Annotated in this window: 54 protein-coding genes and 1 pseudogene (2 of these 55 running past the window's edge); 28 read left to right on the top strand and 27 right to left on the bottom strand. The window is 67.8% G+C overall.

What is annotated here, in order from left to right; all coding sequences use genetic code 11:
• The 4 genes from pilB to coaE form a co-directional block, all read left to right on the top strand.
• Window positions 1–1,425, top strand: the 3' portion of a protein-coding gene (pilB, locus tag ACFWZ1_RS05395; RefSeq protein WP_439665678.1) for a type IV-A pilus assembly ATPase PilB. 300 nt of this gene lie to the left of the window's left edge; only the last 1,425 of its 1,725 coding nucleotides appear in the window; its start codon lies off the left edge, out of view; the stop codon is at window positions 1,423–1,425.
• 136 nt (window positions 1,426–1,561) lie between these two features.
• The gene (locus ACFWZ1_RS05390; protein ID WP_275045772.1) at window positions 1,562–2,827 is read left to right on the top strand and encodes a type II secretion system F family protein; all 1,266 of its coding nucleotides are present in this window, start codon (window positions 1,562–1,564) and stop codon (window positions 2,825–2,827) included.
• A gap of 133 nt (window positions 2,828–2,960) precedes the next feature.
• Window positions 2,961–3,818, top strand: a complete 858-nt coding sequence (locus ACFWZ1_RS05385) for a prepilin peptidase (protein WP_439665677.1) — start codon at window positions 2,961–2,963, stop codon at window positions 3,816–3,818.
• On the top strand, window positions 3,815–4,456 hold the full coding sequence (coaE, locus tag ACFWZ1_RS05380) for a dephospho-CoA kinase (protein ID WP_439665676.1): 642 nt from the start codon (window positions 3,815–3,817) through the stop codon (window positions 4,454–4,456). Before ACFWZ1_RS05385 ends, coaE begins: the two co-directional genes overlap by 4 nt.
• A gap of 69 nt (window positions 4,457–4,525) precedes the next feature.
• Here the strand turns inward: coaE and ACFWZ1_RS05375 are convergent, their stop codons facing one another.
• The 5 genes from ACFWZ1_RS05375 to ACFWZ1_RS05355 form a co-directional block, all read right to left on the bottom strand.
• On the bottom strand, window positions 4,526–4,927 hold the full coding sequence (locus ACFWZ1_RS05375) for a (deoxy)nucleoside triphosphate pyrophosphohydrolase (RefSeq protein WP_231324320.1): 402 nt from the start codon (window positions 4,925–4,927) through the stop codon (window positions 4,526–4,528).
• Window positions 4,928–4,947: 20 nt separating this feature from the next.
• Complete coding sequence (locus ACFWZ1_RS05370; RefSeq protein ID WP_231324318.1) at window positions 4,948–5,436, bottom strand: dihydrofolate reductase; 489 nt, start codon at window positions 5,434–5,436, stop codon at window positions 4,948–4,950.
• A gap of 284 nt (window positions 5,437–5,720) precedes the next feature.
• A complete protein-coding gene (locus tag ACFWZ1_RS05365) occupies window positions 5,721–6,752 on the bottom strand; it encodes an isoaspartyl peptidase/L-asparaginase family protein (RefSeq protein ID WP_439665675.1) in 1,032 nt (343 codons plus the stop codon).
• Window positions 6,753–6,832: 80 nt separating this feature from the next.
• Entirely contained in the window at window positions 6,833–8,356 is a 1,524-nt protein-coding gene (locus ACFWZ1_RS05360) for a M56 family metallopeptidase (RefSeq protein WP_439665674.1), read from the bottom strand.
• The gene (locus tag ACFWZ1_RS05355; RefSeq protein WP_231324314.1) at window positions 8,346–8,714 is read right to left on the bottom strand and encodes a BlaI/MecI/CopY family transcriptional regulator; all 369 of its coding nucleotides are present in this window, start codon (window positions 8,712–8,714) and stop codon (window positions 8,346–8,348) included. Before ACFWZ1_RS05355 ends, ACFWZ1_RS05360 begins: the two co-directional genes overlap by 11 nt.
• 125 nt (window positions 8,715–8,839) lie before the next feature.
• Here ACFWZ1_RS05355 and ACFWZ1_RS05350 point away from each other — a divergent pair.
• Window positions 8,840–9,691, top strand: a pseudogene (locus tag ACFWZ1_RS05350) (CoA transferase subunit A); the annotation flags it as partial.
• A 93-nt stretch (window positions 9,692–9,784) separates the two neighbouring features.
• Complete coding sequence (locus ACFWZ1_RS05345) at window positions 9,785–10,414, top strand: CoA transferase subunit B (protein WP_231325891.1); 630 nt, start codon at window positions 9,785–9,787, stop codon at window positions 10,412–10,414.
• An 87-nt stretch (window positions 10,415–10,501) separates the two neighbouring features.
• Here the strand turns inward: ACFWZ1_RS05345 and ACFWZ1_RS05340 are convergent, their stop codons facing one another.
• The 3 genes from ACFWZ1_RS05340 to ACFWZ1_RS05330 all read right to left on the bottom strand — a co-directional run bounded on the left by ACFWZ1_RS05340 (window position 10,502) and on the right by ACFWZ1_RS05330 (window position 12,993).
• Window positions 10,502–11,473, bottom strand: coding sequence for a sensor histidine kinase (locus tag ACFWZ1_RS05340; protein ID WP_439665673.1), 972 nt, complete (start codon window positions 11,471–11,473; stop codon window positions 10,502–10,504).
• A 30-nt stretch (window positions 11,474–11,503) separates the two neighbouring features.
• Window positions 11,504–12,229, bottom strand: a complete 726-nt coding sequence (locus tag ACFWZ1_RS05335; RefSeq protein ID WP_209619864.1) for a response regulator transcription factor — start codon at window positions 12,227–12,229, stop codon at window positions 11,504–11,506.
• 131 nt (window positions 12,230–12,360) lie between these two features.
• On the bottom strand, window positions 12,361–12,993 hold the full coding sequence (locus ACFWZ1_RS05330) for an arylesterase (protein WP_439665672.1): 633 nt from the start codon (window positions 12,991–12,993) through the stop codon (window positions 12,361–12,363).
• Here ACFWZ1_RS05330 and ACFWZ1_RS05325 point away from each other — a divergent pair.
• From ACFWZ1_RS05325 to ACFWZ1_RS05305, 5 genes are all read left to right on the top strand, one after another.
• Window positions 12,992–13,687 (top strand): ABC transporter ATP-binding protein, encoded by a 696-nt coding sequence (locus tag ACFWZ1_RS05325; RefSeq protein ID WP_439665671.1) that lies wholly within the window; start codon window positions 12,992–12,994, stop codon window positions 13,685–13,687. The two genes, ACFWZ1_RS05330 and ACFWZ1_RS05325, sit on opposite strands and share 2 nt — an antisense overlap.
• A 76-nt stretch (window positions 13,688–13,763) precedes the next feature.
• Window positions 13,764–16,244, top strand: a complete 2,481-nt coding sequence (locus tag ACFWZ1_RS05320) for an ABC transporter permease (RefSeq protein ID WP_439665670.1) — start codon at window positions 13,764–13,766, stop codon at window positions 16,242–16,244.
• 40 nt (window positions 16,245–16,284) lie between these two features.
• On the top strand, window positions 16,285–16,491 hold the full coding sequence (locus ACFWZ1_RS05315; protein WP_439665669.1) for a hypothetical protein: 207 nt from the start codon (window positions 16,285–16,287) through the stop codon (window positions 16,489–16,491).
• 20 nt (window positions 16,492–16,511) lie between these two features.
• Window positions 16,512–17,132: a glutathione S-transferase family protein gene (locus tag ACFWZ1_RS05310; protein WP_439665668.1), complete on the top strand. Its 621-nt coding sequence runs from the start codon at window positions 16,512–16,514 to the stop codon at window positions 17,130–17,132.
• A 19-nt stretch (window positions 17,133–17,151) separates the two neighbouring features.
• Window positions 17,152–18,270, top strand: a complete 1,119-nt coding sequence (locus tag ACFWZ1_RS05305) for an SLC13 family permease (protein WP_439665667.1) — start codon at window positions 17,152–17,154, stop codon at window positions 18,268–18,270.
• A gap of 97 nt (window positions 18,271–18,367) precedes the next feature.
• On the opposite strand, the gene ACFWZ1_RS05300 is transcribed toward ACFWZ1_RS05305, so the two are convergent.
• Window positions 18,368–19,135 (bottom strand): DUF4097 family beta strand repeat-containing protein, encoded by a 768-nt coding sequence (locus ACFWZ1_RS05300; RefSeq protein WP_439665666.1) that lies wholly within the window; start codon window positions 19,133–19,135, stop codon window positions 18,368–18,370.
• A 117-nt stretch (window positions 19,136–19,252) separates the two neighbouring features.
• On the opposite strand from ACFWZ1_RS05300, the gene ACFWZ1_RS05295 reads away from it, so the two are divergent.
• The gene (locus ACFWZ1_RS05295; protein WP_439665665.1) at window positions 19,253–19,765 is read left to right on the top strand and encodes a hypothetical protein; all 513 of its coding nucleotides are present in this window, start codon (window positions 19,253–19,255) and stop codon (window positions 19,763–19,765) included.
• Window positions 19,766–19,808: 43 nt separating this feature from the next.
• Here ACFWZ1_RS05295 and mazG read toward each other — a convergent pair whose 3' ends face one another.
• From mazG to ACFWZ1_RS05270, 5 genes are read right to left on the bottom strand one after another with little or no spacing between them, the layout of a single operon-like run.
• Complete coding sequence (gene mazG / locus ACFWZ1_RS05290; RefSeq protein ID WP_439665664.1) at window positions 19,809–20,609, bottom strand: nucleoside triphosphate pyrophosphohydrolase; 801 nt, start codon at window positions 20,607–20,609, stop codon at window positions 19,809–19,811.
• Window positions 20,610–20,613: 4 nt separating this feature from the next.
• A complete protein-coding gene (gene cysQ, locus ACFWZ1_RS05285) occupies window positions 20,614–21,438 on the bottom strand; it encodes a 3'(2'),5'-bisphosphate nucleotidase CysQ (RefSeq protein ID WP_439665663.1) in 825 nt (274 codons plus the stop codon).
• Window positions 21,435–21,989: an ADP compounds hydrolase NudE gene (gene nudE, locus ACFWZ1_RS05280; protein WP_439665662.1), complete on the bottom strand. Its 555-nt coding sequence runs from the start codon at window positions 21,987–21,989 to the stop codon at window positions 21,435–21,437. Before nudE ends, cysQ begins: the two co-directional genes overlap by 4 nt.
• 9 nt (window positions 21,990–21,998) lie before the next feature.
• Entirely contained in the window at window positions 21,999–22,784 is a 786-nt protein-coding gene (locus tag ACFWZ1_RS05275) for an inositol monophosphatase family protein (RefSeq protein ID WP_439665661.1), read from the bottom strand.
• The gene (locus ACFWZ1_RS05270) at window positions 22,781–23,563 is read right to left on the bottom strand and encodes a type II secretion system protein N (RefSeq protein WP_439665660.1); all 783 of its coding nucleotides are present in this window, start codon (window positions 23,561–23,563) and stop codon (window positions 22,781–22,783) included. The genes ACFWZ1_RS05275 and ACFWZ1_RS05270 overlap by 4 nt, the downstream gene beginning before the upstream one ends.
• Window positions 23,564–23,612: 49 nt before the next feature.
• On the opposite strand from ACFWZ1_RS05270, the gene ACFWZ1_RS05265 reads away from it, so the two are divergent.
• On the top strand, window positions 23,613–24,992 hold the full coding sequence (locus tag ACFWZ1_RS05265) for an adenosylmethionine--8-amino-7-oxononanoate transaminase (RefSeq protein WP_439665659.1): 1,380 nt from the start codon (window positions 23,613–23,615) through the stop codon (window positions 24,990–24,992).
• Window positions 24,993–25,111: 119 nt separating this feature from the next.
• Window positions 25,112–25,846 (top strand): 16S rRNA (uracil(1498)-N(3))-methyltransferase, encoded by a 735-nt coding sequence (locus ACFWZ1_RS05260; protein ID WP_439665658.1) that lies wholly within the window; start codon window positions 25,112–25,114, stop codon window positions 25,844–25,846.
• 192 nt (window positions 25,847–26,038) lie between these two features.
• Here the strand turns inward: ACFWZ1_RS05260 and ACFWZ1_RS05255 are convergent, their stop codons facing one another.
• From ACFWZ1_RS05255 to pilG, 7 genes are all read right to left on the bottom strand, one after another.
• Window positions 26,039–26,530 (bottom strand): chemotaxis protein CheW, encoded by a 492-nt coding sequence (locus ACFWZ1_RS05255; RefSeq protein WP_231324284.1) that lies wholly within the window; start codon window positions 26,528–26,530, stop codon window positions 26,039–26,041.
• Window positions 26,527–28,335 (bottom strand): chemotaxis protein CheB, encoded by a 1,809-nt coding sequence (locus ACFWZ1_RS05250; RefSeq protein WP_439665657.1) that lies wholly within the window; start codon window positions 28,333–28,335, stop codon window positions 26,527–26,529. The genes ACFWZ1_RS05255 and ACFWZ1_RS05250 overlap by 4 nt, the downstream gene beginning before the upstream one ends.
• Complete coding sequence (locus ACFWZ1_RS05245) at window positions 28,328–34,423, bottom strand: Hpt domain-containing protein (RefSeq protein ID WP_439665656.1); 6,096 nt, start codon at window positions 34,421–34,423, stop codon at window positions 28,328–28,330. The genes ACFWZ1_RS05250 and ACFWZ1_RS05245 overlap by 8 nt, the downstream gene beginning before the upstream one ends.
• Before the next feature lie 77 nt (window positions 34,424–34,500).
• Entirely contained in the window at window positions 34,501–36,531 is a 2,031-nt protein-coding gene (locus tag ACFWZ1_RS05240) for a methyl-accepting chemotaxis protein (protein ID WP_231324278.1), read from the bottom strand.
• Between the two features lie 118 nt (window positions 36,532–36,649).
• Window positions 36,650–37,195: a chemotaxis protein CheW gene (locus tag ACFWZ1_RS05235; protein ID WP_231324276.1), complete on the bottom strand. Its 546-nt coding sequence runs from the start codon at window positions 37,193–37,195 to the stop codon at window positions 36,650–36,652.
• Complete coding sequence (locus tag ACFWZ1_RS05230; RefSeq protein ID WP_091337433.1) at window positions 37,192–37,563, bottom strand: response regulator; 372 nt, start codon at window positions 37,561–37,563, stop codon at window positions 37,192–37,194. Before ACFWZ1_RS05230 ends, ACFWZ1_RS05235 begins: the two co-directional genes overlap by 4 nt.
• Before the next feature lie 36 nt (window positions 37,564–37,599).
• Window positions 37,600–37,956 (bottom strand): twitching motility response regulator PilG, encoded by a 357-nt coding sequence (gene pilG, locus ACFWZ1_RS05225; RefSeq protein ID WP_209620096.1) that lies wholly within the window; start codon window positions 37,954–37,956, stop codon window positions 37,600–37,602.
• Between the two features lie 379 nt (window positions 37,957–38,335).
• Here pilG and gshB point away from each other — a divergent pair, with 379 nt between their 5' ends.
• From gshB to ACFWZ1_RS05190, 7 genes are all read left to right on the top strand, one after another.
• Complete coding sequence (gshB, locus tag ACFWZ1_RS05220) at window positions 38,336–39,298, top strand: glutathione synthase (RefSeq protein WP_439665655.1); 963 nt, start codon at window positions 38,336–38,338, stop codon at window positions 39,296–39,298.
• Window positions 39,295–40,158 carry an energy transducer TonB gene (locus ACFWZ1_RS05215; protein WP_439665654.1) on the top strand — a complete coding sequence of 288 codons (864 nt, stop codon included), beginning with the start codon at window positions 39,295–39,297 and terminating at the stop codon, window positions 40,156–40,158. Before gshB ends, ACFWZ1_RS05215 begins: the two co-directional genes overlap by 4 nt.
• A 93-nt stretch (window positions 40,159–40,251) precedes the next feature.
• Window positions 40,252–40,824 (top strand): YqgE/AlgH family protein, encoded by a 573-nt coding sequence (locus ACFWZ1_RS05210; protein WP_231324253.1) that lies wholly within the window; start codon window positions 40,252–40,254, stop codon window positions 40,822–40,824.
• Between the two features lie 37 nt (window positions 40,825–40,861).
• On the top strand, window positions 40,862–41,293 hold the full coding sequence (gene ruvX, locus ACFWZ1_RS05205) for a Holliday junction resolvase RuvX (protein WP_231324251.1): 432 nt from the start codon (window positions 40,862–40,864) through the stop codon (window positions 41,291–41,293).
• A 54-nt stretch (window positions 41,294–41,347) separates the two neighbouring features.
• Window positions 41,348–42,274: an aspartate carbamoyltransferase catalytic subunit gene (locus ACFWZ1_RS05200; RefSeq protein ID WP_439665653.1), complete on the top strand. Its 927-nt coding sequence runs from the start codon at window positions 41,348–41,350 to the stop codon at window positions 42,272–42,274.
• Window positions 42,275–42,370: 96 nt separating this feature from the next.
• A complete protein-coding gene (locus ACFWZ1_RS05195; RefSeq protein ID WP_439665652.1) occupies window positions 42,371–44,146 on the top strand; it encodes a hypothetical protein in 1,776 nt (591 codons plus the stop codon).
• A 271-nt stretch (window positions 44,147–44,417) separates the two neighbouring features.
• Window positions 44,418–44,801: a BON domain-containing protein gene (locus ACFWZ1_RS05190; protein WP_231324246.1), complete on the top strand. Its 384-nt coding sequence runs from the start codon at window positions 44,418–44,420 to the stop codon at window positions 44,799–44,801.
• 156 nt (window positions 44,802–44,957) lie between these two features.
• Here the strand turns inward: ACFWZ1_RS05190 and ACFWZ1_RS05185 are convergent, their stop codons facing one another.
• Both ACFWZ1_RS05185 and ACFWZ1_RS05180 read right to left on the bottom strand, forming a co-directional pair.
• Window positions 44,958–46,124 carry a PilT/PilU family type 4a pilus ATPase gene (locus tag ACFWZ1_RS05185; RefSeq protein ID WP_439665651.1) on the bottom strand — a complete coding sequence of 389 codons (1,167 nt, stop codon included), beginning with the start codon at window positions 46,122–46,124 and terminating at the stop codon, window positions 44,958–44,960.
• A 60-nt stretch (window positions 46,125–46,184) separates the two neighbouring features.
• Window positions 46,185–47,222, bottom strand: a complete 1,038-nt coding sequence (locus ACFWZ1_RS05180) for a type IV pilus twitching motility protein PilT (protein ID WP_231324242.1) — start codon at window positions 47,220–47,222, stop codon at window positions 46,185–46,187.
• A gap of 362 nt (window positions 47,223–47,584) precedes the next feature.
• Here ACFWZ1_RS05180 and proC point away from each other — a divergent pair, with 362 nt between their 5' ends.
• Both proC and ACFWZ1_RS05170 read left to right on the top strand, forming a co-directional pair.
• Entirely contained in the window at window positions 47,585–48,418 is an 834-nt protein-coding gene (gene proC, locus ACFWZ1_RS05175; RefSeq protein ID WP_231324240.1) for a pyrroline-5-carboxylate reductase, read from the top strand.
• Window positions 48,415–48,990: a YggT family protein gene (locus tag ACFWZ1_RS05170; protein WP_231324239.1), complete on the top strand. Its 576-nt coding sequence runs from the start codon at window positions 48,415–48,417 to the stop codon at window positions 48,988–48,990. Before proC ends, ACFWZ1_RS05170 begins: the two co-directional genes overlap by 4 nt.
• Window positions 48,991–49,055: 65 nt before the next feature.
• Here ACFWZ1_RS05170 and ACFWZ1_RS05165 read toward each other — a convergent pair whose 3' ends face one another.
• From ACFWZ1_RS05165 to pdxH, 3 genes are read right to left on the bottom strand one after another with little or no spacing between them, the layout of a single operon-like run.
• Window positions 49,056–49,856, bottom strand: coding sequence for an ABC transporter substrate-binding protein (locus tag ACFWZ1_RS05165; RefSeq protein ID WP_439665650.1), 801 nt, complete (start codon window positions 49,854–49,856; stop codon window positions 49,056–49,058).
• Entirely contained in the window at window positions 49,856–50,296 is a 441-nt protein-coding gene (locus tag ACFWZ1_RS05160) for a secondary thiamine-phosphate synthase enzyme YjbQ (protein ID WP_231324235.1), read from the bottom strand. The genes ACFWZ1_RS05165 and ACFWZ1_RS05160 overlap by 1 nt, the downstream gene beginning before the upstream one ends.
• Window positions 50,293–50,880 carry a pyridoxamine 5'-phosphate oxidase gene (pdxH, locus tag ACFWZ1_RS05155; RefSeq protein ID WP_439665649.1) on the bottom strand — a complete coding sequence of 196 codons (588 nt, stop codon included), beginning with the start codon at window positions 50,878–50,880 and terminating at the stop codon, window positions 50,293–50,295. Before pdxH ends, ACFWZ1_RS05160 begins: the two co-directional genes overlap by 4 nt.
• Before the next feature lie 39 nt (window positions 50,881–50,919).
• Between pdxH and ACFWZ1_RS05150 the strand changes: the two genes are divergently transcribed.
• Window positions 50,920–51,750, top strand: coding sequence for a kinase (locus ACFWZ1_RS05150; protein WP_439665648.1), 831 nt, complete (start codon window positions 50,920–50,922; stop codon window positions 51,748–51,750).
• Window positions 51,751–51,817: 67 nt separating this feature from the next.
• Here the strand turns inward: ACFWZ1_RS05150 and ACFWZ1_RS05145 are convergent, their stop codons facing one another.
• Window positions 51,818–52,669, bottom strand: coding sequence for an SDR family oxidoreductase (locus ACFWZ1_RS05145; protein WP_439665647.1), 852 nt, complete (start codon window positions 52,667–52,669; stop codon window positions 51,818–51,820).
• Window positions 52,670–52,675: 6 nt separating this feature from the next.
• Here ACFWZ1_RS05145 and ACFWZ1_RS05140 point away from each other — a divergent pair, with 6 nt between their 5' ends.
• From ACFWZ1_RS05140 to hemE, 4 genes are all read left to right on the top strand, one after another.
• Complete coding sequence (locus ACFWZ1_RS05140; protein WP_439665646.1) at window positions 52,676–53,215, top strand: shikimate kinase; 540 nt, start codon at window positions 52,676–52,678, stop codon at window positions 53,213–53,215.
• Window positions 53,212–54,339: a 3-dehydroquinate synthase gene (gene aroB / locus ACFWZ1_RS05135; protein WP_439665645.1), complete on the top strand. Its 1,128-nt coding sequence runs from the start codon at window positions 53,212–53,214 to the stop codon at window positions 54,337–54,339. The genes ACFWZ1_RS05140 and aroB overlap by 4 nt, the downstream gene beginning before the upstream one ends.
• Window positions 54,340–54,488: 149 nt before the next feature.
• Window positions 54,489–54,749 carry a WGR domain-containing protein gene (locus tag ACFWZ1_RS05130; protein WP_439665644.1) on the top strand — a complete coding sequence of 87 codons (261 nt, stop codon included), beginning with the start codon at window positions 54,489–54,491 and terminating at the stop codon, window positions 54,747–54,749.
• Between the two features lies 1 nt (window position 54,750).
• Window positions 54,751–55,277 carry the 5' portion of a uroporphyrinogen decarboxylase gene (gene hemE, locus ACFWZ1_RS05125; protein ID WP_439665643.1) on the top strand. Its footprint extends 544 nt past the window's final position, so 527 of the gene's 1,071 nt are visible here — the first part of the coding sequence; the start codon lies at window positions 54,751–54,753; the stop codon falls past the right edge of the window.

The following is a 55,277-nucleotide window of genomic DNA, read 5'->3' as shown; positions in this document are numbered from 1 at the left end:
TTCAAGCGCGGCAAGCGCCTGTTCGTGGGCATCGCCGATCCGATGCAGTCGCACGCGCTGGACGAGATCAAGTTCCACTCCAATTGCATGGTGGAACCGATCCTGGTCGAGCGCGGCCAGCTCTCCCGCGCCATCGACAACGCCTTGGCGACCGCCAACGCGGCCATGCCCGAGATGGGCAACGACGAGTTCGACGACCTGTCGCTGGAGACCGCCGACGAGGAAGCGACCGACAGCACCGGCATCGATGCCACCGGTGGCGACGACGCGCCGGTGGTCAAGTTCGTCAACAAGATTCTGGTCGATGCGATCCGCCGCGGCGCCTCGGACATCCATTTCGAGCCGTTCGAAACCAACTTCCGCGTGCGCCTGCGCATGGATGGCATGCTGCGCCCGGTGGCCAACCCGCCGATGAAGATGGCCAGCCGCATTTCCTCGCGCCTCAAGGTGATGGCCGGTCTGGACATCGCCGAGCGCCGCGTACCGCAGGACGGCCGCATCAAGCTGAACCTCTCCAAGAGCCGCTCGATGGACTTCCGCGTGAGCACGCTGCCCACGTTGTTCGGCGAGAAGATCGTGCTGCGTATCCTGGACAGCTCCTCGGCCAAGCTGGGCATCGACAAGCTCGGCTACGAGGAAGCCCAGAAAAAACTCTACCTGGACGCCATCCACAAGCCCTACGGCATGGTGTTGGTGACCGGCCCTACCGGTTCGGGCAAGACGGTGTCGCTGTACACCGCGCTCAATATCCTCAACACGCCGGAGCGCAACATCTCCACCGTCGAGGACCCGGTCGAAATCCGCGTCGAGGGCATCAACCAGGTCCAGCAGAACGTCAAGCGCGGCATGACTTTCGCCGCGGCGCTGCGCTCGTTCCTGCGCCAGGATCCGGACGTGATCATGGTCGGCGAAATCCGCGACCTGGAAACCGCCGAGATCGCGATCAAGGCAGCGCAGACCGGCCATATGGTGCTCTCCACTCTGCACACCAACGACGCGCCGCAGACCATCGCGCGCCTGATGAACATGGGCATCCCGCCCTACTCCATCACATCGTCGGTGACGCTGGTGATCGCCCAGCGCCTGGCCCGTCGCCTGCACGATTGCAAGAGGCCGCAAACCCTGCCTCCGCACGTGCTGCTCGCAGCCGGTTTCAGCCAGGAAGACATCGATGCGGGCATCACCCTGTACGAGGCGGTCGGCTGCGATCATTGCAACGAGGGATACAAGGGCCGCGTGGGCATCTACCAGGTGATGCCGATGAGCGAGGACATCCAGAAGATCGTTCTGCAGGGCGGCAATGCGTTGCAGATCGGGGAGGTCGCGCGCAAAAGCGGCATCAACGACCTGCGCGCCTCGGCGCTGCTAAAGGTCAAGGCTGGCGTCACGAGCCTGGCCGAGATCGACCGCGTCACCAAGGATTGAAAAGGGGAGCGGTCGTCCCGCAAGAGCCGAAGTTGCGCGGGGCGCCACGAAATGATCCGCCAGATTTGGCATAAGCTCTACCGACGACCGGCCGCGCGAGCGGCGGTCGCGAATCGAACCACCGGGGGAATCGGGCATGGCTACGGCTAACGCAATTGCCAAGAACGCGAACCTGGGCGCCCAGCGCGCCGAGGTCAGCAGGATGACCATGTACGACTGGGTCGCGCTGGACAAGCGTGGCAAGCGCATGAAGGGCGAGATGCCGGCGAAGAACGCGTCGCTGGTCAAGGCCGAGCTGCGCCGCCAGGGCATGAACCCGCAGACGGTGCGCGAGAAGTCCAAGCCGATGTTCGGATCCACCGGAAGCACGGTGAAGCCGCGCGACGTGGCCATCTTCAGCCGGCAGATCGCCACGATGATGGCCTCGGGCGTGCCCATGGTGCAGTCGTTCGAGATCATCGCCGACGGCCAGAAGAACGTCCGGTTCAAGAACATCATCACGGACGTCAAGCAGGGCATCGAGGGTGGCGCGTCCCTGCACGAAGCGCTGGGCAAGTACCCAGTGCAGTTCGACGAGCTCTACCGCAACCTGGTCCGCGCCGGCGAATCGGCCGGCGTGCTGGACACGGTGCTGGACACCGTGGCCACCTACAAGGAGCGGATGGAAGGCATCAAAGCCAAGATCAAGAAGGCGCTGTTCTACCCTGTGATGGTATTGGCGGTGGCGTTGCTGGTCAGCATGATCATGCTGCTGTTCGTGGTGCCGGTGTTCGCGCAAACCTTCAAGGACGCCGGTGCGGAACTGCCTGCTCCCACGCAGATCGTCATCGGCGCCTCGGAATTCATGAAGGCCTATTGGTGGGTCGTGATCGCTTCGATCGTGGGCGGCGTGGTAGCAATTGTCATGGGCAAGCGGCGCTCGGTTAAGTTTGCCCACTTCCTCGATCGCCTCATGCTCAAGCTCCCAGTGATCGGCAACATCCTGCGCCAATCCGCGATCGCGCGTTTCGCTCGCACGCTGGGCGTTACCTTCCGCGCCGGCGTGCCGCTGGTGGAGGCGCTGGATGCCGTGGCCGGCGCGACCGGCAGTGTGGTGTATTCCGAGGCGGTCCACCGAATGCGCGACGACATCGCGGTCGGCCACCAGCTCCAGCTCTCGATGCGACAGACTGGCCTGTTCCCCAACATGGTGGTGCAGATGACTGCCATCGGCGAGGAATCCGGCGCTCTGGACAACATGTTGTTCAAGGTCGCCGAGTTCTATGAGGAAGAGGTCAACAATGCCGTCGACACTTTGTCGACTCTGCTCGAACCGCTGATTATGGTGATTCTGGGCGTGCTGGTCGGCGGCATGGTGGTGTCGCTGTACCTGCCGATCTTCAAGCTGGCCGGCACCGTTTAAGCAGTTTCCTGTGCGATCGTCCTTGATCGCGGCTGACCGGCGCGCGAGGGGTTTGTAGAACAATTTCGGGCCAACATCGGAAGCGGCCATCCACGGCCGCGCTCTTCAATGGCGGCCGCTCATCGGACTAAGCATGCTCGAACTTCCGCTTTGGCTCTGGCTCGTTTTTGCCGGCGTGCTCGGCCTGCTGGTGGGCAGCTTCCTCAACGTGGTGATCCTGCGCCTGCCCGCGCGGCTGGAAGCCCAGTGGCGACGCGAGGCGCAGGAAGAGCTGGCGCTGGAAGTTGCAGACCAACCGCTGCCGCCGGGTATCGTGCGCGAAGCCTCGCACTGTCCGCACTGCAAGCATCCGTTGTCGGCGGGGGACAACATTCCGCTGTTCGGCTGGTTGCTGCTGCGCGGGCGCTGCCGCTATTGCCGGGAACCGATATCCATCCAGTATCCGCTGGTGGAATGCCTTTCCGGCGTGCTGAGCGTACTGGTGGTGTGGAAGTTCGGGCCCGGCTGGTCGGCGCTGGCGGGGCTGGTGTTCACCTGGATACTGACCGCCGCCGCAGGCATCGACTTCCGCACCCAGCTGCTCCCCGACCAGCTCACCCTCCCGCTGCTGTGGCTCGGCCTGCTGCTGTCGTTGCTGCCGATGTTCGTGCTGCCGGGATCGGCCATCCTTGGCGCGGCACTGGGGTACTTGAGCCTTTGGAGCGTGTACTGGCTGTTCAAGCTGCTTACCGGCAAGGAAGGCATGGGCTACGGCGATTTCAAGCTGCTGGCTGCACTGGGCGCATGGATGGGACCGGGTGCACTGCTGCCGGTAGTGCTGCTCTCGTCGCTGGTTGGCGCGGTGGTGGGCGGCCTGTTAATCGCCCTGCGCAAGCACGGCCGCGAGATGCCGATGCCCTTCGGCCCGTTCATCGCGATGGCCGGCTGGATCTGGTTCGTTGCCGGCGAGCCGCTGCTGCAGGGCTACCTGCATCTGACCGGGTTGCGGTGAACGCGCGCCACGCTTACGTGGTGGGCCTGACCGGCGGCATCGCTGCCGGGAAGACCGCGGTCACCCGGCGCTTCGAGACGCTGGGCGTGCCGGTACACGATGCGGACGTGGCCGCGAGGGTGGTGGTCGAACCCGGCAGCGATGGCCTGACGGCGATCGTCAATGCGTTCGGTCCGGAAGTGCTCGATGCACAGGGACGCCTCGATCGCGGGGCCATGCGCCGTCGCGTGTTCGCCGACGCCACGGCAAGGCAGGCGCTGGAAGCGATCATCCATCCGCGCGTGCGCGAGTGGCTGCACCAGCACGCGCTGACCGAAACCGCGCCCTACTGCCTGCTGGCCATTCCGCTGCTGGCCGAGAACATCGCCCACTACCGCTGGCTCGACCGCATCCTCCTGGTGGACGTACCCGAACAGGTGCAACTCGAACGCCTGATCGCCCGTGATGGCATCGATCGCCCGCTTGCCGAACGGATGCTGGCGCAGCAGGCCAGCCGGGCCGAACGACTGGCGCTGGCGGACGACGTGATCGACAACAGCAGCAGCGAAGCGGCGCTCGATGCCCATGTGCAAGCGCTGCATCGGCGATATCTCGCGCTGGCGGCGCAGGCCGACGCGGCCGCGGCCCGCTCTTCGTAGGAGTCCGCTCGCTTTTAGGCGACGCTTTTCCAGCGCCCGCGCCCAAGAGCATCGGCCATGAATGGGCTCCTACAAGGGTTGCGCGGGCACCTCTGAAAGGGTTTTGAGAATCTCCCTGTCCGCGGGCGCGAGGATCGACAGCGCGATATCCGACGGCAAGCACCATTGCAGCGCCTGTCCTTCCATCGAGCGTGGCGTCCCCTGCCATGCGTCTACCCGCCAGGCGTCCAATAGCAGAGCGCGTTCACCGTAGTTCCAGGACACCTGGATCAACGGCGTGACGCTGTCCGGGTCGACCTCGACGTCCAGTTCCTCGCGCAATTCGCGCACCAGGCCCGCCGCCGGAGATTCACCCGGTTCCAGCTTGCCGCCGGGAAACTCCCACATGCCGGCCAGGTGTTTGCCAGGAGGCCGTTGCGCGAGCAGTACGCAGCCGGCCGGGTCGATCAACACACCCGCCATCACGTGCATGGCATGAGCGGCCAACGGATTCAGGATTCGCGCACGTACTCGACCATGTCGAAGCTGTACTCGTGCTCGTCATCGGCCTTGTGGTGGGTGCGTGCGACTTCGGTCCAGTCGCGCAGGTGGATACCGGGAAAAAAGGTGTCGGCGCCCTCGACGGCCGCGCTGACCCAGGTCAGGTACATGCGTCGCGCATGCGGCAGGGCCGCTGCATAGACCTGGCCACCGCCGATCACCATCAGGCCGGTGCCGCCTGCGCGTGCCTGCGCCTCCTCCAGCGACCGCACGGCGATCTGGCCCGGGAACGGCGCCTCGTGGCGTCGCGAAAGCACCAGATTGTGCCGGTCCGGCAAGGCCCGGCCGATCGCCACTGCAGTGTTGTAGCCCATCAGCACGTACTTGCCGAGCGTCAGCTGCTTGAACCAGCGCAGGTCGTCCGGCAGATGCCAGGGCAGCTGCCCCTTGCGACCGATGGCGAAGTTCTCATCCAGTGCGGCGATCAACGAAATGGACATCGGTGCTCCAAGGGCGTGTGGATGGTACAGCCGGCTCATGCGACCGCTGGGCCGCCTGCCATGCTCGGGTCCATTGTAGCCACTCGAAAGCGACAGGTACCGCCCGAGGCGAGGTAAACCCCCGCCCACTGACCCTCCCTTGAGGGGGAGGACCTCAGGGTGCGGATTTCGGTGGCCTCCCCTCCAAGCGGGGGTCCAGAAGATGGTTCATGGCTCCTCCCCTCCAAACGGGTGGGAACCGGTGTCGGTAGCCAATACGCTGGAGCCCAAACCCGTCGCCAGCCCTACTCGCCGCCCTCCTCCTGCGCCGCACCCGGATCCGGCTCATCGTCGTAGATCGCCACGTGCGGCACGCCATCGGCACCGATCCAGCCGCGATACATGCCGTCGGTATTGAACGGCATGGCGATGTGGCCCTTCGCATCCAGTGCGATGGCGCCGCCGTTGCCACCCATCGCGGGGATCTCCTGGTTGATCACCTCGGCAGCGGCGCGCTCCAGCGGCACGTGCATCAGCGATACGCGCATGCAGATCGCGTGCGCCGCCACGGTGCGGAGATAGAACTCGCCCCAGCCCGTGCCGGAGACCGCGCAATCTGCGTTGGCATAGGTGCCCGCGCCGATGATCGGCGAATCGCCGACCCTGCCCCAGCGCTTGTCGGTCATGCCACCGGTAGAGGTGCCAGCCGCCAGATGGCCCTGTGCATCCAGCGCCACGGCGCCGACGGTGCCGAAATGTTTGGCCGTCTCCACGTCCGAATGCGGCCTGCCTTCGCGATCTTCCTTCAGCGCCCTCTGCAACTGCTGCCAGCGTTGCTCGGTACGAAAATACGACGGATCGACCAGCGTAACCCCCACTTCCCGCGCAAACGCCTCGGCACCATCGCCGACCAGCATCACGTGCTGCGATTTTTCCAGTACTGCGCGCGCCAGCAAGATCGGGTTCTTCACCCGGTGCACGCCGGCGATCGATCCGGCGCGCAGGGTGTCACCATCCATGATCGCCGCGTCCAGCTCGTTGCGACCGTCGTGGGTGAACACCGAGCCTTTGCCGGCGTTGAAATTGGGGTCGTCCTCCAGCACGGTCAACGCCGCGGTGACGCCATCGAGCGCCGGCTTGCCCGCCTTGAGCTGCGCGTAGCCGCTCTGGAGCGCGCGGGCGAGCGCCGCCCGGACTTCCTTTTCCTTTGCCGGGTTCATGTCGCGCCGGATGACCCCCGACCCGCCGTGGACGATCAGGACGGGCGTGGTGGCGGCATGGCTCATGGCGGCGATCCCCAGGGCGGTCAGGGCGGCGAACATGCGCAGCGGCTTCACTTGGATGTCTCCCGGTGACGATCCCGGAGTATATCCAGCCGCGTCGGCATCCCAGCAGGCGCGGCCGTAACGCGACTTTCCTACGACTTCGATTCGAAACGTACGCGCCGGCCATCGAACACCACTCGCAGGCCATCCTGGTCGGCTACCAGCTGCATGGCCGACATCGCCGGCACCTGCTGGAAATCGAGCGTCACCCGACGTTGGTCGATCGCCTCCGGATTGACCAGCACGAAGCCCGCGGTCGTGGCGATCCAACCGGCCACCTGGCGCGCGGCGGCGCCTCGGCCCTTCATGGTGACCGGCGCTTCCATGCCTTTCGCGGCGGCCGGACAGCCCGGCTGCGGCGTGATCTCCACGGCGTACTGCTCGGACCCGCCAGGGATCTTGCCCGACGCGTGCAGCGGCTGCCTGAGCGTCCCCGCTAGATGGTTCCGGGCAGGCTCGGCGTCCGCCTTCTCGCGCACCGCCAGGTCGATGCTCACACGCTTGTCCGACAGCGGACGGGTGATGGCATCGAGTGCGATGCCGTGGGTCTCCAGCCGCGCGGTCTGGCCCGGCGGCATGCACAAGGCGACGTTGATCCGTTCGGCATGGCTCGCCTTGGCATCGACACGGCCCAGTGCGAGCTGGATGTCCAGCTGGTATTGGCGATCGCCGGATACCGCGCGAGGGGTCGTGCCAGCGGCTGGCGTACTGGCCGCGTAGACCACGCCGGTGAGGGCGGCCGACAGCGCGAGGCTGGCAAACACGCCAAGGTGTCGACGAAAGGGACCGGGCGAGGGCGACTTCAGCATGGCGATGCGCTCCGTGAGTGGGTGGCGGGACGACCAACTGCATCCCACCGGCAGCACCTGCAGCGCGGCGGGGGTTTTCAACATGGCCCGGGCATAGCTGCGACGGCAGCCGCATAGCTTGCGCAACACGGCGGCATCGCAGGCCAGTTCCTGATCGTGGCGCAGCGCGGGCAGCGCCCACCATGCGAGCGGGTGGAACCAGAACAGCGAAGCGAGCACCTGCGCCAACAGACTCCACCACCCGTCCCTGCGGCGCGCATGCGTGGCTTCGTGCGCGAGGATCAAGGCCTGCTCGTCATCCGCGTAGCGAACCGCGAAATCGGCCGGCACCACGATCCGCGGACGCCACGCACCCACCAGCGCAGGACCCGTTTCCACGTCCGTCGCACGCAGCACCGGCCATCGAAGCGACGCATCCGGGAGCGCCACCGCACCCCGCAACCGCGCGCGATAGCGCGACTGCGCGGCGCCCGCGCGGACCAGGCTGGCCGCAACGCCCAGGAGCCAGGCCCATCCCAGCGCCCCGCACCAGTCGAAGCCGCCGCCTTGCACGCGTGGCAAGGCGTCGCTGGCCGAGATCACCACCCACGCCGCTCCGGACAGCACGCCGGGACCCGCCGCAGCGGGATGCGGGAGTTGACTGGCCAGCATCGCCAGTGGCGGCAAGCCCCAAAGCAGGAAGGCGTTCTCGGCGCCGAACAGCCGGCGGCATGGCCGCCGAAGCAGGGCCACGCTAGCGAGCGCCCCGGTGCAGGCCAGCACCAGCAGGCCAACCGGCCCCAGCCAATCCGCAGGCTCAGTGCTCATCGTCGAGTTCCTTCAACAGGCGGCGCAGCTCGGCGATGTCCTTCTTGGACAGCTTGCGCTGCTCGGAGAAATGTGCGACCAGCGGCGCGACGCGGCCACCGAACAGGCGATCGAGCAGGCCCTTGCTCTCCTGCGAGACGTATTTCTCACGGCTGAGCAGCGGCGTGTAGAGGTAGCGACGGCCGTCGCGTTCGGCCTTGACCGCCTTTTTCTTCAACAAACGGTTGAGCAGGGATTTGACCGTGCCCTCCTGCCAGCCCTGGCGGGGACCCACTTCGGCCAGGATATCTTCGGCACTGCGTGGCGACTGGCGCCAGAGCACTTCCATAACGACGGCTTCGGCTTCGCTGATGGCCACGGGGTATCCATTTACGTGTGTAAACGATTCTATGTTTACGCTTGTGAACGGCGACGTCAAGGGGCGCAGTCACGACGGGACGTCGCCGGCTTCCCGGGCGGGGGGAGCTGTCGCACGCGCGACGGATGGCGCTCGCACACAAGGTGCGCTCCCACGGGAATCGTGGGACGCTGGCACCGGGCGGCTGCACGAGATTTCACTGGCCGCTTTGCAAGTGCGGGTGTCGCGTACAGTTGCTCGCCGGTGGGCCATGCCGAGGGGCTTACGACCTTGGTACGACGCGGCGCACCCGCGTTCCATCGTATCCTTGGCAGCTGATTCTCCATCCGGAAGGCACTGCTATGGACAAGGTGTATGCAAGCGCGAAAGCGGCTCTCGACGGCCTGCTGTTCGACGACATGACGATCGCCGCCGGCGGTTTCGGCCTGTGCGGCATCCCCGAGAACCTGATCGGCGCATTGCTGGACGCCGGCACCAAGGGGCTGACCATCGTCGGCAACAACGCCGGCGTGGACGATTTCGGCATGGGCCCGCTGCTCAAGACCCACCAGGTCAAGCGCGTGTACGCCTCCTACGTGGGCGAGAACAAGGAGTTCGAGCGCCAGGTGCTCTCTGGCGAGCTGGAACTTCACCTCACGCCGCAGGGCACGCTGGCCGAGAAGCTGCGCGCCGGCGGCGCCGGCATCCCGGGCTTCTACACGCGCACCGCGTTCGGCACCAAGCTGGCCGAGGGCAAGGAAACCAAGGTCTTCGACGGCAAGGAATACGTGCTCGAAGAAGCGATCCACGCCGACGTTTCCATCGTGAAGGCGTGGAAGGGCGACCGCCTTGGCAACCTGGTGTTCCGCGAGACGGCGCGCAACTTCAACCCGATGATCGCCACCTGCGGCAAGACGTGCGTGGCCGAGGTCGAACACCTGGTCGAGGTCGGCGAGCTCGACCCGAACAACGTCCACGTGCCCGGCATCTACGTCGACCGCATCGTACAGGGCGCGAAGTACGAGAAGCGCATCGAGTTCCGCACCGTCGCCGGCGCCAATACCGGCAAGGAAAACCCGACCCGCTCGGCGATGGCCCAGCGCGCGGCGAAGGAACTGCGCGACGGCTTCTACGTGAACCTGGGCATCGGCATTCCGACGCTGGTGGCCAATTACATCCCCGAAGGCATGGACGTGATCCTGCAATCGGAGAACGGCCTGCTCGGCATCGGTCCCTTCCCGGCGGAGGACCAGATCGATCCGGACCTCATCAACGCCGGCAAGCAGACCATCACTACCCTGCCCGGCTCGGCCTTTTTCTCCAGTGCCGATTCGTTCGCGATGATTCGCGGCGGCCATATCGACCTGTCGATCCTGGGCGGTCTGGAGGTTTCGGCCACCGGCGACCTGGCCAACTGGATGGTGCCGGGCAAGATGGTCAAGGGTCCGGGCGGCGCCATGGACCTGGTCAGCGGCGTCAAGCGCGTGGTCGTGCTGATGGAGCACACCGCGAAAGACGGTTCGCCCAAGATCAAGCCCCAGTGCGACCTGCCGTTGACCGGCAAGGAAGTGGTGGACTTGATCATCACCGATCTTGCGGTGTTCGAGGTCGAGAAGGGCAAGGGCCTGACGCTGGTCGAACTCCATCCGGGCGTGACGCTGGACGAGGTGAAGACCAAGACCGGTTGCGAGTTCGCCGTTTCGCCCTCGCTGAAGAGCTGAGCGCCTCACGCCCTGCAGGAGCGCACCTGTACGCGACCGGGAGGATCACGGTCGCGCACAGGTGCGCCCCTGCAAGGGGTTGCCCGCTCAGGCCGGCAGCGTTTCCGGGAAGCGGATGCTCGCGATGTGCTCGCCGCCGTCGCGCGTCTGCAGTTCCAGCGGCCAATGGAAGCGCTCGCTGATGCGCTGGGCGATTGCCAGTTCGAAGCCGTGCCGGTCGATCGCCGGTGCATCCTCCACGCGGTTGGATACAGCCACCGCGCCGGGCAGCACGGTGATCAGGATCGTGCCGTGGTCGGCCTGCTGGCTGGCGTTGCGGATCAATTGCCAGCACAACACCATGAATACCCGTGGCGAGGCGCGCAGGGCGAAGCGCGCCGGCTCCTCGATCTTGAGGTCGACCGCCCGGCCTTCGAGCATCTGCTGCAGATCGTCCATGCCCTTGTGCAGGACGTCGTTGACGACGAACTCCTCCTCGCCCGCCCCCACGTCCGACTCCCGGGCCAGGATCAGCAATGCTTCGATCAACGCCTCCATCTCGCGCGTGGCGCGCTGGATGCGCTTGACCGAGCGCACGCCGAACTTGCTGAGCTCCGATTCATCGGTGAGCATGTCGGCCGACATCTTGATCACCGTCAACGGGCTGCGCAGCTCGTGGCTGGCGTCACGGGTGAAGTTGCGCTCGCGCTGGTTGTAGCCGGCGATGCGCGTGGCAAAGCCGTGCAGGCCACGCGCAAGCGTCACCACGTCGGCGTCGGCCTGGTCGGACAGGCGCGTGGGCGCCAGCGCGTCCAGGTCAGGCTCCTCGTCCCAGGCGTCGATCACGCGCGCGAGCCGGCCGACCGGCCGCCATTGCCGCCGTGCCGCCAGCCATGCCAGGGCGCTGATGACGGCAAGCAGCACCAGTATCGCCACTGGCGGCGCGACGCCGTACACACCCAGCATGACGCAGATGACCACGCCGATCAGGTGCAGGCCGAAGATCAGCGCAAGCCGGCGGTGGAACGCACCGGCCCGCCTCTGTCCCCCGCCCTGTTTCCTGGGCAATCCCCTGTCCATACCTGTTGTTGCGATGCTCACCCCGCTCGATCAGGCGGTGGCCGTCGCCACTTCCGTTTCCAGGTCGGCCAGGCGGTAACCTGCCGAATGGATCGTGTGCAGCAACGGGCGGTCGAACGGCTTGTCGATGACGCGGCGCAGGTTGTACAGGTGCGAGCGCAGGGTGTCCGAGTCGGGCAGCGTGTCGCCCCAGATCTCCCGCTCGATGTCGCGACGGCTGACCACGCGAGGCGATTCACGCATCAGGATCGCAAGCAGCTTCAGGCCGATCGGTGAAACGGTCAGCTCCTGCCCGCCGCGGGTCAGGCGCAGGGTGGCAGTGTCGAGCGTCATGTCGCCGACGGTGAGCACCTCGGAGGACACTTGGCGGCGATCGCGGCGGATCAGCGCGCGCAGGCGGGCTTCCAGCTCGCGCACCTCGAACGGCTTGACCAGGTAATCGTCCGCACCGGCTTCCAGGCCGATCAGCTTGTCTTCGAGCGTGTCGCGCGCGGTAAGCATGAGCACCGGCGTGGACTTCTTGGCGTCCTTGCGCAGCTTGCGGCACACGTCCAGGCCGTCCATGCCCGGCAGCATCAGGTCCAGCACGATGACGTCGTAGCTGTTCGACACCGCCAGGTGCAACCCACTGACGCCGTCGGCCGCATAGTCCACCGAATAGCCGCGGCGCTCCAGGAATTCTCCAACCATCTCAGCAATTTGCCGGTTGTCCTCGACCAGCAGGATCAAGCCGGACTGTTCGTCGCGCAGGCTCATGGTCCCTCCGTTGGTGGTTTTCACAAATGTGAAGAGCTAACGATCCGACGGGTGACAGCAGCGTGAAAGCTATAAACACGTGATTCAGCACGCGTTTTTTTGTCGAGCCCGCTGGTGGGGTGCGAGCCTTTTCAGCGTAACAGTGGTGCGAGCTGGGCCCAAACCGTGGCAAACACGGCCGGCTCGCCCCCAGCAGTGGGATGCAAACCATCGGCCTGCATGAGCGACGGGTCAAGCGCGACTTTCTCGAGCAGGAAAGGCACCAGCGCCGTGCGTTTGCTGCGCGCGAGATCGGCGTATACGCCGCTCAGCGCCTCGCGGTAGCGCGGCCCGTAGTTCACCGGCAATTCGATCCCCACCAGCAGCACCTTGACGTGCCCCTGGTGCGCCATGTCGATCATGGCCGCGAGGTTGTCCTTCATCGCCGCCAGCGGCAGGCCGCGCAGGCCGTCATTGCCGCCGAGCTCCAGCACGAGCACGTTCGGCTTGTACGTCTCCAGCAGCGCCGGAAGATGGTGTCGCCCGCTCAGCGTGGTCTCGCCGCTGATGCTGGCATTGACCACGCGCCAAGGTGGCTCCATCTTGCCAAGGCGTACTTCCAGCAGATGCACCCAGCCCTGGTTCGCGGCGATGTTGTGCGCGGCCGACAGCGAATCACCCAGCACAAGTATCGTCCTGGTCGCGGCCGTCTTCGGCGCGGCCGCCAGCGCGGCGCCGCTCCATCCCATCCACAACAGGGCCAGCAACCCGAGGACTCGACGCATGAGTGAATCTTCCCGACCGCTTCTGGAGGCCCGCGATGTTAGCAAGACGGTCCGCGGCCCCGAGGGGAAGCTGGACATCCTGGCCGGCGTAAGCCTCTCGGTGCATGCCGGCGAGAGCTTCGCGATCGTCGGCGCGTCGGGCTCGGGCAAGACCACGCTGCTCGGCCTGCTGGCCGGGCTGGACGTGCCCAGCGCCGGCGCCATCCATCTGGACGGCCATGCGCTCCAGGCGACGGACGAGGAGGCGCGCGCGGATCTGCGCCGGCGGCTGGTCGGCTTCGTGTTCCAGTCCTTCCACCTGCTGCCGGCACTCACCGCGGAAGAAAACGTGATGCTGCCGCTGGAGCTGGAAGGTCGCGACGATGCGCGCGAACGGGCGCACGAAGCACTCGATGCGGTCGGGCTGCATGCGCGCCGGCGCCATTATCCCGCACAGCTTTCCGGGGGCGAGCAGCAGCGCGTGGCGATCGCACGCGCGTTCGTGCACGGTCCGCGGGTGCTGTTCGCCGACGAGCCCACCGGCAATCTCGACCAGCGCACCGGGCGGCACGTCGCCGACCTGTTGTTCGCGCTCAATCGCGACCACCACACCACGCTCGTGCTGGTGACCCACGACGCGCAGCTGGCCGCGCGCTGCGCCCGCGGCGTGGAATTGGTGGAGGGCCGCGTCGCTGCGCCGGCCGACGCCCGATGAGGCACCGCGACGCTGTAGGAATGCACCCCGTTCGCGACCGCCATGTGCGGCCACCGGCCGGTCGCGGAGCCACCGCATGAAGCTGCTCCGCCTCGCCCTGCGCACTCTGCGCCGCGAATGGCACCTGCCGGAACTGCGCACGCTGGCCGCCTCGCTGCTGCTGGCCGTCGTGGCCCTCGGCGTCGTCGCCACGCTCGCCAGCCGTGTCGAACGCGGCCTGCTTGCCAGCGCCGCGGAGCTGATCGGCGGCGACGCCGGCCTGTCCGCGCCACAGACGGTGCCGCAAGCCTACGCCGACGAAGCGCGCCAGCGCGATCTGGCGGTGACCCGCAGCGCCGGGTTCCCAAGCGTGGCTTTCGCCGGCGAGCGCGGCCAGTTGCTCGACGTCGACGCGGTCGATGGTGCCTGGCCGCTGCGCGGCACACTGGAGCTTGCCGCGCATGGCGGCTCCTCCGCGGGCCATGGCCCGGCGGCCGGCACCGTATACCTGGACCATCGCGCGATGATCGCTCTCGGCCTTGCCGTGGGCGACCGCGTGCAGCTGGGCGGCCAGGAGCTGACTGTCGCGGCCGAACTGGTGAGCCAGCCCGACGGCGGCCAGTTGGTGGCCATGGCCCCTCGCGCGCTGATGAACCTGGCCGACGCGCGGCGCGCCGGCCTGCTCGGCGTGGGCAGCCGTGCGCGCCACCGCCTGCTCGTCGCCGGGACGCCCGCGGCGGTCGGCAGTTGGCTCGCCTGGGTCAAGGGGCGACCCCTGCCCCAGGGTGCGGACCTGGTGACGCCCGAACAGACCCAGGAACGCATGCGCAACGCGTTCGACCGCGCCGGCGCGTTCCTGCGCCTGACCGCGTTGCTGTCGGCCCTGCTGGCCGGCGTGGCGATCGCACTGGCGGCGCAGCGCTACGCGCGGCGCAAGACCCCGGAGATCGCCCTGCTGCGGGCGCTGGGGACCGCCCGCTCCCGCGTGCTCGCCCTGTTGCTGGCGACCCTGGGCGCGCTTGCGCTGCCGGCGGCCGCGCTGGGCGTGCTGTTGTCCTGGGGCTTGGCCGAAGGCGCCTGGCGCCTGGCCGGCGCCACGTTCGTGCACGTGCCTACTTCCCTGCCACTCTTGCCGGCGCTGGGCGCCGCGGCGATGGGTCTGGCGGTGCTCATCGGCTTCGCGCTGCCTCCACTGGCCCGCCTGGCCGAGGTGCCGCCGGTGGCCGTGTTCCGCGCCAGCATGGCGCGTCGCGTGCGCCGCGTCGACATGCTGTATCTGGCACCGGCGCTGGTTGCGCTGGCGCTGATCTGGAGCCAGAGCGGCTCGGCCAAACTGGCCGGCATCCTGGCTGTCAGCCTGTTCGGCGTCGCCTTACTCGCCGCCCTGCTCGCGCTGGTCCTGCTGTGGTTCGCGCGGCGCATCGCACCGGGAGCGCATCCGGCGCTACGGCTGGGGCTGGCCGCACTGGCGCGGCGGCGGGGCCTGAGTACGGTGCAGGCCACTGCACTCAGCCTCGGCCTGGTCGCCCTGCTGTTGCTCGCGGTGGTCGCGCCTGCGTTGCTGGAAGGTTGGCGCCGCGAGCTGCCGCCGGATACGCCCAACTGGTTCGTGCTCAACCTGCAGGACGACCAGCGCGCCGATTTCACCCGGCGCCTGGAGCACCTGGGCGCGCAGGAACTCAACATGCTGCCGCTGGCGGTGGGCAAGCTCGCCGCGATCAACGGCAAGCCGGTGGACCAGTTGCATTTCGCCGACCCACGCGCCAAGGAATGGGTCGACCGCCAGCTCCGGCTCTCTTGGACCGGCACGCTGCCGCCGTCCAACCGGGTGGTCGCCGGCCGCTGGGCAGGCGCCCACCCACCGCAGGCGGAGGTATCGGTGGACACCATGTGGCGCGACATGTTCGCGTTGAAGCCCGGCGACCGCATGCGCTTCGACGTGGGCGAAGGCTCGCTCGAAGCCACTGTCGGCAGCGTGCGCCAGGTCGACTGGAGTTCGTTCCGGGTGAACTTCTTCCTGCTGTTGGACCCGGCGCATGCGAGCGGACTGCCGCACACCTGGCTGGCCAGTTTCTACCTGCCGCGCGGTCATGCCGAGGCGCTGGCGAAACTGTCGCGCGACTACAGCAACCTCAGTCTGGTGGACGTGGATGCATTGCTGGACCGGGTGCGCGAGATCGTCGACCAGGTCGGCGGCGCGGTGCGCTGGGTGCTCGGGTTCAGCCTGCTGGCCGGCGCCCTGGTGCTGGCCGCGGCGCTCGCCACCAGCGCGGCCGAGCGCCGGCACGAAGCCGCGCTGCTGCGCACGCTGGGCGCGCGACGTGGCCAGTTGCGCCTGGCGGCGGCCTGCGAGTTCGCCCTGCTGGGCCTGATCGCCGGCCTGACGGCGGCGCTGGGCGCCGCCGTCGCGGGCTGGTGGCTGGGGCGGGCGGTGTTCCGGCTTGACGATTTCATGCCACCGCTGGCGCCGCTGGCGGGTGCTGCGCTGCTGGCTGCCGCGGTGATCATGTTGCTGGGACTGGCGGGCACGCGCCGGGTCACCCGGACCTCGCCGATGCGGTTGTTGCGGGAAGGATGAGCCCGGCCCCAGACTGGGCGCTTGCCACCGGGACCCAGCCATGAGCGACAACCGCAAAACGACCCGCAGTCCACGCAACAGCCTGGGTACGGGTATTGCCCTTGGCGTGGCCATTGGCGCCGGCCTCGGCGTCGCCCTGCACAACCTCGCGCTCGGTATCGGCATCGGCGTGGCCATTGGCGTTGCGCTGGGCAGCGCCATGCGTGGCCGCGGCAACGATGGATCCGGTGAGCCGCCGCAGGATTGACCGAGCACGGAGAACGGCGCATGTACACGCTCTACTACGCTCCCGGCACCGCCAGCATGGTGGTCCACCTGGCCCTGCTGGAAACCGGCGCGCCACACGAACTCAAGCTGGTCGACCTGGATGCCGGGGCGCAGCGCGATCCCGGCTACCTCGAGCTCAACCCGCGCGGCGTGGTGCCCACGCTGGTGGTCGACGGCAAGCCGCTGGGCGAGTCGGCCGCGCTGTTGATGCTGCTGGCAGAGCGGCACCCCGGCTCGCCGCTCGCGCCGCCGCCCGGTACGCCCGAGCGGGCAGCCTGGTACCAGTGGATCGTCTACCTCAGCAACACGCTGATGTCCGCCTACCGCTTCTGGTTCTACCCGCAGGACCTGGACGACACGCCGGCCGTGCACGCGGCGCTGCAGCGGCGGATCGAGGGCGTGTGGGACCTGCTCGATGCCCAACTGGCCGCACACGGCCCGTACCTGCTGGGCGAGCGCTTCTCCGGCGCCGACCTGTTGCTGACCATGCTCATGCGCTGGTCGCGCAACATGCCGCGCCCGGCGACCGAATGGCCGGCGCTCAAGCGGCTGGCGGATCTCGTGCGAGCGCGGCCGAGCTGGCAGCGGCTGTACGAGGTCGAGGGCCTGCGCGAATGGTAGGCCGTCCACGCAAGCACCGATGACCGTGCGCCACTGGCTGGACCGGCTGAAGGCCGAATGGCTGCTGGTCGCCTTCGCCCTGCTCACGCTGGTGCTGGCGTTCGCCGATCCGCAACCGGCGGCCACCTGGCGCCGCTGGCTGCAGGGACCGACGCTGGCCGGCCTGGCCGGCCTGCTGATCGCCATCCAGGGCATCCGCGACAGTGCGCTGGTGCAGCACGCCGCCGCGCTGCTCGTGGCGCGCACGCATTCGCTGCGAAGCCTGGGGTTGCTGCTGGTCGGCGCCACCGCACTGCTGTCCATGGTTCTCACCAACGATGTGAGCCTGTTCGTGCTGGTGCCGCTGACCGTGGCGATCGGCGGGCTCTCGAACTTGCCGGTGCTGCGCATGGTGGTACTGGAGGCGCTGGCGGTGAACGCGGGCTCGACGCTGAGCCCGATCGGCAACCCACAGAACCTGCTGCTGTGGCAGCACGGACAGCTGTCGTTCCTGGGCTTCGTCTGGGCCATGCTGCCGGCGGCCGCAGTGATGTTCGTGCTGGTAGCGGCACTGACCTGGGCGTGGCTGCCACGCGATCGCGTGGCGCTGGCGCCGCAGGCGCTGGACCGTCAACCGGTGGCCCGCGGCCTGGCCATGCTGTCGACGGTCGCGCTGGCAGCCATGGTGGTGTTGATGGAGTACGGCCACGCGGCGTTCGGCGCCGGCGCGCTGCTGCTGGTATTCGTGCTCGCTGCCCCGCGCAGCCTGGCGCGTGTCGATTGGCTTCTGCTGCTCACCTTCGCCGCGATCTTCCTCGGGCTTGGCCATCTGGCCGAGCTGCCATGGGTCGACGCTGCGCTGGATCGCCTGGACTTCGGCCAGCCGCTCACGCTCTACCTGGGCGGCATCCTCGCCTCGCAGCTGATCAGCAACGTGCCGGCGACCGTGCTGTTGCTCGAACGCGCCCACGACCCGATTGCCCTTGCGGTGGCGGTGAACGTGGGCGGCGTCGGGGTGGCGATCGGTTCGCTGGCCAACCTCATCGCCCTGCGGCTGGCGCGCCAGCCGCACGGGCTGCGCGCGCTGCACCGGGTGTCGATTCCGTTCCTGCTGGTGTGCGCGCCACTTGTATACCTTGCGTGGCGGTGGCTTGGCTGACGGCTCGCATCCCCGTGGGGCTCACGGGTGAGCTGCAGTCCACCGCCGGCAAGGTGGGCGGTGGGCTGAAGTCCGCCCTGGCACGGTCCGCGTGGGATCAGTCGTCGTCGCGCGGCACGTCGACCTTGCCCTTGACCCCGTTGTAGCTCACGTCGCCGCTGCCCTTGGCACCAAGGCTGAGGTCGCCGCCCACGCCATCGACGTCCAGGTCGCCCGAGCCCAGCGTGTCGGCATGCACGCTGCCGCGCACGTTGCGCAGGGTCACGTCGCCCGAGCCGATGCTGCCCACGCGCGCGTCGCCGCCAATCCCGCTTGCGGTGAGGTCGCCCGAACCGACCGAGCCGACGTCCAGGCTGCCGACGTCGTGTGCCTCGGCATCGCCCGAACCCACGCTGGTGGCAAAGCGGCCGGCCACGTTGCGCACGTGCAGATCACCGGAACCGACGTGGCTGTCGAGCTGGGCGACCCCACTGACGTCGGCGTCACCCGAACCCACGTCCACCGTCAAGGGCAGGCTGGCCGGAAGCTCGACCGCCACGTCCAGGTCGGCCTCGCCGCTGCCGAGCCAGTGGAACCCGCGGCCGTTGCCGAGCTCGAGGATGAGCTGGTCGCCCTCGCGTCGCTGGGTGACGACCAGCTGGTCGAGCATGTCGCGGTCGGAAGCACAGGCCCGGCCGCGCACATCGAGCTTGCGGGCATCGGCCCGGCCGGTCACGTGCAGATCGAAACTGTGCACCTCGATCTGCACGGCGTGTACGCCGGCCAGGTCGACGCTCATGTTGCGAGGTGCCTCGAAGGCGCAGTCGTCGGTCGCATGGCCGGCCAGCGGCGCAAGCAACAACAGTGAGGCGAGGATGAGGCGCATGGGAGACTCCGCTTGGCTGAATGGACCCCCTTTGGATGCACCCGGGCGTCTGAGGGTTGCAGTCAACGCAGTGCATCGGATCGCGTTTTCCGGAACACCCTCGAACGGAGCTCACCCATGGCATCTCGCATCCTGCTCGCCCCTGCCCTCGCCCTGCTGCTGGCCAGCCCCCTGGCCGTGTCGCAGGACGCGTCGCCCGCGCCGTCGGCGGCACAGGCCCGCACGCTTCCCGCACCCGCACCCATGGGGGAAGCCATGCATCGCATGCACATGGAGCACGGCCCCGACATGGGCGAGCGCATGCACGGGATGCGCATGCCGCATGGCCCCGGCATGGGCGCCATGACCGACCTGCACGCGCTGGAGCGGCTCTACCGCCGGGCCGGTCGCGAGAAGGACCTGGCTGGCATCTACAACGAAGTACTGGCCAAGTCGCAGGATCCGCATCTGCGCACCTACGCCTACCACCGCCTCGCCCGCCTGCAGGCGCAGCCGGCCAGCTTCGACCAGGCGATCGCCACGCTGCGCAAGAGTCTCTCCGAGAACCTCGCCAACGAGGCAAAGATGCGCGCCGAGCGCGAGCGCATGCGCGCGCAGTGGCAGCAAGGGAAGATGCCGGCGGCGAAGTAATCGCCGCCTTACAGAAGCCCACTTGTGGGCTCCTTCCGGAGGGCTACGGCTCGGCGGCCTTGGCCTGCCGCCAGAGGGCTTCCTGTTCGTCCAGGCTACGTTCGGCGAGCGGGCGGCCTTCCCCGGCAGCCAGCGTTTCCATGCAGCGGAAGCGCCGCTCGAACTTCGCATTGGCGCGACGCAGGGCGCGGGAGAAATCGACACCCGCATGGCGTGCCAGGTTGGCGGTGACGAACAGCACGTCGCCCAGTTCGTCTTCCAGTCGGGCGGTATCCGCGCCGGCATCGAATTCGGCGTGGACCTCGTCCACTTCCTCGGCCAGCTTTTCCAGCATCGGCCCAGGCTCGCGCCACTCGAAACCCACGCTCGCGGCGCGCTGCTGCAGCTTGGCCGCGCGCTTCCACTCCGGCAGGCCGCGCGAGATGCCCGCCAAGGCGCTGGCATCGTGTGCCTGGCCGCGTTCGGCGCGCTCGGCCGCCTTGATGTCTTCCCAGGCGCGCGTCTGCGCCTCGATGTTCTCGTAGCGCTCCTCGCCAAAGACGTGCGGGTGGCGCCGGCGCATCTTGTCGGCGATACCGTGGGCGACGTCGGCGAAGTCGAACAGGCCGCGCTCACTGGCCATCTGCGCATGAAACACCACCTGCAGCAGCAGGTCGCCCAATTCCTCGCGCAGGTCGTCGAAGTCGCCGCGATCGATGGCGTCGGCGACTTCGTACGCTTCCTCCAGCGTGTAGGGCGCGATCGTGGCGAAGTCCTGCTGCACGTCCCACGGGCAGCCGTGCTCGGGATCGCGCAGGCGCGCCATGACCGCGAGCAGGTCGTCCAGCGTGTAGCGGCCCGCCATTCCCTTACGCCGGCCTCGCCTTGCCCAGCCGCGCCTTCCACTCCACCCCGCGGTCGCCCACGGCGAGGAATTCCGGGTTGAGCACGGAGTCCTTGGTGTTGTATCGCAACGGCTCGCCGGCAAGGTCCAGCACTGCGCCGCCAGCCTGCTCCAGCACGCATTGCGCCGCCGCGGTGTCCCACTCGCTGGTCGGGCCCAGCCGCAGGTAGAGGTCGGCCACGGCGCGGGCGATCAGGCAGAACTTCAACGAGGAGCCCATCGGGAAAGGTTGATAGGGCGTATCCAGCAGCGCGTCGAGAAAGCCCTGCGTGTCGCTGCCGTGCGAGCGGCTGCCGGCAACGACTGCCGGCGCGGCCAACGCGCGCACGCCGATCTTCTGCCACTGGCCGTTGGCGTGCTGCTGCAGCCAGGCGCCCTGGCCGTCGGCAGCGGCGAACAGCTCGCCGGTGACCGGCGCCAACACCACGCCAAGCACCGGGCGGTGGTCCTCGATCAGTGCGATGTTGACGGTGAACTCGCCGTTGCGCTTGATGAATTCGCGGGTGCCGTCAAGGGGATCGACCAGCCAGTAGCGCGACCACGTCTGGCGCAGTTCCCACGGCGCGGCGCGCGCTTCCTCGGACAGCACCGGCACGTCGGGTGCGATGCGCGCGAGGCCCGCGGCGATCACGCGCTGGGCGGCAAGGTCGGCGGCGGTGAGCGGCGAGGCATCGTCCTTGTGCTGGACGGCGAACTCGTCGCGGTAGATCGCCAGAATCGCGGTCGCCGCTTCGCGCGCGATCGCACTCACCTCGGCCAGCAGGCCGGTCTCGGGGGCAACCGCGCTCATGGCTGGAACCGCCCGGCCAGGTACTCGCGCGCCATGAACAGGGCGGCGATCGAGCGGCCTTCGGTCACGTCGTCACGGCCGATCAGGGTGTGCAGTTCGGAAAGCTTCCATGGGACCACGTCCAACTCCTCGGGTTCGTCGCCGGGCAGGCGTTCGGGGTAGAGATCCTGTGCCAGCACCACGTGCGCCATGTGCGTCATGTAGCCGGGCGATAGCGACAGGTTGTGCAGGATCTTCAGGCGATTCGCGCCGTAGCCGATTTCTTCCTTGAGCTCGCGATTGGCGCCCTGTTCGGCGGTCTCGTCCTGGTCGAGCCGGCCCTTGGGCAGCGAAAGCTCGTAGCGGCCCACGCCGGCGCCGTACTCGCGGATCAGCAGGACGGTGTCCTCGTCGAGCATCGGCACGATGATCACCGCACCCAGGCCGCTGGCGCGCAGGCGCTCGTAGGTACGCTTCTCGCCGTTGGAAAACTCTAGGTCCAGTTGCTCGACGCGCAGGAAGCGGCTGTCGACGCATTCGCGGGTGGCATGGATGATCGGTGGCTTGCGCATCAGGACATTCTAGCCCGCGGTTTCATGATGCAAGCGTGCAAGCGCCTGGGCGTGGATCGCCGGTGCGCCGGCCAGCACACTGGTGATGTCCAGGGTGGGCGCCCGGCCTTCCAGGTCGGTGAACAGGCCGCCGGCCTCGCGCACGATCACCGCCAGCGCGGCAACGTCCAGGATGTTGACGTCCGACTCGATGACCAAGTCCAGTCCCCCGCGTGCAAGCAGGTGGTAATGGCAGAAGTCGCCATAGCCGCGAATGCGGCTGCTGTCGCGGATCAACGCACCGAGCGCGTTCCAGCGTGCATCGGCGGTGAGCGTCCTGACGTTGCCGATGGAAAGCGAGGCCTGCGCCATCGCGCCGGTGGATGCCACCTGCACGCGTTCGCCATCGAGCCAGGCGCCCCCGCCCTGGCGCGCCCACATGGTCTCGTTGTAAATCGGTGCGCAGGAGACGCCGAGCACCAGCTCACCGCGGTCCATCAGTGCGATCTGGGTGGAAAAGAACGGCGTGCGGCGCACGAAGCTCTTGGTCCCGTCGAGCGGGTCGACCAGCCACAGCAACCCGTCGCGCGCGCCTTCCAGGCCGTACTCCTCGCCATAGATCGCCGCCTGCGGAAGCGCCTTGGCGAGCACGGCGCGGATCGCCTGCTCGGCCTCGCGGTCGGCCACGGTCACCGGCGTGGCGTCGGCCTTCCATTCGACCGCCACGCCGCGGCCCCAGTAGTGCCGGATGACGTCGGCCGCGGCGGCGGCGGCCTCGCGTGCGGCGGACAGGGCGTGTTCGGCGTCGTAACTCACTGAATGGTTTCCGGCGTGGTGGCGGCCAGGCCGCCGCGGCGATGCAGGTGGATGGCGCCGTCCGTGTCCGGGCGGCCCAGGCGTGCCAGCCATTGGCGCAGTGCCGGGTCGCCCGTGCGTGGCTGCAGCAGCAGGTCCAGCCGCCAACCGAGCGGACTGGCTTGCCACTGGCCTTCGGCATGCAGCGGCCCGTTGCGCTGGTCGTGCAACTGCCCGGCCAGCACACCGTTCGAACCATGGAGGTCCATGTCGAAGTCGCCCAGTGCAACGGGCTGCGCACGCGCCTGCATGGACGCATCGCGCCATTGCACCTGACCCTCCAGTTCGATCGGCCAGTTTCCCTGCAACACCGCCCGCTGCAGCGTCATCGCCAGCGTGCCGCGCGGCGTGCCGAGCGATGAATCGAACCGCGGCGCCCACGCCGCCAGGTCGGCACGAAGCGAGGCGTCGGTCCAGACCAGACGGCCTTCGCCATCACGTTGCAGATAGCCATTGGCGGCAAGCCGCGGCCCGACGAATTCCAGTTGCAGGTCCAGGCGCCCCCACAGCAACGCCCGGGAAAGCCGCCAGTGGACCTGTCCCAACGACCGGCCATCCAGGCCGCGCAACTGCCCGGCGCCGCCGTTCCAGACCAGCCCATGCACGCCTTCGAGTTCGAGGCCATGCAGGCGCGCCTGCACGAAGGGCACGGCCCAGCGCGCCGGCAGCAACAACACCAGCAGCACAACGAGCATCAGCAGGGTGGCGACAGCCAGCCAGGCGGCACGCGAGCGCTTCACTTGGGTCCTTCAACTTGAGCGGCCATGCCGCAACGCCGATCATAGCGGGATGGACACTCCGTTCCCCGACGCACCGGCCATCGCCGGCAACGCCGCGCTGGCCGCGCGGGACCTCAGGCACGTGTGGCATCCCTGCACACAGATGCACGACCACGAGAGCATCCCGATGGTGCCCATCGTGCGCGGCGAAGGCGCCTGGTTGATCGATGCGGACGGACGCCGCTATCTGGACGGCGTCAGCTCGTGGTGGACCAACATCTTCGGCCACGCCAACCCGCGCCTGGCCGCCGCGCTCGCCGATCAGGCGCAGCGGCTGGAGCACGTGATTTTCGCCGGCTTCACCCACGAGCCCGCGATTGCGCTGGCCGAGGAGCTCGTGCGCGTCACGCCTCCGGGACTGGAGCGCGTCTTCTACGCCGACAACGGTTCGGCGGCGGTCGAGGTGGCGCTCAAGATGAGCTTCCATTACTGGCTCAATCGGGGGCGCGGCGAGAAGACGCGTTTCATCGCGCTGACCGGCAGTTATCACGGGGAGACGCTGGGAGCGCTCTCGGTGAGCGACGTTGCGCTCTACCGCAAGACCTACGCGCCGCTGCTGTTGACTCCGATCCTGGCGCCCTCACCGGATGCCTACGAGGGCGAGCCGGGCGAGACGCCGGCGCAGGTGGCCGCGCGACGGCTGGAAGAACTGCGTGCGCAACTCGAACGGCACGCGCACGAAACCTGCGCGGTGATCGTTGAACCGCTGGTGCAATGCGCCGGCGGCATGCGCATGCACCACCCGGACTACCTGTCCGGCCTGCGCCGGCTTTGCGACGAGTTCGACGTGCACTTCATCGCCGACGAGATCGCGGTCGGCTTCGGCCGCACCGGCACGCTGTTCGCCTGCGAGCAGGCATCGGTCGCGCCGGACTTCATGTGTCTTTCCAAGGGGCTGACCGGCGGAACCTTGCCGCTGTCGGCGGTGCTCACGACCGAGGCGGTGTACGCCGCGTTCTATGCCGAATACAACGCCGGCAAGGCGTTCCTTCACTCGCACAGTTACACCGGCAACCCGCTGGCCTGCCGCGTGGCGCTGGAGACGCTGGCGATCTTCCGCGACGAGCCAGTCCTGGAGCGTAACCGCGTGCTGGCCGCACACTTGGCGCAGCGGCTTGCTCCCCTGAGGGATCATCCGCACGTGGCAGACGTGCGCCAGACCGGCATGATCGCGGCGGTCGAGCTGGTCGCGGACAAGCGCACGCGTACGCCCTGGCCGGCGACCGAACGGCGAGGCATGCGCGTCTACCTGCATGGGCTTGAGCACCGTGCGTTGCTGCGGCCGCTGGGCAACGTGGTGTATTTCATGCCGCCGTATGTCGTCAGTACCGATGACATCGATCACCTGGTAACCGTGGCCATCGCCGGGATCGAACGCGCGGTGGCCTGAAGCCGCCGCCCCTCGCAGGAACAAGCTTGCGTGTGATGCGCTTTTTTCGAGATGCCCAGAGCCTCCCGCAAGCGCGATCCCACGAAAGTGTCACCACCCACAAGCCGCCAGGATCCTTCATGCGTACGATCCGCATCCACGTCGACGAGACGCTTTCGCCCGGCGTCGAATTGAACCTGCCGCCACAGGCGGGCGAGCACGTGGCGCGCGTGCTGCGCCTGGGCGAAGGCGCACCGTTGGTGTTGTTCAACGGCGATGGCCAGGACTACGGGGCGGTCATCACCCAGGTCGGCAAGCGTGAGGTGCGCACGCGTATCGAGGGCAGTCAGGCAGTCGCCAACGAATCGCCCCTGCCGCTCACGCTGGCCCAGGGTGTAGCGCGCGGCGAGAAGATGGACCTGATCGTGCAGAAGGCGACGGAGCTGGGCGTAGCCCGCATCGTGCCGCTGTTGACCGAGCGCTCGGAGGTCCGACTCGATCCGGCGCGAGCGGAAAAACGGCTGGCCCACTGGCGCGCCGTGGTTGCCAGTGCCTGCGAACAGAGCGGTCGCGCGCGTTTGCCGATGATTCTGCCGACGCAACCGCTCGAGGCCTGGCTGGGTTCCTTGCAACAGGATGGCGCCTTGCGCCTGGCGCTGCTGCCCGAGGGCGACCGGTCGCCACGCTCGCTCCGGTTTGGTCCGGCTGGCGGCGTGTTGGTGGTCGGGCCCGAAGGCGGTCTGGGTGATCGCGACGTAGCCAGCCTCATGGGTGCGGGCTTTGCCGGTTTGCGGCTGGGTCCCCGCATCCTGCGGACCGAGACGGCGGGGCTTGCTGCGCTGGCGGCGCTGCAGGCGTTGCACGGGGACATGTAGGCATGTCGACTCCCTACGCCCGTGCCGGGGCTTGTCCCATGCCGAGTAGTGTTGCGAAAGGTCACGCTTCGCCCAACTCTCGCCCGTCCCCCGGGCAAGTTCTCCGGAGCAGAAACGTGAGCGCGCAGGCTCGAGGTGGCGCCTAAACGCAGGTCCGCTCGGCGCGAACGCTTGCCTGCGTGCCGCAAAGCGTCAGGCGGCGCCGGCCTGTTCGTCCAGGCTCAACAAGGCGGCCAACTCATCTTCGATGCCTTCCAGGTCCGGAATCACCGCGATGTCATCGCGCACCAGCACCTGTGCCTTCACGCCAGGCGGCAACGGCGCGCCGTCATGCGTGGGAATGATCAGCTCGGCATTGAGGGTAGTCAGGCGCGGGAAGCCCTGGGTCACGACCGCCACGAACGGCAGCTTGGCGTTGTTGCCCAGCGCCTTCAGCACGGCCACGCGAACGGCGAGGTCGGCATCACCCTCGGGCGCGCCGGCGAGCTTGGTGAAGGAGACCAGCGGCACGCGCCATCCACGCCAGGCAATGCGGCCGAGCAGCCATTCCGGAGCACCTTCGACCGGCTCGGGAGTCGGCAGGGTGATCACTTCGGCCACGGTGGCATTGGGCAACAGCAGGCGCAGCTGGCCTACCGGCACGAGCACGCAGCGGATTTCGCGCGGCAGGGGTTGATCGCTCATGACTGACCTTCCGGAGAGTTCTCGGCCAGGCGTGCTGCAAGTTCGCGCGGCGTGCCGGCATGATGGGACAGGTTTTCGGCCAGCACGCCGCTGACCATGTCGGACGCGTGCGTGCCGCCGCTGGCTTCGACCCAGACCTGGCCGCCGCGGTCGTACACCGCCTGGCAACCGGCCACCGCGTCGGTGGAGCGGCCGGCAAACACGATCGCGACCACGTCGCTGCCGAAAGACTCGGCCGCCTGGGTAAAGCTGGCATCGATCGAGGGCGCATGCGCCGCGCCTGCCTCGATCGGCTGCAGTTGGATCGAGCCGTCCCGGCGCAGGGTCACCTGTTTATCGGAAGGGACCACGATCACTTCGCCCGAGACCGCGCGAAGATCCGCGTCGGCCAGGCGCACCGGCAGCGCGCACTGGGAAGCGAAATACTCGACCAGGCCATCCGCCGGGCGACCGGCCAGGTGCTGGGTATGCAACACGGTGGCGTGCAAGCCGGCGGGCAGCGCCGCCAGGAACTCGCCGACCGAGGCAGTGCTTTCGGTGGTGGCGCCGAGCACCACCAATCGCGTCAGCGCGCTGGACGGCGCCTCGAGCACCATTTCGTGCGAGGGCGCGAAATCCTGCGGCGCCATGGCTTCCTCGAGCGAGACCAGTTCCAGGCTGAGGCCGGGAAGCACCGGGGAGGCGCCATCATCGGCGTCAGGCGCAAGGTAGTCAGAGGCGCTGACCTTTTCGATGCCGAACTCGCCCGGACCAGCGTGCTCGACGGAAGCTTCAGCCTCGGGCGCGAGATAGTCGAGGATGCTGACCTTTTCGATCCCGAAGTCAGCCGGAGCCGCATGCTGGACGGAAGGCGCGGGAGCATCAGCGGGTTCGTCACCGTCAAGCAGCGTCCAACCATCCGAGATGCGTACCGCAGCGACCGGCTCAGCCGCCACGCGGGCAACGGTGGCGGTCACCTCTTCCCCGATAGGAGCCAATTCCAGATGGTCGAGCTGGAAGGAGGTGTGTGCCGGCAGTTCCACTGCGGCGGCGACTTCGGTCGCCGCCGCCTGTTCCATATCGTCGATCGGCGACAGTTCCAGCGTGGCTGGCGACGACAGCGCATCGCTCACGTCGGCCTGCGAGGTCGCCCGCACGATGACATCGCCCGCAACAGCAGTTTCGGCTTCGGCCACGAGCCCGGCACCGAAATCGCCGTCATGCAGGACCAGGCCTTCGCCGGCATCGTAATTGAGGCCGGTACCGAAGTCGTTGGTTTCATCCGTCGGCGTATCGGAAGCGAGCAAGGCTTCCAGCTCGGCCGCGAGGGTTTCGGAAACGGCCGCCTGGCGCGCTTCTTCATCCACCCGTGGAGCCGCGTCAAGGTTGTCCGTGCCGGTATCGGCGGTCATCGGTTCAACGACGATCGCCGCGGCGGCAAGGCTTTCGGTGACGACTTCGGCCGGCGCTGGCGGACGCGGCGGATCGGCATCGCCGATCGCCAGCACTTTCATCGCCAGGTGGCGCGCCCAGCGCGCCCGGTCCCAGCCTTCCAGCCGGCGGCTGGCCTGCGCGTCGTTGAACACCACGCGCGGGCGGTCGCCGTCCAGGGTTTCGTCCAGGCGATCCAGCGCGCTGTCGTCCTCATCATCGAGGTTGACCACCAGTACATCGGCGTCGACCGAAGACAGGAGCTCACGGCTCAGGTCCTTCAGCGTGCCTTCGTGCACGATCCGCGCACCGCGTTCCTGCAGGGCGCTGCGCAACTGCTCACCCAGGCCCGCGTCGTCGAACAGCAGCGCGACCGCCGGTACCGCCTCAGCCATGGACCGTCTCCATCGCCATCGCGCGCTGTTCCAGCACTTCGGCGATCTGCGCCAGCAGCTCGGCTTCCTGGTAGGGCTTGCCGAGGTAGCGGTCGACACCGATGTCGAAGGCGCGCTGGCGGTGTTTGTCGCCGGTGCGCGAGGTGATCATGATGATCGGCACCTCGCGCAGGCGCGGGTCCGCCTTCATCTGCGTGGCCAGCTCGTAGCCGTCCATGCGCGGCATCTCGATGTCCAGCAGCATCATGTCCGGCACGCGGTCGTGCAGCTTCTCCAGCGCGTCGACGCCGTCCTTCGCGGTGAACACCTCGTAGTCGTGGCGTTCCAGCACGCGGCCGGTGACCTTGCGCATGGTGATCGAGTCGTCGACCACCATCACCAGCGGCTTGGCGCGCTGCTCTTCGATCAACGGCGAGGCCACCGCGCTCAGGCCGTCGGCAAGGCGCTGCTCGCGACGGGCGATGCCGTGGCGGACCAGCGGCGGCAGGTCGAGAATGATCAGCACCGAGCCGTCGCCCATGATGGTCGCGCCGAGCACGCCCGGCACCGAGCTGACCTGCGGGCCGACCGACTTGACCACGATCTCGCGCGAGCCGATCACCGCGTCGATGCGGATCGCGGCGCGCAGGTCGCCGGCGCGGGTGAGCAGCAGCGGAAGCTGCTCTTCCTCGATCACCGGGTTCGGCTGCAGGCCAAGCAAATCGGCCAGGTCGTGGATGCCGTAGGCGTCGCCGTTGTACTCGAACGTCGGGTTGGCATCGCCCAGGCGTGCACCCAGATCGTCCGGGCTGATCCGGGCCACGCCCTGCACCGAGGTCATCGGGATGGCGAAGGTCGCCTCGCCGATGCGTACCACGATGGCCTGGGTCACCGCGAGGGTGAACGGCAGGCGCAGGATGAAGGTGGTGCCCTGGCCCTGCTGCGACTCGATCGCCAGCGAACCGCCCAGCTGCTTGATCTCGTTGGCGACCACGTCCATGCCCACGCCGCGACCGGCGAGCTGGGTGACGTGGCTGGCGGTGGAGAAGCCGGTCTGGGTGATCAGGCCGAGCAGCTGGTCGTCACTCGGACGCGAATCGGCGCGCAGCAGGCCACGCTCGATGGCGCGGGCACGGATCGCCTCTCGGTCCAGGCCGCGTCCGTCGTCACTGACGCGCACCACCACCTCGGTAGCCTCGCGGGCGACGCGGATGCGCACTGCGCCTTCGGTCGGCTTGCCCACCTTGCGGCGGTCGGCCGGCGATTCGATGCCGTGCGCGATGGCGTTGCGCAGCATGTGCTCGAACGGCGCCTTGATGCGGTCGAGCAGGTTGCGGTCCATTTCACCATGGGCACCCTCGACGTACAGCTGGGCGCTCTTGCCTTCTTCCTGCGCGGCCTGGCGCAGCGTGCGGCGCAGGTTCGGCACCATCGTGTCGAACGGCAGCATGCGAGTGCGCAGCAGGCCGTCCTGCAGCTCGGCGCTGACGCGCGACTGCTGGATCAGCAGAGTCTCGGACTGGCGGGTGAGCTCGTCCAGCATGTTCTGGATGGAGACAAGGTCGGATACCGACTCGGCCAGCGCACGCGAGTACTGCTGCAGCTGCGAGAAGCGGTCGAGCTCGAGCGGATCGAACACGCCGATGCCCGCCTCGCGGTGCTCGCGCTGGAAGCGCGCGATGATCTGCGCTTCGGTCTCGATTTCGAGCATGCGCAGCTGGCTGCGCAGACGCTGCACGGTCTGGTCCAGTTCGACCAGGTTGAAGCGGTAGCCGGCGACCTGCTGCTCCAGGCGCGAACGGTAGATCGCCACCTCACCGGCATGGTTCACAAGGTTGTCGAGCAGTTCCGCGCGGACGCGGATCTGTTCCTGCGTGGAGCGGACCTCTTCTTCCTCGCGCTCGGGCAACAGCTCGGGCAGCAGTTCCGGCAGGGGCGCTGCCGGAAGCCGGGCCGAGGGCGCCGCGGTGGCCGCGGACTCGTGGCCCTCGTCGACCAGGGCTTCCTGGCCGGCCATGGCCAGCAGACGATCGATCAGCGCCTGCGGGTACTCGATCGGCTGGCCTTGCGAAACGCGCTTGACCAGCGAATGCAGGGTGTCGAAACCGGCTTCCAGGGCGCCGATGAGCTGCGCCGTGTCGCGTTCGGCGACCGGCTTCTCCAGCAACGTCTCGATGGCATGGGTCAGGTCGCCCACCGGCACCAGCCCGGCAATGCGGGCACCACCCTTGAGGGTGTGCAGGTCGCGCTGCACGCCGGCGGCATGCGCCGTCTCGGTCGGCTCGGCGCGCCATTCGGCCAGCAGGCCGTCGGCGTGGTCGAGCAGTTCATTCGCTTCCTCGGTGAAGATCTCGAGCAGATCCGGATCGATCTGCCCGACCCACGGCTGCGCGGGTGTGCTGTCAACGGCGAACGGCACGAACGGTTCGAGGGCTGCCTCGATCGGTTCCCCGGCAACATTGACCAGGTCTTCGTCCGCGTTGACCGCTGCTTCGACGGGCTCGGCGGCGACCGGCTCGACCGTTTCGTCCGCCATGTCCTCCGTGGTTTCCGGCAGCAGTGATTCCATGCCCTCCACAGTGCCTTCCCCGACAGGGGCGGGGTCCGCGTCGGCGCTCTCGTCCGAGACCGCCGCCTGCTCTGGCAGCAAGGCGGCGATTTCCAGTTCGGGCTCCGCTTCGCTCGATGCTTCCAGCTCCGGTTCCTGCGAACCGTCGTTGTCCGACAGTTCGAGGACATCGTCCGGTTGGGTCTCGGCGTCGTTCGTCGCGACGACATCCGGCGCCGGCGCGAACGGCTGGCCATCGGAGGGTTCGCTCAGCAGGCTGTCCAACAGTGCCGCCAGGCTCTGTTCGTCGTCAGCGTGGCCGGCATCGATCGCCAGGCCCTCACCGGAACCGACGACTTCGGCCGTTTCCAGGTCGAACGCGTCAAGCGCCGCCAGCAGCTCGCCGGCGTATGCGTCATGTTCGTCATGCTCGACGGCTTCGCCCGAAGCATCCGCTGCAGGCGGCTCGCCGAGCGCGTCGTCGAGGCCCGCATCGAGCGCGGCGGCGACCGCGTCGTCCGGAAGGTCGGTCGGCAGGTCTTCCGCGTGCGGGTCGAACAGCACGTGCGCGACCTTCGGCTCGGGCTGGCCGTCGCGCAGCTCGGTCAGGCGCGCGGTGAGCGCGTCCACCGACGGCAGTTGCGGCTCGGCGGCGTCGAACTGCGCCATCACGTGATCGACCACGTCGGCCGACTGCGCGAGCAGGCGGGTGCCTTCTTCCGAGAGGGGCTGGCTGGCCGCGCGCAGGCGCTTGAGCAGGCTTTCCAGTGGCGAGAGCAACTGGGTCAGCAGCGGGATGTCCACCATCGCGATGGCGCCGTGCAACGTATGCACCGCACGCAGCAGCGCGTCATCGATGCGCAGCTCGCCATCGGCGCGAGCCAGTGCGCCACGGATCGCCTGCAGGTACTGCGCCACTTCGCTGCGCAGGATTTCCAGCAGCACCGGATCCACCGGCGGCATCACCGGCATGGCAATCGTTTCGATCGGCTCGTGCGAAGTTTCGACAGCGGCAGTCTGGTCGGTGTGGGCGGCGACCGGCACGGCCTCGGCGGCGGCATCGAGGCGTGGCACGCGACGGCGCACCACGCGGCGCACGGTTTCCGTGGCAGCCGGCGCATGGTCGCCGAGCTGCGCCATTTCGCCGGCAGCCAGGCGTTCTGCCGTGGCCATGATCGCGGCCAGCGGCGCACTCGGCGTGCCCTCGCCCTTGAGCGCGGCCAGCAACTGCGGCAACGCGCCGATGGCGGCAGTGACCAACGCCTGCACGCCCTCGTGCGGCTGGATGGTGGCATCCAGCACGCGGTTGAGCATGTTCTCGACCTTCCAGGCGAATTCGCCAAGCACGCTGGCGCCGACCAGGCGACCGGATCCCTTGAGCGTGTGGAAGGATCGGCGGATCGGGGTGATCGCGGCCAATTGCATCGGGTCGGCCAGCCAGGCCTTTTCGGCGCCGCGCAGGTTGTCGATTTCCTCCTGCATTTCCTCCAGGAAGATCTCGCGGATGTCGTCGTCGATGCCCTCGGTGCCCAACTGGAACCCGGCATTGCCGGCCAGCGCATCGGCGACCGGCACTTCCTCGAGGACTTCTTCCTCGATCTCGATCCAGTCGCCCTCATCGCCGTCATGCGACGAGACGGTGAGCGGTTCGGTCTGAGCCAGGCGCAAGCCGGCCAGTTCGTGCGCGCCGTGCTGCAACGGCTCGCTGCCGCCAACCATGAGGTCGTCCAGGCCATGGCCATCGGCCACGCTGACCGATTCGGACAGAGCGGGCTCGGACGGTTCTTCGGCAACGACCGGCGCGGGAGCCTCGTAGGCCATCGCGGCGCGTGCGGCCGGCAACGGCCAGTAGCCGAGCGAGCCGAGGCTGTGCTCGGCCACGTCCAGGATGTGCTCCAGCCCGCCGCGATGTTCGCGGGCGGCCTCCAGGTAGTACTCCAGCGCGGCAAGGGCATCGGCCAGATGGTCCATCTGGGCACTGCCCGGCACGCGCCGGTCGACGAGCATTTCGTTGCCGATGAAGCGACCGATGCCTTCGGCCAGTTCCGACGGACGCAGCGCGGACAGCATGCGCATGGCGCCAGCCACCTCGTCCATCAACGCCGGGGTGCCATGCAGTTGGGCGTGGTCCCAGCCGGCCTCGACGAAGGCGACGATGGCATCCTTCACCTTGGCGGCGTTGGCGATCGCCTCCTGCATGAGCGAGGCCAGGATGCTGCGCGCTTCGCTGCGCGGCAGAGCGGGGGTCGCGTCGCCCTCGACCGGCAGGATTTCACCGGCCAGGCTGTCATCGGCGCCAAGGCTCTCGATGTGGTCGTCCAGCGAGGATTCGACGTAAAGCAGCGCGCCCGCGACGTCCAGCAGCACGCCTTCTTCGGCCGCGCGGACCTTGTGTGCGATCTCTTCCAGCACGCGGCGCTGTTCGCTGACCACGCGACGCGGCACGGCCAGCGCCAGCATGCCCAGCGTGTCGCCGACGCGCTCGAGCACCTCGCCCTGCGCGGACAACTGGGCGGGATCGCCGTCGCTCTGGCGCAGGAACAGGTCGAGCGCTTCCTTCACGCGCAGCAGGTCTTCCTTCAGTGCCTTGGACACCGAATCGAGCAGGGCGCGGTTGTGCCCGGCCATCGAGCCGCGTGCGTGTTCGAGTTCTGCGGCGTCGGGCAGCAGGCTGTCCAGGCGGTAGGTCTGTTTCAGCAGCGCCATCTGGGGGCTGGCCTGACGGGCCTGTGCCACGATGAAGAGCAGTTTGCTCGCGAGCTCGTCGGCATCGCCGCCGCGCAGGCTGGCTTCGCCCTGTTCGACGAGTTGGCGGATGTTGCGGTCGACCTTGCCGATCAGCTGGCGGATCTCGGCCGCGTGGCTCTTGAGCACGCCCTGCTCCAGACCCTCCAACACGCCGGCGGCGATCCACCACAGGCGACGACCCGGTATGGTCCAGCAGCGACCGGCGATGCCCAGCAGGGTCTCGCGCATGCCGAGCAACTGTTGCGGCGCGTTCTGGCCGCGGAACCAGGCCAGCAATTGCTGCTGGAAACGCAGTCGCAGCGTGGTGATCGCGCTGCGCTGGGCGGCCACGTCGACCTCGCCCTGCGCACCCGGTGCCTGCACCGGCAGCGCCTGTTCCAGGTTCGGGTTGAACAGCGCCGCTTCGGACAGCGCCTGCTGGTCGCGGCTCGCGCGCAGATCGTTGAGAAGCGGCAACAACACCACCGGCACGTCGCGATGGCCGCCGGAAAGGCGTTCGAGATAGTCGGGCAGCTGCATCAGGCCACGCATCAGCGCGCCGAAGGCGTCATCGCGCTGGCGGATGTGGTCCTCCAGCAGGCAGATCGCCAGCGTCTCCATCTCTTCGGCAACCATCGCGGCGCCGTAGAGCTCGACCATGCGAAGAGTGCCCTGCACCTGATGCAGATGATCCACGCAGCCGCGCATGACCTCGCGTTTGCCAGGGTTCTCTACGTAGGACTCCAGCGCCTCGCGGGCCCGTGCCAGAGTCTCGTCGAGCTCCGGCTTGACCCACTGCAGGGTGGTGAAATCGATGTGGTCTTGAAGTCTCATGCGCCCCTCTTGAGCGGCTGCGCGCTACGCACGCATCGCACAACCGTTCGAGGTTGCCCTCTGTCGGTAAACGTTGATCAACCCGGCAGCTTGAAGTGCGCCACCGAGCGCCGCAGGTCGCTGGCGAGCTGGGCCAGGTAGCCGATCGAGTCGGCCGTCTGGCTCGCGCCCTGCGAGGTCTGCGAAGTGATTTCCTGGATCGCGTTCATCGACTGCGAAATGTCGGTCGCCGCCGCGGACTGCTGACGCGCCGCGGTGGAGATGTTCTGAATCAGCGCCGACAGATCGTGCGACACGCGTTCGATATCGCCCAGCGCGCTGCCGGCGTCCTCGGCGAGGCGTGCACCGGCGACCACCTCGGAGGTGGTCTGCTCCATGGAGCTGACCGCTTCGTTGGTATCGGACTGAATGGTCTGCACCAGCGTTTCGATTCGCTTGGTCGCGCTGGCCGAGCGTTCCGCCAGGCGCTGCACTTCGTCCGCCACCACCGCGAAGCCGCGGCCCGCCTCACCGGCCGAGGCCGCCTGGATGGCCGCGTTCAACGCCAGGATGTTGGTCTGCTCGGCAATGTCGTTGATCAGTTCCACGATCGAGCCGATTTCCTGCGAGGACTCGCCCAGGCGCTTGATGCGCTTGGAGGTTTCCTGGATCTGGTCGCGGATCGAGTCCATGCCGGAGATGGTCTCGCGCACCACTTCGGCGCCGCGCGAGGCGATCTGCACCGAGCGTTCGGCCACGTCGGCCGATTCGGCCGAGTCCTTGGACACGTTGTCCATGAGGCTCGCGATCTGGTTGATCGCCGAAGTCGCCGTGCTGATTCGCGCGGCCTGGCTCTGCGCCGCGTCGGCCAGGTGGCGCGCGGTGGTCTGGGTTTCCTGCGCCGACGAGGACACCTGCTCGGAGGTCTCGTTGATCGTGGTCACCAGGGTGCGCAGCTCGTCGATGGCGTAGTTCACCGAGTCGGCGATGGCGCCGGTGATGTCCTCAGACACCGTGGTCTTGACCGTCAGGTCACCTTCCGCGAGCGAGCCCATCTCGTCCAGCAGGCGCATGATCGCCTCCTGGTTGCGCTGGTTCAGCTCGGTCGAATCCTGGAAGCGCTTGCGCTGGTCGCGCACCAGGGTAACCACCAGCAGCAGCGCGAAGGCCACCGCGCCGGCGGCGCCCAGCACGCCCCACCACACGTTCGGGAACAGGCGGCGGAACGGCAGCTTGCCAATCTGGTCGGACAGCTCGTTCGCGCGCAGCAGCACGTTCTGCGAATCCAGCGAGGCCTGGTTGCCGGCGTTCTTCACGTCGGCGATCGGCGCCGCAGCCGACACCAGCTTGGCGATCGGATCGGCCAGTGCCGCCCAGTTGACCTGCATGTCGGTAAGGATCTTGCGCGCGTTGGCGTCGCCCATGGCCTTGACGCCGGCATCAGCGTTGCCGTCGGTCAGGCCCTTGAGCACCGTGCCGTAGAGCTGCGCGTCGCGCGCGAGGCCGTCGGCCGCCGCCTGTGCGGAGTCACCGCCTTGAAGCACTTCCTGCACGCGGCGAACCATGCGGTCAGCAAGCAGCATCTGGCGCGAGGAACCGAGCATCTGCTCGGCGCTGCCGTTGCGCTGCTGCAGGATGTTGGTGACCTGGTCCATGCTCGAGTTGAGCAGCGGCATCTGCTGCGAGAGCTTGTCCGCACGCTGGGCCGAATCCAGCACGACGCCCTTGTTGGACAGGATCTTCTTGATGTCGCCGTCGAGTTGGCCCCAGGCGTTGACCAGTGCGGTCACGCTGCGGCCGGCCGGTGTGGCGTTGTTGTCGCCGTAGGCCTCCATGCCGCCCTTGGGGTCGCCCTTGGCGAGCTTGAGCACCGCCGCGTCGATCGCGTTGCGGGTGCTCTCCAGTTCCTTGAAGGAGTCGACGTTGCCGTCAGAGGCCTCGAGGGCGTACTTGGCGGTCTGCTGCGACAGCACCTGGATCTGCGTGGTTAGCGCACTGGCCTGGCGATCCTCGCCGTTCTTCTGGTTCAGCAGGAAGAAATCCAGCGCCGCGAAACCGATCGCTATCAGCAGCAGGACGATGAGGCCCGTATAGCCCCGTTCCTTGCCGATGCCCCCTGTAGTGCTCATCGTTACACCTCGTCCGTCTACCATCCCGCCGGGCCGCGCTTCGACCGCGCTGCGCTGGCGGGACCTCTCGCCCCTGGTATCCGGCCACGCACGGCACCGGCCCTACATATCGCTCCGCTCAGGCCGCGGCCTGGCGGAAATCCGGCGCGCGCACGAGCCGGTTCATGCTGAACACACCCAACCGCTGTTCGCCCACCGCCACGCGCTCGCCAACAAAACGAGTCAGGCGCGGATCGTCCTCGGAGACGGACTCGCGGCGCTGTTCCTCGTCCACCGTGCGCTGGCCGAACACCTCGTCGACCATCAGCGCGACGCTGCCGCCGCCCTGGCGAACGATCAAGAGACGCGTGCGCTCGGTCGGCTGGGTGCGCTCGCCGAACAGGAAGCGGTTGAAATCGATGACCGGCACCAGATTGCCGCGCACGTTCGCGACACCCATCAGCCAGGGCTGGGTCAGCGGCACCGGAGTCAACACGGGCACTGCCAGCAGTTCGTTGATCTCGTCGATGGCGCTGACGAACAACCGCGAACCGACGCGATAACCGATGCCGCGCCACAGGCCGGGCGCTTCCATCCGGTCCTGCACGTCCTGGGCGTGCGCCAGCGACAGGCGCTCGTAGCGGGCCAGGATCTCGAACGGCGTGAGGTTCGCGCTCTCGTTCATGCCGCGCTCGGCAACAGGTCATTGATGCAGGTCAGCAGTTCCTTCTCGTTGACCGGCTTGGTGATGAACGCGCGCGCGCCCTGGCGCAGGCCCCAGACGCGGTCGGTTTCCATCGACTTGGTGGTGATCATCACGATCGGCACGTTCGAGGTGACCGGGTCGCGCGTGAGCGTGCGGGTGGCCTGGAAGCCGTTCATGCCGGGCATGATGACGTCCATGATGACCAGGTCCGGCAGCTCGGCGCGGACGCGCTCGATGCCTTCCTCGGCGGTACTGACGGCGGCGACCGCGTAGCCGGCCTTCTCGAGCAGCGTGGTGAACACGCGCACGTCGGTCGGTGAGTCGTCGATGATGAGAATCTTTGCCACAGGTCTCCCCTATAAGACGCTGCAGTCAGTGGCTTTTCAAACCGTGCTGACGTGACGATGGATGGCGCCAAGCAGTTCGTCGCGGGTGAACGGCTTGGTCAGGTATTGCTCGGCGCCGACGATGCGGCCGCGGGCCTTGTCGAACAGGCCGTCCTTCGAACTCAGCATGATCACCGGCGTGGCGCGGAACTGCGGGTTGTTCTTGATCAGCGCGCAGGTCTGGTAGCCGTCCAGCCGCGGCATCATGATGTCGACGAAGATGATGGCCGGCTTCTGGTCGGAGATCTTCGCCAGCGCCTCGAAGCCATCGACGGCCGTGAGCACCTCGCAGCCTTCCTTCTTGAGCAAGGTTTCGGCCGTTCGCCGGATGGTCTTGGAGTCATCGATCACCATGACCTTCAGACCGGACAAGCCGTTATCGCTCGTATTCAAGTTCACTCAACCCCCCTGCTGCCCGCCCGAGGCTCAGGTAAGGCACACGGGCCGGGCGGATGCCGACCAGTGTGCATAAAAAACCGCAACTTGTTCTGTGGTTGCGTTCCGGTTGCCGGCAACGCATTCATTGCGTTGCTGTTTACCGCCTGTCACAAGCGGCGTCAAGCAAAAATCAAGGCGTGGAGCCGGCTGATGGGTTGTATCGGCAAACGCGTCAGTTCTTGAGCGAACGCGTCAGAACTTGCCGCATTGCGCCCCCTCGGCCACCATCCTGACCTGCCGCGCATGCCACTTGCCCATCCCCGGCTGCGCATCTTCCTGCCACGGAGCATTTTTCATGCCGCTTTCGGTCGCCGTGCTGATGGATCCGATCAGCACCATCAAAGTCGCCAAGGACACCAGCTTCGCCATGCTGCTGGAGGCGCAACGCCGCGGCCATGCGCTGCATTACATGGAACAGGGTGACCTCGGGTTGCGCGATGGCGTCCCGTTCGCCCGCCTGGCGCCGTTGTCGGTGCGGGACGACCCGTCCGGCTGGTACACGCTGGGCGAGCGCCATTGGCGCGACCTGAGCGAGATGGACGTGGTGCTCATGCGCAAAGACCCACCGGTCGATGCGCAGTTCATCTACGACACCATGGTGCTGGACGCGGCCCAGCGCTCGGGCGTGCGGGTAGTGAACAATCCGCAGGCCCTGCGCGACTGCAACGAAAAGCTGTTCACCCTGCAGTTCCCCCAATGCATCGCGCCCACGCTGGTTTCGCGCGACGCCAGCGAGCTGCGCCGTTTCGTCACCGAGCACGGCGAGGTGGTGCTCAAGCCGCTGGACGGCATGGGCGGGCGCGGAATCTTCCGGGTCAGGGCCGGCGACAGCAACCTCAATTCGATGCTCGAAACGCTGCTGGCCGGGGGCATGCACGGCGAAGGCCGGCATTTCACCATCGCGCAGAAGTTCATCCCGGCGATCAGCGCGGGCGACAAGCGTATCCTGCTTGTCGATGGCGAACCGGTGCCTTACGCACTGGCGCGCATCCCCCAGGGCGACGAGTTCCGCGGCAACCTCGCCGCCGGTGGCCGCGGCGTGGGCGTGCCGCTCAGCGAACGCGACCGCTGGATCGCGGCCCAGGTTGCGCCCGAATTGCGTCGCCGCGGCCTTCGTTTCGTGGGTCTGGACGTGATCGGCGACTACCTCACCGAGATCAACGTCACATCCCCGACGTGTGCGCGCGAACTGGACGCGCAGTTCGGGCTTAATATCGCTGGATTGCTGTTCGACGCGATCGAGAACGTCCCCGCGTGAGTGCCACCGTCCGCCGTCCCGACACCCCTGATCCGATCGGGGCGACTTTGCTGTTCTCCCTGCTGCTGCACGGCGTGCTGGTGCTCGGGTTGACGTTTCATTTCGTCAAGCCTAGGCCGAGCCTGCCGACGCTGGACGTGACCCTGGTCGACGTCGCCAACCGCGATGCGCCGGACAAGGCCGACTTCCTGGCGCAGGCCAACAACCGCGGCGGCGGCAACAGCGACGAGGTCGGCCGTCCCACCGAGCGGCTGTCCGGCCTGCTGCCGGTACCGAACAACGGTGCCGCCCCCCTGCCACAGCAAGAGCAGCACCTCCAGGCCCAGAACGCCACCCCGGACCGTCTGGTCACGACGATCGGAAACAGCAGGCACAAAGTGGCGAGCGACACGGCCGACACGGCGCGGCCTGAAACCGAACAGCCGTCCGACCTCGAACGGCTCCGGCAGGAAGCGGCCAGGCTGACCGCCGAGCGGGACCGCAAGGTCAAGCGCTACGCCAAGCGCCCGGTGAAGAAATTCCTCTCGGCCAATACCGCCGAAGGCATGTATGCGGCCTATCTCCATGGCTGGTTCAAGCGTGTCGAGCGCATCGGCAACCTCAACTATCCCGACGAGGCCCGGCGCCAGCACATCCACGGCGATCTCGAGGTCAGCGTAGGGCTGAACCGCGACGGCACCATCGCCGAGATCCAGGTCATCCGCAGTTCGGGATCACCGGTGCTGGACAACGCGGCCAAGCGCATCGTGCATCTCTCGGCACCGTTCCCGCCATGGCCGCAGGACAAGCAGGGCACCACCATTCTCTACATCGACCGGGTGTGGGAGTTCGGCGCCGACGACACGCTGCGCCATCGTTGAGCCGCGGCAGGCGGGATCGAGGGTTCACCCAACGCAGGCGCTTCACATCGCGCGCGTTACAACGAATGCCCTCCCCCGCATTACAATGGCCGCATGAGCGCCGTCCCCAACCCGCAGACCCTCGCCGGACATTTCCTGATCGCCATGCCGAGCCTGGCCGAGCCGCCGTTTTCGCGCAGCGTGGCTTTCCTGTGCCAGCACGACGAGGACGGTGCCGTGGGCCTGCTGGTCAACCGGCTTTCCGAATACCGGCTCGGCGACGTGCTGGCGCAGCTCAAGCTCGACTGCAGCGACCTGGAGCTGGCCGACCGGCCGGTGCTGATCGGCGGTCCGGTGCAGCAGGAGCGCGGGTTCGTGCTGCACCGCGAGCACGGCCACTGGGAATCGAGCTATCGCATCAACGCCGAATGGTCGGTGACCACCTCGCGCGACATCCTGGTTGCCATGGCGGCCGGCGAAGGACCGCAGGATGCATTGATGGCGCTGGGCTACGCGGGCTGGAGCGCCGGCCAGCTCGAGCAGGAACTGAAAGACAACAGCTGGCTCACCGCAGAAGCGAACGAGCGGGTAATGTTCCACACCCCGCTGGAAGAACGCTGGAGCGCGGCCGCCGGCCTGGTCGGTGTCGATCCGCTGCAGCTTCCCGGCTACGCGGGCCACGCGTGACCGGCTGGCGGGCGATCGACGACACGGTCGAGCACGCATGAGCTGCGTGCTGGGTTTCGACGTCGGCAACAAGCTGATCGGCGTGGCCATCGGCAACACCATCACCGCAAGCGCCCGCGCCCTGGCTGTCATACCCGTTCGCGACAGCGGCCCGGACTGGGCGCAATTGGACGTGCTGCATAAGCAATGGCAGCCGGACACACTGGTCGTGGGCCTGCCGCTTGCGCTGGACGGCACCGTGCAGCCGGCCACCCGGCTGGCCCGCCGTTTCGCCGAACACTTGCGCGAGCGCTACCGGGCGCCGGTCGCCCTGGTGGACGAACAGCACAGCTCGCAGGAAGCCGCGCAGCGCTTCGCGCAGGCGCGTGCCGCCGGCACGAAGCGCCGCAGCGACGCGGCCAATATCGATGCGGAAGCCGCCGCGGTGATCCTCGAACGCTGGCTTGCCGCAGCAACCGCCTCCCACTAGCTTGAGCCTGGCCATCGCATGTTCATCCCTTCCCGCGCCTTCGAACCGCCCGCCATGAGCCCTCGCCTGCGCCACCTGACCACGCTGGAAAACCTGCCCCGCGCCTGCATCGAGCGCCTGCTCGATCGCGCGCTGTCGATGCGCGACGCCTGTGCCCACGGCACCCGCAAGCTCGACCTGCTCAACGGGCGAACCGTGCTCAATTTGTTCTTCGAACCGTCCACGCGCACGCGTACGTCGTTCGAACTGGCCGCTCGCCGACTGGGCGCGGACGTGATCAATTTCGACATCGGCTTCTCCTCCACCAGCAAGGGCGAAGAGTTGTTCGACACGCTGCACACGCTCGAGGCAATGCACCTGGACGCCATCGTGGTGCGCCACAAAGCCTCCGGAACGCCCGAGGAGCTGGTGCGCCACGCGATGAGCGGCGTATCGGTGATCAACGCCGGCGACGGCAACCGCGCGCATCCCACCCAAGGCCTGCTCGACGTGATGACCATCCGCGAGCACCGCCCGGATTTCGAGAACCTGGCGGTGGTGATCTGCGGCGACATCAAGCACTCGCGCGTGGCGCGCTCGGACGTGCATGCGCTCACCGCGATGGGAGTGCGGGAGATTCGCCTGTGCGGCCCCGCGCCGCTGATGTCGTCGCAGGAGGAATTTCCCCGCTGCGTATTCGTCGAGGATTTCGACGAGGCGATCGCCGGCGCCGATGCGGCGATCATGCTGCGCCTGCAGAAGGAGCGCATGAGCGCCACCGAACTTCCCGACGAGGCGGCGTACTTCGCCCGCTACGGCCTGGATACCCGCCGCCTCGGGTTGGCGGCCAAGGGCTGCCTGGTGATGCATCCGGGCCCGATCAACCGCGGCGTGGAAATCGCCTCGGACGTTGCCGACGGCGCGCAGTCGAAGATCCTCGAGCAGGTCGGCAACGGCGTGTTCGTCCGCATGGCGGTGCTGGGCGAGCTGCTCGCCCGCTGATCGCGGGCTTAAAGCCCCAACTGCAGGCACAGGCGGTTCGCCTCGGGGGCGCGGCATAATGGCCGCGCCTCTTTTTCTTTTTCAGGGAACCGAATCATGCGATCGACGAAGCGCACTCTCGCGCTGGCTTTGGCTGGCTTGTTGCTGGCGGCGTGTGGACACAAGGACAAGGACGCCCCGCTGGCCTTCGCCCCCGCGGACACGCCCTACGTGGTGGCCAACCTGGACGTGCTGGACGACGACACCCGCGCCGCCCTGTTCGCCCAGGCCGATGCCCAGATGCCGGCGGAAGTGGCCCAGCTGCGCGCCGCCGCCGACGAGATGGCCGCCAAGGACGCCGACACGGCCAACCTGCTGCGCGCCTTCGCCAAGGAGCTGGACGGCAAGACGGTCGAATCGTTCTCGCAGGGCGCCGGACTGGACCTCAAGGGCTACTCCGCGCTTTATGGCCTGGGCCTGGCGCCGGTGCTGCGTTTCCAGCTCAGCGACACTGACGCGTTCGAAGCGTTCGTCGGTCGCCTGGAATCCGCGTACGGCAAGAAGTTCGACGTCGCCAGCGTCGACAAGCAGAGCTACCGCCGCCACGTCTCGGTTGCCACGGGCACCCAGCTCATCCTGGCCGTGGTCGGCAAGCAGGCTGTCGCAGCGATCCTGCCCGCCGACGCTGCCCAGCCGCTGCTGCGCCAGGCGCTGGGCCTGGATCGCCCGGCCAGGAATCTTCAGGATGACGGCCGTCTGCCCAAGCTGGCTAAGGCCCGGGGCTACGAGCAGTGGGCGGTGGGCGAGCTCGACCTGACCCGCGCCCTGCCACTCGCCGCCAGCGGCAAGGACCCGTTGTTCAACGCCCTGCTCAAGGCCCGCGCGCAGGCCGAGTCGGCCAAGACGGGCGAGCCGGTCGCCAACCAGTTGCAGATCCCGCCCAGCTGCCAGGTCGATGCCACGCGCATCGCCAGCCGCGTGCCGCAACTGAGCTTCGGCTACACCCGGCTCGAAGCCAAGCACCAGGACATGCGTTGGGACGTCTCGCTGGCCAGCGACATCACCCAGGCCTTCAGCGGCCTGAAAGTGGAGTTGCCGGGACTCGGCACGACGCAGGCCACCTCGCCGTTCGAATTCTTCCTGGCCCTGCCGGTCGCGCAGATGCGCGCTTTCTGGGGCGCCCAGGCCGACGCGGTGGCAGCGAAGCCTTTCACCTGCCCCGCCCTGACCGACCTCAACGACACCTTCGCCAAGCTGGGTCAGAACATGCAGAAGGCGGCCATCCCGCCTTTCGGCGATCTGCTCGGACTGGGCCTCTCACTGGACAGCTTCACACCCGGCCAGGCCAATTCCATGCCGCAGTTCACCGGCCGACTGGTGCTTGGTACCAGCAATCCGGCCGGCCTGCTGGCGATGGGCCAGATGATGACCCCCGCACTGGCACAGCTGAAGCTCACGGCCGACGGGAAGCCGGTGGCGTTGCCGCCTAACCTCGCCAACATGTTCGGCCAGCCGGCGTGGCTGGCGATGGGCGCGAAGAGCCTCGGGCTCGGCATGGGCGCGGGCGAGGATGGCAAGCTTGCCGACGCGCTCAAGGCACCGATCGGCGACGCCGGCCAGATGCTGCGCATGCACCTCAACGGCCAGATGTACCTGGACTGGGTCAACCTGATGCAGCAGAAGGCCGACAGCCTGGCTTCCGCGGCAGCGGCGCTGAGCAAGGATGAGTCGGCCGGCACGGAAGACCCGGCCGACAAGGCCGCCACCGAGGCGCGCACCAAGGCGCAGTTCGCAGCCATGCGCGCCCAAGCGGCGCGCATCGAATCGATGGATGCCGAAGCCCACGTCGATGGCAACGGCCTGGTGATCAGCGGCCAGACCACGCTCAAGTAAGCGAGCGCCAAAGGCTTGCCAGACGGGGCGCCTCCAAGGGCGCCCCGTTTTTTTGGGTGCTGCTTCCATGCATGCACGTGACGCGAGCGCGCAACAGGCCGCTCACCCTCCTTTCGCGCCGTCCGAACCTTCCTTTCAGCCAGCCGTTCACAACGGTAATTGCCACTGAACGGCGAACCGGCTGACGCACACCTTGTTCACGGGAGCCCTGTTGCGATGACTCCCGCGGTGCAAACGCATCGTGTTGCGACATTCACCCAAGGAGAGTGCCATGCGTACCCATTCCGCGTTCCATCGAGCCTTCATCGCCGCCGGCCTGACCGCTGCGTTGGCCGCCGTGCCGTTCGCGCAGGCCCTCGCTCAGGACGCCGACGCGCAGTCCAGCGGCAGCATGCAATCGAGCGACCAGACCGTGCCGGGCAAGGTGGACGATGCCTGGATCACCACCAAGGTGAAGTCCGAATTCGCCACCACCTCCGAGATCCCCGCCAGCAAGATCTCTGTGGACACCCATGACGGCATGGTGCGGCTGACCGGTACGGTCGCCAGCAACATGGACAAGAACCGCGCCATCCAGGTCGCGCACAACGTCAAGGGCGTCAAGAGCGTCGATGCCACCGGCCTGACCGTGACCGCAGGTGCGGATTCTCCGTAACCCACCCCCGCCCGGCGCCAATCGGGCAATAAAAAAAAGGAGCCCCCGGGGCTCCTTTTTTTTATCCGTCGAGCTTCCGCGTACCAGGAGGATTTCGACTTCGGTGTTGCGCGCCAGTGCCCGGCGCGAGCGGATGATGGTGATTCGCGACGCCTCTCAGCGCCGGAGCATGCCGCCGCCGAACTGGTTGTTGTCGCGGGTATCTTCCAGCTCTACGCCTTCCAGACCCTGGGACAAGGTGTGCGCATCGCCGCCCTGGGCCAGCTTGATGCGCAAGCGCACCTCGTTGGAGCTGTCGGCGTGGCGAAGTGCGTCCTCGTAGCTGATCTCGCCGGCGTGATAGAGCTCGACCAGACTCTGGTCAAACGTGCGCATGCCGAGGTTGACCGAGTCCTTCATCACTTCCTTGATCTTGTGGATCTCGCCCTGGCGGATGTAGTCCTGCACCAGCGGCGTGCCCAGCAGCACCTCGACTGCCACGCGCCGCGCCTTGCCGTCGGGCGTGGGGATCAGCTGCTGCGCCACGATGCCCTTGAGGTTCAGCGAGAGGTCCATGAACAACTGCTGGCGCCGGTCTTCGGGGAAGAAATGCAGGATGCGGTCGATCGCCTGGTTGGCGTTGTTCGCATGCAGTGTGCACAGGCACAGGTGTCCGGTCTCGGAGAAGTTGATCGCGTACTCCATCGTCTCGCGGGTACGAACCTCGCCGATCAGGATCACGTCGGGCGCCTGGCGCAGGGTGTTCTTCAGCGCGTTATCCCAGCTGTCGGTGTCGATGCCGAGCTCGCGCTGGGTAATGATGCAGCCCTCGTGCTTGTGCACGTACTCGATCGGGTCTTCGATCGTGATGATGTGGCCGGTCGAATTCTGGTTGCGGTAACCCACCATCGCGGCCAGCGAGGTCGACTTACCCGAACCGGTGGCGCCGACGAAGATGATGATGCCGCGCTTGGTCATCGACAGCGTCTTGAGCACCGGCGGCAGCGTGAGCTCCTCGAAGGTGGGGATCTTCGACTCGATCCGGCGCAGCACCATGCCCACGCAGTTGCGCTGGTAGAAGCACGACACGCGGAAGCGGCCCACGCCCTGCGCTGAGATCGCGAACTGGCACTCGTGGGTCTTCTCGAACTCCTCGCGCTGCGCCGGCGTCATGATGTTGAGCACCATGTCGCGCGCCTGCTGCACGGACAGCGGGCTCTGCGTGATCGGCACGACGCGGCCCTGCAGCTTCATCGACGGCGCCACGCCGGCGGTGACGAACAGGTCCGATGCCTTCTTGTGCACCATCAGCTTGAGGAAGGAGGTGAAGTCGAAATCGCTCATGGTGGTCTCCTCCGGGAGACGGATCCGGGGTGAAACAGCAGGAAGGCGCGGCGCCGTTCCTTACTTGAAAATGTCCTTGTTCTTGGCATACCCGATGGCTTCCTGCCGCGCGACCAGGCCGCGCTTGACGAGATCCTGCAGAATCTGGTCCAGCGTCTGCATGCCGTACTGCTGGCCGGTCTGGATCGCCGAGTACATCTGCGCGACCTTGTCCTCGCGGATCAGGTTGCGGATCGCAGGGACCGCGACCATGATCTCGTGCGCCGCGATTCGCCCGCCGCCGACCTTCTTGAGCAGCGTCTGGGAAATCACCGCGCGCAACGATTCGGAGAGCATCGAGCGCACCATCGGCTTCTCGCCGGCCGGGAACACGTCGATGATGCGGTCGATGGTCTTGGCCGCCGAGCTGGTGTGCAGGGTGCCGAACACCAGGTGACCGGTTTCCGCGGCGGTCAGCGCCAGGCGGATGGTTTCCAGGTCGCGCAACTCGCCCACCAGGATGTAGTCGGGATCTTCGCGCAGCGCCGAGCGCAACGCCTCGTTGAAGCCGTGGGTGTCGCGATGCACCTCGCGCTGGTTGACCAGGCACTTCTGCGAGGTATGCACGAACTCGATCGGATCTTCGACCGTGAGCATGTGCCCGTATTCGTTCTTGTTGATGTGGTCGACCATCGCCGCCAGCGTGGTCGACTTGCCCGAACCGGTCGGGCCGGTGACCAGGATCAGCCCCTGCGGCTGTTCGATCAGCTCGCGGAAGATGCGCGGCGCGCCGAGGTCTTCCAGGGTCAGCACTTCGGATGGAATCGTGCGGAACACCGCGCCGGCGCCGCGGTTCTGGTTGAACGCGTTGACGCGGAAGCGCGCAAGGCCGGGGATCTCGAACGAGAAGTCTGTCTCGTAGAACTCTTCGTAGTCGCGCCGCTGCTTGTCCGACATGATGTCGTAGATCAGCGAATGGACCTGCTTGTGCTCCAGCGGCGGGATGTTGATGCGACGCACGTCGCCGTCCACGCGGATCATCGGCGGCAGGCCGGCCGAAAGATGCAGGTCCGAGGCCTTGTTCTTGACCGAAAAGGCCAACAGTTCGGCGATGTCCATCGGGCGTTTCCCCTTAAAACGTTCGTCTGGATGAATAGCGGTACTGCGCAGGGGACCGCCCGGTCGCGCGCTCGCGCACGCGCCCCGTCGCCTTCGAGCCGGCCATCCGACAACCCCCTCGCAACGAGCCGATACTACTCGCGCGAATGGCTTTGCGACCAGTGGGTTGGCGGCTTCGGATGCGGAAACTGCGATGGCTTCCCGCCAGTTCCCTTGTCTCCTGCCGGAACGCCCTACCCTTCGCTGGACTGGACACGGTGGTCGCGCACGGCTGCGCTCCTGCAGGGGTTGGGCCGGCCGTGTCACCCGCCCGCCGGCCGCTTCGGGTTAAGGTATCGGGCCCCACAACCCAAGGGACCGGCATGACACGACTTGCCTTCATCGGCGGCGGAAACATGGCGCGCAGCCTGATCGGCGGCCTGCTCAAGACGGGCGCTGCGGCTTCGTCCATCCGCGTGGCCGAACCGCAGGCGCAGGCGCGCGAAGCACTCGCCCGCGAGTTCGGTGTGGCGACCTTCGCCGAAAACCGGCTGGCCGCCGAGGACGCCGACATCCTGCTCCTGGCGGTCAAGCCGCAGATCATGCCGGCGCTGCAGGCCGAGCTGCGCGATGTGCTGCAACGCCAGCGCCCGCTGGTGATTTCTATCGCCGCCGGCGTGCGGCTCGACCAGCTCGAGCGCTGGTTCGGCGCACATCTGCCGATCGTGCGCTGCATGCCCAACACGCCCGCCCTGATCGGCGCCGGCGCCACCGGCCTGTGCGCCAACGCCCGGGTCAGCCCGCCGCAGAAGGCGCAGGCGCAGCACATCCTGGACGCGGTGGGGCTGACCCGCTGGATCGACGACGAAGCGCTGATGGATACCGTCACCGGATTATCCGGCTCGGGGCCGGCCTACTTCTTCGCGCTGGTCGAAGCGCTGGAGGACGCCGCGACGGCACAGGGCCTTCCGCGCGAGACCGCGCGGGCGCTGGCCGCGCAGACCTGCCTGGGCGCCGGCCGCATGCTGGTCGAGAGCGGCGAGGCCCCGGGCGAGCTGCGCCGACGGGTCACTTCGCCCAACGGCACCACCCAGGCTGCGCTGGAAAGCTTTGCCGCCGACGGCCTGCCGCGCATCGCAGCCCATGCCGTGGCCGCCGCGACCCGACGCGGGGCCGAACTGGCCGCCGAACTGGACGCCAAGGAGTCACGCCCGTGATCTACCTGCTGAACGCGTTTTCGCTGCTGCTGGAGATCGCCTTCGACGTCGTGGCCACGCTGTTCGTGCTGCGGCTGCTGGCCGAGGCCGGGCGCGCCGACTTCCGCAACCCGATCAGCCAGTTCGTCTATCGCTACACCAATCCGGTACTGGCACCGATCCGGCGTGTGCTGCCCAACTGGCGCCGGCTCAACCTGGCCGCGCTGCTGGTGTGCTACCTGGTGATGCTGGTCAAGCGCGTGGTGCTGTTCGCGTTGGTCGGGACATTGCCGCATCTGACCGGGCTGCTGGTGCTGGCACTGGCCGACCTGCTCGACTTCGTGCTGCTGTTCTACCTGGTGCTGGTGTTCGGCTGGTCGCTGCTCAGCATGTTCGCCGTGGACACCTACCACCCCGTACTGCGGCTGGTGGAGGGCATCGTCGACCCGCTGCTGAAGCCGCTGCGCGGCAAGCTCGTGGTGGGCATGCTCGACTTCTCGCCGGCCGTGGTGATGATCGTCCTGTTGCTCGCGCGCATCCTCGTCGCGGCGCCGCTGTTCGACTGGGGTAACCAGCTGGCGCGCGGGTTTTAGCCGCCTCACTGGCAGGCGCGTACCTGTGCGCGCCCGCGGGCATCCGGTCGCGCCCAAGGGCGCTCCTACAGGCGTCGGTCCGCCCAGGCCGCAATGATGCGGTGCAGTTCGTCCAGCCCATCGAACAACGCGGCCGGCCCCGGTTGCAGGATGATGGGCGACTTGACCTCATGCAGCTCGCCGGCGCGTACCGCCGGAATGGCATCCCAGCCCGGCCGCGCCGCCACCTTCTCCGGGCGGAAGCGCTTGCCGCACCACGAACCCATGATGATGTCCGGCGCGCGGCGCACGACCTCCGCGCCATCGGCAAGGATGCGCTGTTTCGCCAGCGACTCGCCCGCCAGCTCGGGAAAGGCGTCCTCGCCGCCGGCGATACCGATCAGTTCGGCCACCCAGCGGATGCCGGTGATGATCGGCTCGTCCCATTCCTCGAAATACACCTTCGGCCGCCGCGGCAGCTGCGCGGCCGCCACGCGGACTTCGGCGATGTGCGCTTCCGCGCGCCGCGCATACGCCTCGGCCTTCTCGTAGGCGCCGACCATGGCCCCCAACCGGCGGATGTAGGCCAGGATGCCTTCCACGCTGCGGTGGTTGCTGATCCATACCTCCACGCCAGCCTTGATCAGATCACGCGCGATGTCCGCCTGGATGTCGGAAAAACCGATCGCCAGGTCCGGCTCCAGTTTCAGGATCTCGCCGATCTTCGCGCTGGTGAACGCAGAAACCTTAGGCTTTTCCTTGCGGGCCCGCGGCGGCCGCACGGTGAAACCGGAGATGCCGACGATGCGATGCGCCTCGCCCAGCGCGTAGAGCACTTCGGTCGGTTCTTCGGTGAGGCAGACGATGCGTTGCGGAAAACCGTCCATCAGTGCCCCAGCACGGTCACCGAAACCCTGCGCTGGTGCGGCTCGCGGCGGTGTTCCCACAGGTAGATGCCCTGCCACGTCCCCAACTGCGGCTTGCCTCCATGGACCGGCACGGTGAGGCTCACGCCGGTGAGGATCGCGCGGACGTGGGCCGGCATGTCGTCCGGCCCTTCGGCGTCGTGTTCGAACAGGGGATCGCCATCACGCACGGCGCGCGCGAACCAGCGCTCCAGGTCCGCGCGCACGGTCGGATCGGCGTTCTCGCAAATCAGCAGCGAGCAGCTGGTGTGCAGGGTAAAAACGTTGGCGATGCCGGTCTGCACGTGGCTGGCGGCGATCGCCTCGGCCACCTTGCTGGTGATATCGCAGAAGCCACGCTCGCGCGTGTGCACGACGAAACCGTTCTGGGCGACGTGCGGCGCGGGCTGGGCGTGGCTCACGGGTAGAGCAGCCGGCTGGTCCAGGTCTGCCCGTGGCGGCTCCAGCGCACGCGCTCGTGCAGCCGGAACTGCGCGCCGTACCAGAACTCGACCATGTCCGGCTCTACCACGAAGCCGCCCCAGTGCGGCGGGCGCGGCACGTCGCGGCCCTCGTATTCCTTCTCGCACCGCGCCATGCGCTGCTCGAAGGTGTCGCGGTCCGGCAGTGTCTGCGACTGCAGCGACGCCCACGCGCCAATCTGGCTGCCGCGCGCACGGCTGGCGAAATAGGCGTCGGACTCCTCCGCCAGCAGCTTGCGCGCCGCGCCCTCCACGCGAACCTGCACGCCCTGGCGCAGCTGCTTCCAGTGGAAGCAAAGTGCAACCTGCGGATGCGCGTCCAATTGCACGCCCTTGTCGCTTTCGTAGTTCGTGAAGAAGCGGAAACCCCGCTCGTCGGCGCCCTTCAGCAGCACGACGCGCGAGCTGACCCGGCCGGCCGCGTCGGCGGTCGCCAGGTTCATCGCAGTGGGTTCGGAGTCGCCGCCGGTGGTGGCCTCGTCCAGCAGGCCGCGGAAGGTATCCAGGATCTCGCGTTTGAGCATGACTCTTGCATCGTGGCGGCGCCGCGCCATCATGCGCGGATGACCAACGATGCTAGCACGCAGAACGTCGCCCTCGCCGGCCACCTGCTCGACCACTATGCCGGGCGCATCGCGCGTTCACGCCGCCCCTACATCCTGGGGCTGTCGGGCCTGCAGGGCAGCGGCAAGAGCACCCTGGCGCGGGTGATGAAGGCCGGCGCCGAAACCCGCGGCTGGGCCACCGACGTGCTCACGCTGGACGACTTCTATTATCCGCGCGGCGAGCGCGAGGCCCTGGCGCGCGAAGTGCATCCGTTGCTGCGCACCCGCGGCGTGCCCGGGACGCACGAGATCGAACTGCTGCTCTCGGTGCTGGCGGCGCTGCCGCAGGCATCGGAGAAACTGCCGGTCACCTGGCCGCGCTTCGACAAGGGCCGCGACACCCGCGTGCCGCCCTCGCGCTGGCCCAAGGTGACGCGGCCACCGAAGCTGGTGATCCTTGAAGGCTGGGCGCTGGGCCTGCGCCCGCAACTGCAGGCGGCGCTGGAAACACCGGTCAACGCGCTCGAGCGCGACGACGACCCGGACTGCCGCTGGCGCCATTGGGTGAACAAGCAGTTGCGCGCCTACCAGCCGCTGTGGCGCAAGCTCGATGCGCTGATCGTGCTGCAGGCGCCCAGTTGGGACGTGGTGCGCCGCTGGCGCGGCGAACAGGAGGAGGCCCTGCTCGCGCGCAAGGCACCACTGGCGATGGATGCCGAGGCGATGGTCCGCTTCCTGGCGCACTTCGAGCGCCTTAGCCGCCACGCGCTGGCCACGTTGCCTGCGCTGGCCGACAGCATGGTCGAGTACGACGAGGACCGGCACGTCACCGGCCTGGCCCACGCCTGAGCGCGCCACCGCTCTGCACGAGCCCGCTTGTGGGCAAAGCTCTTCCTAGTCGCCTCAGAAGCGGGCTCTATCGTTCCTCGCGCAGCGCCGCGGCGTAGCCGTCGCGCGCATCCGGCCACCCGGGCGCCCAGCCGCTGGCCCTCAACCGTGCATTGCCGAGCCGCTTGCTGCCCACGCCCGCCGGTCCCGGACCCTCTGGCGGCGGGGGCGCACCGACGAGTGACGCCAGGTGGTCGTACAACACGTGCAGAGGGAGCGGCGTGTCATCCACGCCAAGGTAGAGCGGGCGTGGATCGGACAATTGCAGCAGATGCACGATCGCCGTAGCGGCGTCGTCGACATGGATCCGGTTCGCCCAATGCGGTGCCCCACGAGGCACGGCTGCCTGACCGGCAAGCAGCCGCTCGATCAGCTGCAGGCGCCCCGGTCCGTAAAGCCCGGCCAGTCGCAGCACCGTCGCTGGCAGTGCCTGCGTCGCCAGCCAACGCTCGGCTTCGAGCAGCACGGCGCCGTTGAAACCGGGCGGAGCCGGTGGCGTGTCCTCGTCGACCCAGCGGCCTTCCCGCTCGCCGTAGACGGCGCTGGAGGAGACGAACACGATGCGCGCCAGTCGGCTCTTATCCAGGCGATCCAGCAATCCGCGCAAGCCATGGAGGAACACCGCCTCGTACGCCGCCCGCTCGCGCGCGCCCGGCGCGGGCAGGTAAGCCAGGTGCGTGATTCCGTCGGGTAGCTTTCCAAGCGTGGCGGGCGCGGTCAGGTCGCCGGCAAGCCATCGGATGCCGTCGTCGCTGTCCGCCGGAGGATGCCGGCGCAGCGCATAAATCTCGTGCCCCTGCGCGCGCAGCAGCCGCGCCGCGCGCTGCCCCACATCGCCGCAGCCGGCCAGCAAGACGCGTTCGCCCGTGGTTGCTAGCATGCGCGCATGAACCCCTCGTGCAACCTGTTCCTGATCGGCCCGACCGGTGCCGGCAAGACGTCGATCGGTCGACGCCTCGCAGCGCATTATGGCCTGCCGTTCCTCGATCTCGACCAGGAGATCGAACGCCATTGCGGCGTGGACGTGCGCTGCGTGTTCGAGATCGAGGGCGAGGCGGGCTTCCGCCAACGCGAGGGCGCGCTCCTCGATGCGCTCAGCGCACGTGCCGGTGTGCTGCTGGCCACCGGTGCCGGCGCGGTGCTGGATCCGGTCAATCGCCGGCGCCTGGCCGAACGCGGTTTCGTGCTGTGGCTCGACACTACGGTCGAACAGCAACTCGAACGCCTGGCCCGCGATACCAAGCGCCCGCTGCTGGCGGGCGAGGATCGCCGCGGCAAGCTGGAGGCGATGGCACAGTCCCGCGGATCGCTTTACCGCGAGATCGCCGACCTGCGCCTGCCCGGCGAACACGAAGGCGTGGCGGCGGCGAGCGAGCGTTGCCTCGCCCTGCTCGAACAGCACTGGCATCGGCAGCAGGCCGCATGAACGACACTGACGTGCAAACGATCGACGTGGCGCTCGGTGCCCGGTGCTACCCGGTGTGGATCGGTCGCGGCCTGCTGGACGACCCCGCCCGCTGGCGCGCGCGCCTGCGCGGGCGCCATGTCCTCGTGATCAGCAACACCACCGTGGCGCCACTTTATCTCGAGCGGGTCGCACAAGGCCTCGATGGGCTGCACTGGTCCAGCTTCCTGCTCGACGACGGCGAGGCCCACAAGAACTTCGGCAACGTGGGCCGCGCACTGGAGGCGCTCGCCACGCTGGGCGCCACGCGCGACGCCTGCATCATCGCGCTGGGTGGGGGCGTGGTCGGCGACCTGGCGGGCTTCGCCGCGGCTTGCTGGATGCGCGGCATCGACTTCATCCAGATGCCGACGACCCTGCTGGCGATGGTCGACTCCTCGGTCGGCGGCAAGACCGGCGTGAACCTGCCGGCCGGCAAGAACCTCGTCGGTGCCTTTCACCAGCCACGTGCGGTGATCGCCGACATCGACACCCTGGCAACCCTGCCCGACCGCGAATACCGCGCCGGGCTGGCCGAGGTGGTGAAGGGCGCGGCGATCGGTGACGTGGCGTTCTTCGCGTGGCTCGAAGCCAACGCCGAGGCGCTCGCACGACGCGATACCGCCACGCTCGTCGAGGCGATCGCAAGCAAGGTCCGCTACAAGGCCAACGTGGTCGCGCGCGACGAAACCGAACAGGGCGAGCGCGCCCTGCTCAATTTCGGCCACACCTTCGGCCACGCGCTGGAAACGGCCGGCCATTACACCACCCTGCTGCACGGGGAAGCGGTCGCCATCGGCATGGTGCTGGCCGCACGCCTGTCCGAGCGGCTGGGCATGAGCGATGCCGCCGATACCGCACGCCTGCAGCGCCTGCTCGAGCGCCTCGGCTTGTCGGTCGCGTTGCCGCCCGGCATGTCGCCGGAACAGCTGCTCGAACTGATGCGGCTGGACAAGAAGAACACCGCCGGCACGCTGCGGCTGATCCTCTGGCGTGGCATCGGCAAGGCCAGGATCGTGGCGGGCACCGACGAAACCGTCGTGTTGGCGACATTGGCTGAGGCCACTTCCGGACACGCATCATCCGGCCGGTCGATCGTGCCGTAGGGTGGGCTTCGGCCCACAGCCGTTTTCGCAAGCGACGATGGCGGGTTGAAGCCAATCCTCAGGGCGCGCGGTCCCGCGCCTCGCCAGCATCGCGACGGCCCTCTAGAATGTGCGCCTTGCGGCACCCTTGCCGCACCATCACGGACACCATGCGCCTCTACCTGCAAACCATGCCCGCTTCGGCCGAGGCGCCGCGCTACGTGCAGATCGTGCTCGAGCAGGATCTGCTCGGCGGCTGGACGCTGTACCGCGAAAGCGGCACGCAGGGCGGCAAGGCCACGCTCAAGCGCGAGCAGTTCCTCGAACGCGACGCGGCCATCGCGGCGTTCGAGAAGGCGCGCGATGCGCAGCTGAGGCGTGGCTTCCGCGTGATGTTCGCCCAGGGCCTGGATGGCCCGCACGGACGCTGACATGAACGCTCCGCTCAAGAACGATCGCTTCCTGCGCGCCCTGCGCCGCGAGCCCACCGACACCACGCCGATCTGGGTGATGCGCCAGGCCGGCCGCTACCTGCCCGAGTACCGCGCCACGCGCGAGCGCGCCGGCAGCTTCATGGGCCTGGCGCAGAACCCCGAGTTCGCCTGCGAGGTGACATTGCAGCCGCTGGAGCGTTTCGAGCTCGACGCGGCGATCCTGTTCTCGGACATCCTCACCATCCCCGACGCGATGGGTCTGGGCCTGTCCTTCGCACAGGGCGAGGGACCGCAGTTCGCACGCCCCGTGCGCAGCGCCGCCGACATCGCGCGGCTGGCGGTGCCCGACATGGACGGCGAGCTGCGCTACGTGATGGATGCGGTGCACCTGATCCGCCGTGAACTCGGCGGGCGGGTGCCGCTGATCGGGTTCTCCGGGAGTCCGTGGACGCTGGCCTGCTACATGGTCGAAGGCCACGGCTCGCGCGACTTCGCCACGCTCAAGGCGATGTGCTGGAACGAACC

It is taken from the genome of Frateuria sp. GZRe14 (assembly GCF_051900395.1).
Lineage (GTDB): Bacteria > Pseudomonadota > Gammaproteobacteria > Xanthomonadales > Rhodanobacteraceae > Frateuria_A > Frateuria_A edaphi.
The sequence above is the reverse complement of the archived record's forward strand: the minus strand, read 5'-3'. Positions and strand labels throughout refer to the sequence as shown.

Coding starts and splice junctions, on each gene's coding strand:
- ACFWZ1_RS05330 (WP_439665672.1), bottom strand. CDS start 12,993: ATGCGTCGAGTCCTCGGGTTGCTGGCCCTGTTGTGGATGGGATGGAGC.
- ACFWZ1_RS05370 (WP_231324318.1), bottom strand. CDS start 5,436: ATGTCCATTTCGTTGATCGCCGCACTGGATGAGAACTTCGCCATCGGT.
- ACFWZ1_RS05180 (WP_231324242.1), bottom strand. CDS start 47,222: ATGGACATCGCCGAACTGTTGGCCTTTTCGGTCAAGAACAAGGCCTCG.
- pdxH (WP_439665649.1), bottom strand. CDS start 50,880: ATGCTCAAACGCGAGATCCTGGATACCTTCCGCGGCCTGCTGGACGAG.
- ACFWZ1_RS05390 (WP_275045772.1), top strand. CDS start 1,562: ATGGCTACGGCTAACGCAATTGCCAAGAACGCGAACCTGGGCGCCCAG.
- ACFWZ1_RS05325 (WP_439665671.1), top strand. CDS start 12,992: ATGAGTGAATCTTCCCGACCGCTTCTGGAGGCCCGCGATGTTAGCAAG.
- ACFWZ1_RS05310 (WP_439665668.1), top strand. CDS start 16,512: ATGTACACGCTCTACTACGCTCCCGGCACCGCCAGCATGGTGGTCCAC.
- ACFWZ1_RS05340 (WP_439665673.1), bottom strand. CDS start 11,473: ATGGACAGGGGATTGCCCAGGAAACAGGGCGGGGGACAGAGGCGGGCC.
- ACFWZ1_RS05320 (WP_439665670.1), top strand. CDS start 13,764: ATGAAGCTGCTCCGCCTCGCCCTGCGCACTCTGCGCCGCGAATGGCAC.
- aroB (WP_439665645.1), top strand. CDS start 53,212: ATGAACGACACTGACGTGCAAACGATCGACGTGGCGCTCGGTGCCCGG.
- nudE (WP_439665662.1), bottom strand. CDS start 21,989: ATGCGCAAGCCACCGATCATCCATGCCACCCGCGAATGCGTCGACAGC.
- pilG (WP_209620096.1), bottom strand. CDS start 37,956: ATGGTGATCGATGACTCCAAGACCATCCGGCGAACGGCCGAAACCTTG.
- ACFWZ1_RS05165 (WP_439665650.1), bottom strand. CDS start 49,856: ATGGACGGTTTTCCGCAACGCATCGTCTGCCTCACCGAAGAACCGACC.
- ACFWZ1_RS05300 (WP_439665666.1), bottom strand. CDS start 19,135: ATGCGCCTCATCCTCGCCTCACTGTTGTTGCTTGCGCCGCTGGCCGGC.
- ACFWZ1_RS05200 (WP_439665653.1), top strand. CDS start 41,348: ATGAGCCCTCGCCTGCGCCACCTGACCACGCTGGAAAACCTGCCCCGC.
- ACFWZ1_RS05335 (WP_209619864.1), bottom strand. CDS start 12,229: ATGAGCCTGCGCGACGAACAGTCCGGCTTGATCCTGCTGGTCGAGGAC.
- ACFWZ1_RS05295 (WP_439665665.1), top strand. CDS start 19,253: ATGGCATCTCGCATCCTGCTCGCCCCTGCCCTCGCCCTGCTGCTGGCC.
- ACFWZ1_RS05245 (WP_439665656.1), bottom strand. CDS start 34,423: ATGAGACTTCAAGACCACATCGATTTCACCACCCTGCAGTGGGTCAAG.
- ACFWZ1_RS05150 (WP_439665648.1), top strand. CDS start 50,920: ATGACCAACGATGCTAGCACGCAGAACGTCGCCCTCGCCGGCCACCTG.
- ACFWZ1_RS05140 (WP_439665646.1), top strand. CDS start 52,676: ATGAACCCCTCGTGCAACCTGTTCCTGATCGGCCCGACCGGTGCCGGC.
- ACFWZ1_RS05235 (WP_231324276.1), bottom strand. CDS start 37,195: ATGAACGAGAGCGCGAACCTCACGCCGTTCGAGATCCTGGCCCGCTAC.
- ACFWZ1_RS05255 (WP_231324284.1), bottom strand. CDS start 26,530: ATGAGCGATCAACCCCTGCCGCGCGAAATCCGCTGCGTGCTCGTGCCG.
- ACFWZ1_RS05210 (WP_231324253.1), top strand. CDS start 40,252: ATGAGCGCCGTCCCCAACCCGCAGACCCTCGCCGGACATTTCCTGATC.
- ACFWZ1_RS05345 (WP_231325891.1), top strand. CDS start 9,785: ATGGCCCAGCGCGCGGCGAAGGAACTGCGCGACGGCTTCTACGTGAAC.
- ACFWZ1_RS05250 (WP_439665657.1), bottom strand. CDS start 28,335: ATGGCTGAGGCGGTACCGGCGGTCGCGCTGCTGTTCGACGACGCGGGC.
- ACFWZ1_RS05185 (WP_439665651.1), bottom strand. CDS start 46,124: ATGAGCGATTTCGACTTCACCTCCTTCCTCAAGCTGATGGTGCACAAG.
- ACFWZ1_RS05260 (WP_439665658.1), top strand. CDS start 25,112: ATGCGTACGATCCGCATCCACGTCGACGAGACGCTTTCGCCCGGCGTC.
- gshB (WP_439665655.1), top strand. CDS start 38,336: ATGCCGCTTTCGGTCGCCGTGCTGATGGATCCGATCAGCACCATCAAA.
- ACFWZ1_RS05375 (WP_231324320.1), bottom strand. CDS start 4,927: ATGCACGTGATGGCGGGTGTGTTGATCGACCCGGCCGGCTGCGTACTG.
- ACFWZ1_RS05195 (WP_439665652.1), top strand. CDS start 42,371: ATGCGATCGACGAAGCGCACTCTCGCGCTGGCTTTGGCTGGCTTGTTG.
- ruvX (WP_231324251.1), top strand. CDS start 40,862: ATGAGCTGCGTGCTGGGTTTCGACGTCGGCAACAAGCTGATCGGCGTG.
- ACFWZ1_RS05305 (WP_439665667.1), top strand. CDS start 17,152: ATGACCGTGCGCCACTGGCTGGACCGGCTGAAGGCCGAATGGCTGCTG.
- ACFWZ1_RS05130 (WP_439665644.1), top strand. CDS start 54,489: ATGCGCCTCTACCTGCAAACCATGCCCGCTTCGGCCGAGGCGCCGCGC.
- ACFWZ1_RS05265 (WP_439665659.1), top strand. CDS start 23,613: ATGGACACTCCGTTCCCCGACGCACCGGCCATCGCCGGCAACGCCGCG.
- ACFWZ1_RS05145 (WP_439665647.1), bottom strand. CDS start 52,669: ATGCTAGCAACCACGGGCGAACGCGTCTTGCTGGCCGGCTGCGGCGAT.
- cysQ (WP_439665663.1), bottom strand. CDS start 21,438: ATGAGCGCGGTTGCCCCCGAGACCGGCCTGCTGGCCGAGGTGAGTGCG.
- ACFWZ1_RS05360 (WP_439665674.1), bottom strand. CDS start 8,356: ATGAGCACTGAGCCTGCGGATTGGCTGGGGCCGGTTGGCCTGCTGGTG.
- ACFWZ1_RS05315 (WP_439665669.1), top strand. CDS start 16,285: ATGAGCGACAACCGCAAAACGACCCGCAGTCCACGCAACAGCCTGGGT.
- ACFWZ1_RS05190 (WP_231324246.1), top strand. CDS start 44,418: ATGCGTACCCATTCCGCGTTCCATCGAGCCTTCATCGCCGCCGGCCTG.
- mazG (WP_439665664.1), bottom strand. CDS start 20,609: ATGGCGGGCCGCTACACGCTGGACGACCTGCTCGCGGTCATGGCGCGC.
- ACFWZ1_RS05240 (WP_231324278.1), bottom strand. CDS start 36,531: ATGAGCACTACAGGGGGCATCGGCAAGGAACGGGGCTATACGGGCCTC.
- ACFWZ1_RS05385 (WP_439665677.1), top strand. CDS start 2,961: ATGCTCGAACTTCCGCTTTGGCTCTGGCTCGTTTTTGCCGGCGTGCTC.
- proC (WP_231324240.1), top strand. CDS start 47,585: ATGACACGACTTGCCTTCATCGGCGGCGGAAACATGGCGCGCAGCCTG.